Consider the following 57,671-nt stretch of genomic DNA (forward strand, 5'->3'; position numbering starts at 1 on the left):
ATGGATTGGTCTTTTTAAGCTTTACTCATTTGAGTTCGTCTAAACAGAATAGAAAAATTGAGGCATTCGATGTCCTTACTACTCCCCATTATTTTTTTACTGGCTGCGACTTTAATTTTTGTGCCCTTGGCCAAGCGCTACATGGGCACGACAGTTTTAGGTTATCTCATCGCAGGGCTTGTACTTGGTACACATGTTTCTGGACTGATTGCAGATCCTCAACTGATCCAGTCACTGCTCAATCTTGGCATGATGGCGGTCATGCTGTTTCTAGCTCTAAGCTTTCGACCTGTACAACTGTGGCTGGAACGTAAAACTATCCTTAAAAGTACGGGACTACAACTTGCAGTCATCATCCCGCTTTTAGCCGGTGCAGCTTTCCTGCTGTTTCACCAGTTGCAGAGCAGTCTCATTCTTGGCTTTGCACTGGCACTCTCCGCAGTGACTTTAGTGCAGCAACTGCTACAGAACAAACAGCAACTGCATAGCCCGTTGGGGCAAGCCTGTTTAGCCACACTGCAATTTCAGATTTTTATTACCGTGATTCTGATTGCGCTGTTTCCTTTGCTGGAAGATACGGCATCGACAAGACACGGGATTGCTTATTTTGCAGCGATCATTGCCACGATTTCAGGCCTGTTTCTCGCCAGTCGCTATCTGGTGCGTCCAGCCTTCCGCTTTTTAGCACAAAAAAACAGTATTCAACTCATCCCTGTACTGAGCGCCCTGATTATTGTTTCGGTCATTCTGATTATGGATGTTTTGAATATTCATGTCTTGATTGGTGCATTTTTGGCAGGCTTATTACTGGCAGAAACCGAATTTAAAGCTGAAGTTGAACGTATTCTTGCACCTTTTAAAGATGCGGCCATCGGGTTATTCTTTCTCGCGATTGGTCTAGGTCTTTCGCTTGAACCTCTCGCTCAGACGCCGTTACTGATCTTGGGTTCAATCTTTGGGCTGATCCTGATCAAGTCCGGTGTAATTGCAGCCATCCATTATTACCAGCAACGTCATGCCCGACTCAGTACCCTGTTTGCCATCACCTTGGCGCAAAGTGGTGAACTGACCTTTATCTTGCTCAAACTGGCAGAAAGTGAAAATTTACTCGACAAGGCCTTATTACAACCTGCCTTGCTCATCGTCTTCGGCTCGATGTTATTGACGCCGCTGCTGTACTGGCTATTTGATACAGAAATTTTGCCACGATTGCAGAAAAAAGTACCTGTTGCACCTGAAGATGTACCACAACATCCGATTCTGATTGTCGGTTTTGGACGCTTTGGACAAGTGGTTGCTCGCGCTTTACATGCACAGGGCAAACACTTTAGCGTGATTGACAGCAACCAGCCGGATGCTGATTTTATTGAACAATATGGACACCGGTTTTTTGATGCTGATGTGACTCAGGTTGAGAACTTACGTGCTGCCGGAATCGAATATTGCAAACTCCTGATCCTCGCCATTGATGATGTTGAAGACAGTATGAATCTGGCACGTTATCTGCGCTTGAATCATCCGGACCTGACCCTGTTTGTGCGGGCACGCGACCGTCATCATGCGCATTTACTCAATGCTTTAGGCATTCAATATATCTGGCGTGAAACCTATGCCGCTTCACTGGAGATGGCCCAGCAGGCGTTGCTTGAAACGGGGCTGTCAAATCTTGATGCACAAATGCAGATAGAGCGTTTTAAGCAACAGGATGAACTGCTGCTGATCCAGCAACATTGGGTACAGGAACAGCAAGAGGTTATTGAATATTATCCGAGTGCAATTGCAGAACTTGAGTATTTATTTGAAAACACAAAAACTTTGCAGCTAGATCGCACGCGCAGTGATCAAAACACACAAAGTGATGCAAATTCACTCAATGAAACATCTTGAGTTTTAGCAAACTGACACCATTATTGACTGCATACATGCACCTTTTTATAAAGCCCTCAGTGCTTTTCAAAGCAGCGCATTGCTTTGTTTTCCCTGTGCGGGATACTGGAGAAAAATATGTCTGATTTACGCCAACGCTTTTTTATTGAGGACTGCCCTGTTCGCGGTGAAGTGGTGCATCTGGAAGAAGCATTACAAACCATTTTGGCGCAACGCGAATATATGCCTGCAGTACAAAGCCTGTTGGGCGAAATGTTAAGTGCGACTGCATTACTTGCCAGCACACTGAAAATCCGTGGTCGTATTAGCTTACAGATTCAGGCAAGCGGTACCTTTAAATGGGCCATGGCTGAATGTAACCATTTGGGTGAAGTCCGTGCCTTGGCTGATTATGAAGAAGATCCAAGATTTGTCGAAGGTCATGATAGCCGTACGGTACTGGCAGCATTAACCAATCCGGTTCTGTTCATTAATATTGAACCTGAGCACGGCGAACGCTATCAAGGGATCGTACCACTTGATCAACCGACCTTGGCCGGCTGTTTGACACAATATTACGATTTATCGGCGCAGATTCCGACACATATTGTCTTGGCGACCAACAGCAAACGTTCAGGCGGCTTATTGATTCAGCTACTTCCGCGTAATGATGAAGAAGAACAAAAACTGGTCGACGAAGATCTATGGCCTCGTCTGACCATGCTCACTGAAACCTTGAAACCGGAAGAGCTGACCGACCTGTCAGCCAATGAAATCCTCTATCGTTTATATAACGAAGAAGAAGTGCGTTTGCCTGAAGTTGAGCAGTTAAAGTTTGGTTGTACCTGTTCAAAAGAGCGCTGTGCCAATGCCCTGATTCAGATTGGTGTAGATGCAGTGCATGAAACTTTAGAAGCACAAAATCCGATCCAGATGGATTGCCAGTTCTGTAATACACGCTATGAATTTACGGCAGAAGAAGCCTTGGCTTTATTTGGTGAACATTTAAGTTAATTCATTCAATGTTGAAAATAAAAAAAGACGGGCTTCCGTCTTTTTTTATTTTGTATTAAGGTCTACCCGATAAAACAATGTTCAAATCTCCTTATAATACCGACCTTATGATTACGCTATGAATTACTTCGAATATGTACTGTTTATTGTGAGTGTAGTGGTGCTGATCGCCACGCCGGGGCCTGTCATGATTCTGGTGGCCAGTGCCGGACTCAAAGGCGGTTATAAAAAAGCGTTACACACCATCTTTGGAACCAACTTTGCCTCTCTAATCCTGATTTTTATTTCAGTGCTGATTCTCAAAGGCTTTCTCAGCATTGATGAAAACTACCTGAAAGCTATTCGGGTATTCGGTTGCCTTTATATTGCCTATCTCGGTTATAGCATTATTAAAGAAGTCATTCAGGCGCCGCATCCTACTGCAATTCAAACCATATCGGCACAAAATGGCGGTTTTAACAAAGGCTTTCTGGTCGGCATCTCCAATCCCAAAGATATTATTTTTTTCTCGGCATTTTTCCCGCAGTTTATTTCAATTTCACCCAATATCAATTTTAGTCTCAGTCTATTGACGGTGACCTGGATTATTCTGGATTTCCTGACCTTATCTTTGGTGTATCTATTCTTCCGCCGCCTTTCACAGAGCAGTGTTTATCCAAAAATTCTCGGTTTATGCGGTGCCTTGCTGGTCTTGATTGCACTGTATGGTCTGATCGAAACCTTTATCTAGACGTTCAACCAAGCCAAATAAAATTATTTACACGCTCTTTTCTGATTCAAACAGAACAAGTCTTATACAATCGAATCCATTGAAATCTCTTGGATTCGTTTCATAATGAAAGAAACACAACATTATTATATTTAAAGATCATGGCAAAAAATTATTATGAAGAGCTAGGTGTTTCCAGAGATGCCTCAGCAGATGAAATCAAAAAAGCTTATCGGAAACTGGCGCGTAAATATCATCCTGACATTAGTAAAGAAGCCGATGCGGAAGCCAAAATGCAGGCGATCAATGTCGCCTATGACACCTTGAGCGATAGCAGCAAAAAAGCTGAATATGATCAGATGCTGGATCACCCTCAAGGCTTTTCCAACTTTGGCCAAGGCAACCAAAGTGGTTTCGATGGTGCGCAGTTCTATCGCCAGAGTTCAGGTGAAGGAGCAGATTTTAGTGGTTTTGAAGACCTGTTTGGCCGTTTCGGTTCAGGCTTTGGCGGCGGGCAACAACGCTCTCAACGCCAACAGCGTAGTTATCGTGGTGAAGATCAACATGCCAGCATTCAGGTCGATCTAGAGATTGCCTACCACGGTTCAACCCAGCAAATCACATTACAAATTCCGACTTATAATGTCTATGGTGAACCTGAGGTTCAACGCAAAATCTTAGAAGTTAAAATTCCAAAAGGCATGAAGGAAGGTCAGCAAATCCGTCTCAATGGTCAAGGCCAGAGTGGCATCAATGGCGGTGCAAATGGCGATCTTTATATCGAAATTCAGTATAAAGATACTGACCGGATTCGTGTTGAAGGCGCTGACGTCTATCAAACCATTGATGTCAGCCCTTGGGAAGCGGGTTTGGGACAAGGTATCGAGGTCAATACCCCTGCTGGACAGCTCAAGGTCAACTTGCCGAAAAACGCCAAGAACGGGCAGCAATTACGTTTAAAAGAGAAAGGCATTCCCAACAAGACTGCGGGAAATCTGTACCTGATTATCAATATTGTTTTACCGCCAGCGCACAGTGAGCAAGAGCAACAGGCTTATCAACAATTTGCCGAAGCCTTTGCTGCATTTAAACCTCGTGCCTCATAAGGAGTAAGATCATGACAACGATTCAATACAAAGAAATTCAATATGACGGTCACTGCCAAGTTGAAATCATTGATGAACAATTGGCACTTGATCTTGAACACTTTGCCGAAGCATGTGGTCAAAGTACCGACTGGGTCCTCAAGCTGATTGATTATGATATTTTGCAGATCTCTGTCGATCCGCAAAGCTATCAGTTTATTGGTGAAGATGTCAGCCGTGCCAGACGTGCCTATCGCTTGCAACGCGACTTTGATGCCAGCCTGTCAGCTGTAGCCGTGATGCTGGATTTAATCAATGAAGTGCAACAGCTACGTAAACAGCTCAAACATTTTCATTAAAGGATTTAGTATGACCAAGTTCAAACTATTTTAACTTGGTCATTTTCTCCACTTCTTTCAACGTTTGCTTAATCGGTTCGTAGTCTAGGAACCATAGCAGATTCAGATTACGCTGCTTATGTTGCTGTGCCAGCAAATCAATCACACTCCGCTCACCACGCCCAACCAGATGCTGACGATAGAAATAATATAGTAGCAATACCGTACTCATCAGCATCACCCCCAGCATTATCCAGAACCCGACCGGCGATTTCAGCCCGGGAATAAACTCAAAATTCATCCCATAGATACCCGTTAATAAGGTCAAAGGCGCAAAAATGGCGGTGATAATCGCCAAGATACGCATATTTTCATTGGTCTGGTTGGCAATCGCAGAAAAATGCAAATCGATAGCCGACTGAATCGCATTACGCAAGCGTAAGCTATGTTTCTGTACCCGCTCAACATGACTCATCAAATCATTCAAACGTACCAGCAAGATATCTTGTGCCTTATGCTTATGCTCACCCACGACATGATGATAATTATCCACCAGCTCATCTCTAAACTCCTGCAAGGTTTCAATCTGTTCCTCACATAAATTTTCGATTTGCTGGAATGCCATGTCTTCATGAAATAACTGATGCCATTGCTTAAAACGACGATTGCCCTGTAACAATTGCTGTTGCCAATATTCCACCCGACGGGTGAGCGGAGTCCGTAGATTCAGATAACCATCAATCATGCTATTCAGTAAACGCAAGCATAAATCTGCAGGTGTGGCAGGCAATTTACGCGGTTTATTCTGCTCGGCGATCGGACGTCCCATAATGGTTTGAATACGCTGAATATAACTCTCTACTGCCTGATTGCCCTGCTCCCTGACACTGACCAAAATCGTAGGGGTCAGGATAAAACTCATCGGTGTGGTGGCAAGTCCAAATACGCTCTCATGGGATTCCAGCACATTCTCGCTTTCAAGAATCTGGTCATCTGGGCTAATGAGTTTACGGAACACCAGCAGGTCATATTCTTCTACGGTATCAAAAGCACAAGGATGCTCGATATTGAGCAAGTCGCGCATATGAAATTCGTTCAAGACCAATCCGGTATGCTGACCAATATCGCTTTGCCAGGTCTCGGTATGATTGACCAGATCCTGCCTTAAACTATCGACCCACAAAAATTCCAGCGCATGTTCTGCTTGTTGTTCTGTACTAATAAAAATTGTATTTTCGCTGTTATGACGATAAAAATAATAAAGCTGCATAGGACAAGATGAATTTGGATAGCTATTGAAATGCTGCCATGAAGCGTCATAAAAAGCTATCGCTATTCAAACCACCGCGTTACGGTGCCATAAAAAAAGCCTCACAAGGAGGCTTTTTGAACAGATCAAAGATTATGCATCTTCTTTAACGATCCCGTGCTTTAACGCCAGATCAAGTTGTTCTTTATCTAATGCTTTATCCCATTTCGCAACCACGATCGTTGCACATGCATTTCCGACCAGGTTGGTTAATGCACGACATTCAGACATGAAACGGTCAATCCCTAGAATCAGTGCCATCCCTGCGACTGGAATCGCGGGTACCACTGAAAGTGTCGCCGCCAAGGTAATGAAACCTGCGCCAGTGATCCCTGCTGCACCTTTAGAGCTCAGCATCGCCACCAATAGAATGGTGATCTGCTGAGTCAGCGTCAATTCAATATTACAGGCCTGCGCGATAAATAAGGCTGCCAAGGTCATGTAAATATTGGTGCCATCCAGATTGAAGGAATAGCCTGTCGGAATCACCAGACCAACCACCGATTTCTCACAGCCCGCCTTTTCCATTTTCGCCATCAATGAAGGTAATGCGGCTTCAGATGAACTGGTCCCGAGTACCAACCAGAGTTCATCTTTAATATAACGGATCAGATCAATAATCGAGAAACCGTTATAGCGTGCAACAGCGCCCAGAATGACGATCACAAACAGTAATGCGGTAATATAGAAGGTCGCGATCAGCAACATCAGATTACCAATCGAACCGATACCGTACGCACCAATGGTAAAGGCCATGGCACCAAATGCACCAATCGGCGCGAACTTCATCAACATTCCCACCAAGGTAAACACAGGATTGGTCAGTTGTTGAAGAAAGTCTGTGACTGGACGACCTAAATCCCCTGATTTTGCCAAAGCCAAACCAAATAATACGGCAACGAATAGCACTTGAAGAATCTGTCCCGATACGAATGGGCTGACCAGCGTATCCGGAATAATATTCATCAAGAAGCCGGTGATTGAAGACTCATGTGCTTTGGCAGCATATTCATCGACTTTGGTGCTGTGCAAGGTGCTTGGATCAATATTTAAGCCATGACCCGGCTCAATAACATTACCGACAATCAAACCGACAATTAAGGCCAGGGTCGAAAAGGTCAGAAAGTAGATCATTGCCTTCCCGGTCACCCGTCCAACACTGCCGAGATTTTTCATGCCAGCAATACCAGTGACCACCGTTAAAAAAATCACAGGGGCAATGATCATTTTTACCAGTTTAATGAAGGCTTCGCCTAGCGGCTTCAAGCTTTCACCAAACTCAGGAAAAAAATGACCAAGTAGTATCCCCGCAACAATTGCGAAGATCACCTGTACATAGAGAATTTGATAGAACTTTGGTTTTTTGGGAGGCTGTTGGTCATCTTGACCTGCGGCTACATGATCGACAAGCATGTGCAATATTCCTTCATATTGAGATGAACAAATAGACTTCCGACTGTCTATCTAAGACCACATAAATACGGCAGGCACGGAAATTTGGGGAATTCTACGTTAATTGCAGGGCTCACATTTAAAACCTTAGACTAATGTCTAATATAAAGAAATTTTATGTTTACAGTTTCAACTTCTTATACTCATAACAATCATTAACTTAATAAAAAAAGCGCATTGTTTACACAATGCGCTTTTTGAGTCAAAAGACTAAGCTAGCTTATGCTTGCTCGATATCTTTCATTGTCAACTTGATACGACCACGGTTGTCGACATCAGCAACCTGTACTTTCAATTCCTGACCTTCTTTCAATACGTCAGTCACGTTGGCAATACGCTCATTTGAGATTTGCGAAATGTGAAGCAAGCCATCAGTACCTGGCATGATATTAACGAACGCACCAAATTCAACGATACGGATGACTTTACCGTCGTAGATCTTGCCTGGTTCAACTTCTGCAGTAAGTGCCTGGATTTTTGCAATCGCAGCACGCGCAGCAGCTTTAGTTTCACCAAATACGCGCACAGTACCATTGTCTTCGATATCAATCGCAGCTTTGGTTTCTTCTGTGATGGCACGAATCGTAGCACCACCTTTACCAATCACATCACGGATCTTGTCTGGATTGATGTTAATCACTTCAAATGTTGGCGCATTGGCACTGATTTCAGCACGCGCACGTGAAATGACTTTATTCATTTCATTGAGGATGTGCATACGGCCTGCAAATGCCTGGTTTAATGCAACTTCCATGATTTCTTCAGTGATACCTTCGATCTTGATATCCATTTGAAGTGCAGTAATACCGTTTGCAGAACCGGCAACTTTAAAGTCCATATCACCTAAGTGATCTTCATCACCCAAGATGTCAGAAAGAACTGCAAAACGCTCACCTTCTTTCACCAAGCCCATTGCAATACCTGCAACTGGTGCTTTAAGCGGAACACCTGCATCCATAAGTGATAATGAAGCACCACATACAGAAGCCATTGAAGATGAACCGTTAGATTCAGTGATGTCAGAAACGATACGAATCACGTACGGGAAGCGATCAGCTGCCGGAAGAACGGCTTGAACACCACGACGTGCTAAACGGCCATGACCGATTTCACGGCGCTTAGGACCAGATTCACGACCGGTTTCACCGACAGAGTATGCTGGGAAGTTATAGTGCAACATGAAGTTGTCAGTTTTGGTACCCGCAAGGGTATCTACCATCAACGCATCACGCGTGTTACCCAAAGTGGTTGTAACCAACGCCTGAGTTTCACCACGTGTAAATAATGCAGAACCGTGTGCACGGTCTAATACACCTACTTGTACGTCGATACCACGAACAGTTTTGGTATCACGACCATCAATACGTGGCTTACCTGACAAGATGTTGTCACGTACGGTACGGTATTTAAGGTCTTCAAATAATTCATTAACTTCGTCAGCAATACCCGTTTCATCATTTTCAGGAACGAACTGAGCAACTGCTTCTGCATAAAGTGCATCAAGTGCCGCATAACGGTCTTGTTTGACTGCAATGGTATATGCTTCAGAAATCTTCGCTTCGAAAGCTGCTTTTAATTGCTCAAGAAGCACTTCGTTTTTGCTTGGAGCAACCCAAGTTGATTCAACTGCGCCCGCAGCAGCAGCAAATTCTTTAATCGCTTGAATTGCGATTTGCATTTCGTCATGACCGAACAGAACAGCACCAAGCATCTGGTCTTCTGAAAGTTCTTTCGCTTCAGACTCAACCATCAATACTGCAGATTCAGTACCTGCAACCACAAGGTCAAGGTCAGATTGTGCAAGTTGTTCAAAGTTCGGGTTAAGAACATATTCACCGTTGATTAAACCAACACGCGCACCGCCGATTGGACCACGGAATGGGGTACCGGCAATTGACAATGCAGCAGAAGTACCGAGCATTGCAGCAATATCGGCATCCATGGTTTTGTCAGAAGAAACAACAGTTGCTGTAACTTGAATTTCGTTGAAGTAACCTTCCGGGAACAACGGACGGATTGGACGGTCGATCAGACGTGAAATCAACGTTTCAGCTTCTGAGGCACGGCCTTCACGCTTACCGTAACCACCCGGGATACGACCAGCAGCATATTGTTTTTCTTGGTAGTTAACAGTCAACGGGAAAAAGTCTTGACCCGCTTTTGCTTTAGGTTGGGCAACCACTGCAACCAGAACAGTTACGCCACCCATGGTCACTAACACTGTATTGGCTTGACGTGCAACACGACCCGTTTCTAAAACAACCTGATGTTGACCGAATTGGAATTCTTTACGAATGATATTAAACATTGACATGTATTATATTTTCCTAGTTTTATTCTAGTGAGACCCCTAAGGTTTGGCATTCAGACCACCACTAGCGTGTGGATAAATGACAAAGCTTAGAAGCCATCGCACTAGATCAAAATTTTTAAATAAATTTAAACACAAAGAAGGAGCGAACAAGCGCCCCTTCTAAACTCACCTAACGGAAATTAGGTGAAACTCTCTTTTCAGCGATAAGGCATTGCAACATGCGAAATAGCGAAAACAAAGTAAAATCGAATTAACGACGTAAACCTAATGCGCCGATCAAAGCAACATAACGACCGTGATCTTTACCGTTTAAGTAGTCAAGTAATTTACGACGTTGGTTTACCATACGGATCAAACCACGACGGCTGTGATGGTCGTGTTTGTGTTCTTTAAAGTGACCTTGCAAATCATTGATTTGCGCAGACAATAAAGCAACTTGTACTTCAGGTGAACCAGTGTCGTTTTCAGCACGAGCAAATTTAGCGATGATCTCTGCGCGATCTGCGTTAGTTAAAGCCATTCGATTTCTCCGAGATGCTTAAAAAAATAAATGATATTGATCAGTTGGAACCAACTGACTGCCGTGCATCACTACAGCAAGGCGCTATTTTAAGTGATCTATCGCTATATTGCAAAATTGTTTTATGTTCGCCGGCATTTCGGCAGCTGACAGCATTGTACAAAATAGGCACACTAGCCTTGCTCTGTTTAGATTGATGGCAGACAAAAAAGAAAATGAAAAATTGCGAGGGATGCGTGAAAATTTTATCGACCAATACCTGCTACGTGCCAGATGATCTTAATCAGGTAATTCGCAGCAAAGATGAAGTGTCAGCGGACTTGGGTGGCATGACCGAAAGACAGCTTCAAAAAATCTGGCACAGTGTTGAATCTTTATATAAAACGGGGAATTATCCACTCATCACCTTATGTTTACGCCGTCAGGGACAGATTCTACTTAATCGTAGCATTGGTTATGCGCAAGGCAACTCCGCTGAGGGCTTGGCAGCAGATGCCAAGATTGCCACACCCGATACGCCTGTCTGCCTGTTTTCTGCCTCAAAAATGGTGACGGCAATGTTAATTCATATGCTGGATGAGCGTGGTGAGCTGAATTTGCTTGATCCGATTAGCTATTACATTCCTGAATATGGCGTCAATGGCAAACGCCGCGCCACCATTTTCCATTTACTTTCCCATCGTGGCGGTATTCCACGTATTGATCAGGAAGTCACCCCAGAACTGCTGTTTAACCAGCAAGACATCTTAAAGCTGCTGTATGCTGCAAAACCGGTATCCCCTTCTGGTACCCACCTTGCCTATCATGCTGTCACTGCCGGTTATATCCTGGGTGAAATTGTTCAGCGGGTCACAGGGCAAAGTGTTCGTGAGTTTCTCGCCGAGTATATCGAAAAACCGATGGGACTGGACTATTTCAACTACGGTTTAAAACCTGAATATCGTGACGATGTTGCTCTCAACTATGCCACCGGGATTCATCCGAGTCTGGGCACCGACTACTACCTCAATCACGTATTAGGCGGTGGTCTGCAACTGGCGGTGGATGTCACCAATGATCGTCGCTTTATGGACACCATTTGTCCTGCAGGCAACATCTATACCAGTGCTGAACAGGCGGGCCGTTTCTTTGAAATGTTGCTGAGTGGTGGTGAGTATCAAGGCAAGCAGATCATGAGTGCCAAAACCGTATTCCGTTCCACCTTGCCAACATCGGGTGTCAGTCTGGATCGCACCCTGCTGGCACCGATGCGCTATGCGCTGGGCCCAATGCTGGGCAGCAACCCGGTTGGCTTATTTGGGCCAATGACAGGACAGGCCTTCGGTCATATCGGTTTCTCCAATATTTTATGTTGGGCAGATCCCGAGCGTGATATCAGTGTCTCGCTCCTCACCACCGGCAAATCGGTTGTGGGTACGCATCTACCTGCTCTGGCAAAAACGCTATACCAGATCTCTAGCAATTGCCCGAAAATTCCGAAAAACCAGCGCCGTTCGCTATTTGCAACAGATCGTACTGAGGCGGATCTGGTCTAACCTGTAAAGTAAATTTATCCAAACACAAAAGCCCAAGTTTCAACTTGGGCTTTTGCGCTGAGATTTTATTATTATCATTTTGCTTTGTTTTTATTATTAACTCTTCTTCTCCTTTCACATTCATACCCTCTGAATGTTTTATCCACATCATGTTCTTACTTATTCTCTGTTATCGCATGTGTGTTGTTTCTATACTGACTATTCTGTCAGAATCAATTATGGAGAAAAATAGCATTTTTCTTATCTCTGTGTAAGAAAAAACGTACAAGTCTGTATAACATTTAACTTAATAATAACAAAAAATTGTTCTACAACAGAATTCTCATTTCTTGTTTTTATCAGACTAAATTAAACCTGCATAAAGTGACAAAAACATGAATGTTCACGTTTTTAATCATAGGACGGCCAGATCTGAAGGTTGATAAATATGTCATGACTGAATAGCGAAAATAAAAAAGCCCTGTAGTCTCTCCCAAAACTACAAGGCTTAGCGGCTGTAAGTTTCCTCTCTTATCACTTACTTCACTGTAAGTTCGCTGTCATCACGACGTTATTATTATATTTTTGCGATTTACCTCGCTTTCCATGCCAGGCTCTTTATGGGTACATAATCTCAAAAAGCACTCATTTGCTCTAGCGACAATATCTCGAATCCTTGTAAGCTTTTACTTACAAACGCTTATATTTTGAAGTAAAAGTTCACAATATGAGCAAATTGATCTTTTGCACTAAACCACTACGGCGTACTGTGCGGGTGGTAAGCGCCTGTAACAGAGCCTTCGAATCAGCCAGAATACTGACTACTTTTTTGGCCCGGGTTACTGCGGTATAGATCAATTCCTGACTCAGCAATTTCTCCGCACTGGCATCCAGTACAATCGCGGTATGGGTAAATTCGGAACCTTGCGATTTATGAATGGTCAAGGCAAAAGCAGTCTGCATGTTACGCGGTAAGCGATGCGCCGCGATCCATTTATTCAGGCTAGGAAAAAAGACTTCAAATTGTTGTGGCTGGGATCTGTGTTTAAAGCAAATCCCGATATCGCCATTGGAAATACCAAGCTGGTAATCATTATAGGTCATCATTACTGGACGCCCGATATACCAGTCCCCTACAGCAATCTGTCTGAGTTGCTGGTTTAGCCATTGTTCGGCATGACGATTTAACTGTTCAATCCCCAATTGTCCGTGCCGGATCGCGGTTAAAATCCGATAATCATCAAAGCGCTGTATTACCTGTTGAATATATTGCTCGGGTTCGTCTGCCTTTATATACAGCTTTAGCGCATCTATATAGCCTTGAAAGCCATACATCAGTTTCTGCTGGGCGCTGCTAATATCCGTCTCATGCTGTGGCGGCAGATATTCAAGTTGAATCAGGTCGGCCATGTCTTTAGACAACGCAATGGGTTGCAAGGCAGTTGCGGCCACGATCTGGCGTTCCAGATTTTCCAATACAGCATCCACATCGGTCTGATGTTGCTGAGCCTGAATAAATCTTGCCAGTTGTCCAATCTTGGCCTCCCCGGAGAAACGACGACTGGTTTGCAGTTGCACCCGATTCTCGGCCAATGCAGCGACTTGCTGTAAATCAGCCAAGACAGAACCCACATCCACCGAAGCCAGCTGATTGGCATCTCCCAATAAAATGAGACGACAATGATCAGGCACGGCTTCAAACAAAGCAGTCGCCAGATTTAAATCCAGCATGGAGGCTTCATCGACCACAATCACATCATAGGGTAAAGGCTGTTTCTGGTTAAAACGTGGAATCTGCCGATTGCCCATGCCCAGTAATCGATGCAAGGTCTGGGTATTTTGATGACGTAATTCATCGCTAATCAGCCCCGATGCCAATAGTTTCGGATCATTAAACGAGTTCTGTAAGGCTTCCTGCATGCGTTGGGCAGCCTTCCCCGTAGGCGCCGCCATGGCAATACGAATATCAGGAATCATCTGGTTCAGGGCGGCAATAATACGTGCCAGAGTATAGGTTTTACCTGTCCCAGGACCGCCGGTAATAATACTCAAACCTTGTTGCAACACCATTTTCAAGGCATTCTGCTGATGCTCATCACTGAGCAGGTCGTGATAATCCGCCGCCTGAAGGGTTTGAATCGTTTGTCGCTTTAATCGACAAATCTGTTCAGCGAGGCGTTGCTCTAGTTGCCAATATCGGTATAATGCCAAGCCCTGCTGATCATAGACGCACGGCGCCACCTGACTGGTCGCAGCCTCACTCGAAACGGCAAGATCACCAAGCACTTCAAGCTGTAGTGGATTGACTTCAATACAACTGTCGCCTTGCAAACTGGCTTCAACCAGTTGCTGTAATATTTGCGCAGCGCCAACTGATTGGGCAGATTGAGAAAAAGTTGCCTGTGTCAGGTACTGACTCCACATATTTAACCAGGTGATTTGCTCAGACTGATCATCCACATGCTTTTCCACAGAGTTATCCTCAAACTTACCCACACGCTTGTCCACAAGGTTATAAACAGTCTTATCCACAAGTTAAGCTTTTGTTTAGTTTAAATTCACACAATTTATCTACACCATTTTTCCAGCTTTATCCTCAGAGAAATATCCAAGAATAGCGTCTAAACGCAAGATAAATTCGTCTTCAGGTTTCCAGTACAGACAACCCTGTTGTGCTTGCCCGTTCATGCCCCGTAAATATAAGTAAGATGCACCACCCAAATGCTGCCCAATGCTGTAATTCTGCAACTTCACTCCGAGATAGCGATGCAACGCCACCAGATATAAAGCCGCTTGTAGCCAGTAGCTGGAAAGCGACATACTTTCTGCGATTTGCTCATGTTGATAATCGGCTTGGGCCGTGCCTAAATAATTACTTTTATAATCGGCGATATGGTAGCGCTGACCGTCAAAGTAAACCAGATCGATGGAACCATTCAGATAACGGGCAGACCGGGCCTCAAGCAGTTCGGGCATGTGGATGCCGTACTCTTCAAACAGTTGCTGTACACGCTGCATGGCCAGTACCCGATCCGACAATGCCAGATAGAAAGGACATTCCGACAGATATTGTCCCGCAAGCAGTTGCTTTAATTGAAAGCCCTGATTGAGGGGCGTCACCAGCACATCCTGCAACCAGCCAGCGATCCATTCATACAGTTGCTGTTCTGGCTGCGTCTGCTCCGGAAACTGCTGCTGATACTGTTCAAGCAATTCGACCCATAAACTTTGATAAGTATTTTTAAAACGGCGGCGAATTTCCTCAATCCACGTTTCCGGACGCTGAAAATCAATCTGCTCGAAGATTTCATGCAGAAAGTTGCCGGCCAGCGTGCCTTTCGGAAAATACTGTTTAATCCAGGCGATCGGTTGAGAGCTCGCTAAGGCTTGGCTAGTGGCAAGATGCAGTTCATCTTCCGCCTGTTCAAAGTCAGCATCGATATTCGCCAAGCGATCAACACGATTGGCCTTATGCTTGAGATGCTGTGCCAGATAACTGAAACTGGTCTTGCCACGTGCGTAAAAGCGTTGCTCCGGTAAGGGCTGGGCAGCAAGCGGGAACTTCTGTTTACCTTGCTGCTGGTAGGCGGCATAAGGCCGTTCCAGTACCAAAGCCTCATCTGCGCAGCAAGGATGCTGGAAAGCATCGCCTTGGTTCTTCCAGAATGCCAGTCCGGAAAACTTGTTTTTATCGCCTTTCTCAGGTTCAAATACTGCATAGACCCGATGGCTGGCACGGGTCAGCGCCACATACCATAAGCGGTTTTGCTCAGCCAGCGCGCGTTGCTGATGCTGATCCAGTTCAGCCTGCTGCAGAAAGTTTTTATCGGCGACAGCAACCACCCGTTGTGTGCGGACCTGTCCAGTTTCCGGATGCTGAATCTCGGCAGTGGAAAAGTTTAAACTTTTCTGCATTTCCGAAAAGGCTTTATTGGCACCGAGCAGAAACACGATTTTATATTCCAGTCCCTTGGACTGGTGAATCGTCATCAATTGCACACCGGCTTCACTGGACAGCTTATGTTCCAGTTCCCATTCACGGTCACTGGGTGAGTGTAGTTGCTTGAGATACCAGTGATACAGGTTCTGTATGCCTTGCACATGTTCGCTGTGCTGACTCAGAATATCGGTGAGATGGCGTAAATTGACCACCGCACGCTCATTGTCCTTACTTTGTGTTGCCACCAGTTGCTGCCAGATACCAAACTGGTTGAGACAACGTTGCCATGCCGCCAGAAAACCCTGATTGAGCCACATTTCCCGTATTTCATCCAGCTGCTGGATATATGCGCTCAAGCCTGCTGCACTCTGTTCCAGTGCCAACAAGCGGCTTAAGTCAAATCCGAATAAACGACTGAGTAAGGCACGTTTTAATTTGGCTTCATCATAAGGATGAAGAATGGCAGTCAACAATGCCCCGACATCTTGTGCAATGGCTGAATCAAACACACTGCGTTTGGAAGGACGATTGACACGAATGCCCAAACGCTCCAGTACGTATTGCACTTCATCCAGCTGGCGATGGCTACGGGAAAGGACCGCAATATCATCTTCGCAAATGGCTTTAGGATTTTCATCCTCCAAATATAATTCCGCGGCATGGGCCTGATTGAGCAGGGTCTGGATTTTCCAGGCCACTTGGGTCGCCTGCTCATTGCCATCTTGTAGCTGTAACCAGCGTAATGGTGCAGGATTGATCTGGTTATTTTCAATCAGGGCAGGATGTGGACGTGACCCTGCCTGAATCGGGTCATAAAGTACCTGCTCACCAAAGTCAGTCTGCCGCTGGAACAGGCTGTCCACCACCTCGACCAGCTCTTTTACTGAACGATGGTTATGAATCAGTTTATAGACGCAGCCCTGCTTCGCCATAATATCCTGATGGGCATTCAGGAAAGTCAGCATATCCCCACCACGGAAACCATAAATCGCCTGTTTACGATCTCCCACCATGATCATACAGCCCTTCTGATAGCGCTGCGGATGTCGCCAGATACTGGCCAGCATGTCATCCTGATCCTGATTGGTATCCTGAAACTCATCCACCAGAATCAGCGGATAACGGGCCTGTACAAATACCGCGAAATGTTGTCCCTGCTCGCCTTTTAAAGCTTCGGACAAGGTTTTAATTTGCTGGGAAAATGTGGTTTCACCCTTTTGCTGTAAAACCTGAGGCAACCTTTTTCTGACTTCAATACACAGATAGGCCTTTAGATACACCTGCAACTGCTCAAATTGCTGCTGTGTCTGTTGTAGGGCCTGACAGAGTGTCTGTAGCTGTACGATCGCAGGATGCTGGTAAAAACCATCACTAATGTCTACAGGACATTTCTTAAAAATTTTCTGGCTGTCGAGCTTGTCTAAAAACTTGAACATGGCATCGCGATCAGCCTCAAAATAAGTATCAAACACCTGTAGCGGTGATGCTTGTTTCAAGGCATTTAATAGGGCTGGACAATGCACGGTAAACAGCTTATTGAAAGCATGATTACGGAAAGAGCTGCCATTGATATGCGCATAATGCACACCATCCAGATCAAAATAATCCGCCAGCGTCTCCAGCTGAATCTGTTCAGCTTGCTGTTGCCACTGCTGCAGTTGCGCCAGCTCAATCTCGGGCATGGCCGGCAACTTGAACTGAGCCGAACTAAAATTCAGGGAGCTTTCGACCATGGATACAAAATGATCCACACTCTTCAGACCACCTACGCTATAAAGTGTATCAATCACCTGTTGCGGTTGAGCTTGAATCCACTCACGCAACACATCATGAATCAATTGACGGGTATAGCTTTTTGCATCATCGGTAATCTGCGCCGCTTCGATCTTGCCACTTTCAAAAGCAAACTCTCTGAGCAGCTTCTGGCTAAAGCTGTCCAGCGTCCCGACAAACAGTTCATCCAACTGGTCAATCACCAGTTTCAAGCGTTCACAGGCATAGGCAATACGCGGTGCAAAAGTCTGTAATACCTGCTGTTTAAGCGGGTCTGACTCTTGTGCAGCCAAAACTTGGATATCCTGCTCCAGCACCGTCCGCAGTGGTTCCAGATACTGTTGCATCTCGACCAGACGTAAACGGATACGGCTTTTTAATTCGGCAGCAGCAGCACGGGTAAAGGTAGTGGCAATCACCTGATTCGGCAGATATTTTTCTAAGAAAATTCGTACCATTAAACTGGACAAGGTATAGGTTTTGCCAGTTCCCGCCGAAGCTTCAATCAGATGCAGGCCTTCGAACTGAATATCACGAATCGGTTGAAAAGACACAGGATAGCGCGCGTTCATGCCTTACTCCACTCGTAAAAATTCAAACACTGGCTGATACAGCCTATAGGAATAGTGATCACAAGCATATTGTAATAATGCTGCGGCATCCTGTTCCTGCAAAATAAACTGCCAGTCCCGATGTAACTTGCAGGCTTCATTCTGACTCATGTCAAAGCCGGAAAAGTCGCCAGTATCATTCCAGTCTTTCAGTAGCTGCTTTTGACTGTCCTCGACTAAAATCTGTTTCGCATCCAGCTCAAACCATTCATGCTGTTTGCCTTTTTCCAGTGGCTTTAACATCAAGGCTGCTGGTAGCACCACAGGCTGTTGCTGGGCATGCTGCCACAGTTCCAGCCAGTCTTGCAGATAAGTGCGTGCTTGCTGAGAACTTAAGCCTTCACAAATCACGGTCTGATCACTAAACACCACAATACGGCGTTTTTCAGTGGCAGTCTCGTGATCCAGTACCGTCAGCCACAACAGGTATTCCAGCCAGACCTTGGCAAGACGCTTGGCTCGGGCACTGGAGGCATCCAGACTAATCCAGTCCTGACCGATCTGTTTCGGGGTGGTACACCCGATCTGTAAATGTTTGGATACACGCCAAACGCGCTGGGTCGTTACAGTGGGCGCTGCGGCATGTTGCTGCAAGCGCTCCAGTAAACGCTGTTGTTCCAGACAGCTTTGCTGCCAGGCACTTTGCTGGACTTTGCCGACAGGTAACTGATGCTGTAATAGCTGAGGTGAAGGATTGTGCTCCTGCTGTTGCAGGAAATGGCGAATGGCATATTTCCCTAGACCATCCAGCAATAATGGCTCGCTTTGATCAACGAGTTCTGTTGCACTCAGGTTTTCTACGCCCAAAGTTTTTAAGTACAAACGCGCAGGAAAAGTGACATCCTGAATCCATTGCTGGCCATCCAGAATCAGCATCTCATTATTCTCAACCGGATAAGCCGTATTGACCCAAGCTGCCCGGTCGCCTTTGTCCTGTTGAATCTGTGCAGCAACCTTAAACCACTGATCCTGAAAACGCTTATGTCGCTGTTCTGCCATAAAACCTAATGGATCAAAGGGTTGTAAGCGATGAATATGGTACAAGGGATAAAGCTGTGTCGGAAGTTGCAAGGCTGCAAACTCCTTAGACAAATCTGCCACCATCCCAGAATCGCCCTTGTTTAAAGCTGGGCTGAGAGAAATTTCACCCAATGAAGACTCTCCCTCGGGGAGAGATTTAGAAAGGGGTGGCTTTATAATCAGTGCCAAATGCTCACGGAAATGCTGTAACACACTGGATGGCTCCCGCACTTCCCCATCACTCACATCAAAGCCATTATAGAACAACCATAATTGTTCCTGTGCCAGCAAGACAGCATCCAGAAAAGCGCCCTGATCATCTTCCAGACGGGAACGGTCCCCCAATTGCTGACGTAATGCATCCATCAGGTCAAAGGGAATATGACTATCCCGGTTTGGAAATTTTCCAGTATCCAGGTTCAACATCACAATGAGTCGATAAGGAATCGGGCGAATCTGACCGATCTGGCTAAAGGTAATTTGCCCAGTAGGTTCAACCTGTGCCGACTGGCTTTCCAGCGTGCGTTGAATTTCTTCAATGATATAAGGCAAGGGCAAAGAAATCTGGCGTAACTGGCTTTCCATCTCTTCATAATAACTGGCCAGCGTCAGCATACGCTCCTGCTTCTGGATAATTTCACGCACCGCCTTTAAGGCCACAATCTCAGCCTGCTCAAATTCCTGAACATCTGCTTTCAGGCATTTGAGCCAGGTCTCTACTGGTAAGCGTTTCCCTTGCTCATGTGCCACTAGCCAGTGACGTCGCACCGATAAATCCTGATATATCTGAATCAGGATGCCAATCAGTTCAAAATCACTCGGCTGGACCAGTGCATAGCTTAAAGTTTGTTGCACCATTACATGAGCAGGTACGGCAATACCTAAAGCCAGACGGTCTAAAGCAAATTTAAAGCTATAACGGTAGTCCTGATCATCGGCACTTAGACTATGCTTGAGATGTTCTTCATCCAGACCGCGTTTAAAACCGGCTTCATTGAGTAAGCTCAAGATGCGTTGGGCCTGGTGATAATCTAGTCCATAGCGTTGCTGGGTTGCCGACAGGTTCAGCCAGTCCGCAAAATCATCTTGGGTCATTCGGGTTTGCGTCAGTTGCAAACGTCCCAAGACTGCCCGCCAGGCATTGAGTGCATCCAGCTGTGCCACACCCGCAATCTTAACCGGTAAAAACACATCATGATCATTCGGCACGGAAGGAAACACACTACGAATCAGCGGCTCAAGCTCGGTCAGATTCGGGGTCAGAACCAGAATATCACTTGGACGGCGCGGTGTTGGATCTGCTTGCGATAACCAATGTAGCAGTTGCTCTTTTAACACTTCGAGTTGTCTTAAGCTGGAATGACAGACATGAAACTGGATAGAATGATCTTCCGCCGCCAGCTCATATTGCTCAGGGACAGGTTCAGCCAGATAGAAAATATCCGACTGGATTTTGCCCAGTAGCGTCTCTGGGAAATAATCCTCAAAGGCATCAATCCATTTGCCTTCCTCACCGGTTGCCAGTTGCGATAACAGAGAGAAGTGATCGCGTGCCTGCTTGCCTAAACGGGTCAGTAAGGGATGGCGAGATTCACGATTCAAGGCATTAAACCCTAAACTGAAGCGCTCAAAGAAAGCAGCAATTTCCGCATCGGTTGCCTTGGGATGCTTGGCAATAAACCGCTCTTTCACCCCGAGATCATAACGTTGTTTCCATAGCGGATCGACGCTATCCGCCCAATATTCCTGTGACGGGTTATAGTGCAAAATCACCACATCCAGATATTGACCTAAACGGCGTAAAAACTGCAGCTGGCTGGGGGGCAAATCCAGCACGGTAAAAACGATCACTTGATTCGGTAACTGTGCCAGCGCTTTGTCCCGGGTCTGCGCATGCGCTAAGGTCTGCCAGAAATCAGCATCAATCCCCTGCATTTCGATAAAGTCATCATGGAAATAGTTTTGCCATAACCAGCGCTGCCATGCTTCCAGTTGCTCGGTCTGGTTTAAGCTAAAGGCTGAGGTCTGCTGATCCGTCTTGGCAATCAGCTGTTCAATATCCAGTGCTTTATTCTGCCCCCAGGTGGAGAGCCAGTTACTTGAGCAACTGCATTCACTACGACAGCCTTTTTGACAATGACCACGATAAATCATGTAGTTATTAAACAGGTGCGACACCTGTTCCGCTACCCAATACAGCATGCTCTGCTTTTTTAACTGTTTTTCTGTGCCCTGCGGTAATTGGGCCGCACTGTCATAAATGCGCTGCACAATCGAATAGAGAGGATGATCTGTGGCGAGATCGAGTTGATCAGCACGGATAAAGGGCTGTAAGGCTTGATGAATACGCCATTTTAAAATTAATCGTGGAATATTGGCCTTGCGCACCTGCTCTTTATTTTCAAGTACCTGCTGATAGGCATACCATTGGAAACCACGGATACGTTGATGAAACTGGTAATTGGCAGTCATGCCTTGCTGTTCCGCAATTTTCTGCGTCAGCCATTGTTGTTGTGCAGGACTCGGAACAATAAAATGCTGGGTTTTAAACACCTGAAAGGGGGAATCGCCGGGTTGGGTAATTGATGCCATCACACCTTGCAATAACACTTCAAGGCGTTGACTTTGAATAACATGAATACCCATGTATTAATATAACCTCATCAAAAAATGATCATTTTGTTGCACGAAACCGTCCATAATGCTCACTATACAACATTCAACTTCATATCATGAAGTCACGTTAAATACACAATCCAACAAAAAAATTGTTTTGAAATTCACCATTCAATCGTATTGAATGTACTATCAAGGGATAGACTTTAGGTATAACTTTATGAAAATTGAAAAAATTCCTGATTCGATTGACCCAAGCTTAAACTTGGAACAGATCCGTGATGAATGTTTAGAAATGGCTAAAAAGCGTGCATATTGGTCAGCAGGTGCAGCAATTGTACCGATTCCATTCTTTGATGTGGTGGTCGACCTGGGCATGCTGACCCAGATCATTCCGGATATTAATGCCCGCTTTGGTTTGGCACCCGAACATATCAGTGTGTATGACCCTCAAACCAAAAAAGTTCACTGGGATGAATTACGTAAACGCGGATTCGAGTTTTCAGGTTTTGTGGTGGCACGTACCGCGATGAAAAAGTCGTTTAATGGCTTTTTCACTAAAATTGCCACCAAACAGGTAACTAAATTTATTCCTTTGGGCGGCCAACTGGTCGCGGCCAGTCTGGGCTATTTCATGATGCGCAAAATCACTGAAGCGCATGTGCAGGATTGCTATAACCTGGCAAAACGGATTCAGCAGAAAAGCCGGACCACCATCGTAGCGTAAGTTCTATCGCAGCAGGTAGCGGTTCGCATACCTGCTGTTTGATGAATGAAATTAAGTGCTTCAAAATAGAATTAAAAAATATTCCGAATCCGGCTTATTAGCTTTCGTGTCTATTGCTCATCTGGATGCGCTGGGTTACATCAGGCCAACAGATCCATAAAAAAACACCACAATTACGTTAATATTCACTTAATTTTTTAAGCTTTCATAAAGATTGTATTTTTAATCTCCACATCTCGAAGATAATTAGATGATGGAGCGTCGTTGTGCAAACCAGCCAATCCCCCTCTCGTGTCCGTACCATTTTTAATGTGACCAGCGGGAACTTCCTTGAACAATACGACTTCTTCCTGTTCGGTCTTTATGCCCAGGCCATCGGCGAGACATTCTTCCATTCCGACAGCAGTTATGCCGCACTGATGAAAACCTTTCTGGTATTTGCGGTCAGCTTTCTGATGCGTCCGATTGGCGCACTGGTACTGGGTCCTTATGTAGACCGGATCGGCCGCCGTAAAGGCCTGATGGTGACCTTGAGCATTATGGCATTTGGCTCGTTAATCATTGCCTTTACCCCCAGCTATGCCAGTATCGGCTTTGCAGCCACTGTCCTGATTTTTGCCGGACGCCTTGCGCAAGGTTTTTCGGCTGGTGTGGAACTCGGTGGGGTCTCGGTGTATCTGTCCGAAATTGCCGAACCGCATAACCGTGGTTTTATTACCAGCTGGCAATCTGCCAGTCAGCAAGTCGCGGTAATTTTTGCCGCCGTATTGGGGTATATCGTCAGCCTGGTCTTTACCAAGGCCCAGGTCGATGCTTGGGCATGGCGAATCCCCTTCTTTGTCGGCTGTGCCATCATTCCCTTTATTTTCTGGCTACGGAAGTCACTGGCTGAAACAGAAGCCTTTGCCTCGCGTAAAGAGCATCCAAGTACCCGACAAATTCTAACTACCTTGGCAGCCAACTGGAAAATCGTGCTGGCTGGTGTGTGTATGGTTGCAACCACGACCACCATGTTCTACTTCATTACCGTCTATACCCCGACCTACGGTAAAGAGGTGCTGCATTTGACCCGTACCGAAAGCTTGATCGCCACCATTATGGTTGGACTGAGTAACTTTATTTTATTACCGATTGGCGGACATCTTTCCGATAAATTTGGTCGAAAACCCCTTTTAATCACAACCACCTTGTTGATCTTTATCAGTGCTTATCCTTTACTCAGCTGGCTCACCCAGACCATTAGCCTGTCGCACATGCTGATGGTGTTATTGTGGTTCTCATTGCTGTATAGCTTCTACAATGGCGCACTGGTGGTTTCACTGGCTGAAATGATGCCAAGTTCAGTCCGCATTGCAGGTTTCTCGGTGGCTTATAGCTTTGCCACCTCGATTTTTGGCGGGCTTACGCCCATGATCGCCACCTATCTGGTGCAGAGCTCAGGCAATAAGAGTATGCCTGCTTTCTGGCTGATGTTTGCTGCGATCACCAGTTTAATCGCGACACTGATCGTATTCCGCCAACATCGCAGCTATAGCGCACAACTGGCAAATAACAATTAATTGAGATGAAGTTAGCCTGAAGGCGGATTAATCCGCCTTCAGTTGTTGCAAAATTGCTTTTAAAACCTGAATCCGTGCTGAATATTTATCATCCGTTGCAATCACATACCACGGTGCATAATCGGTATCGGTCCGTTCCAACATATCCGCCGCTGCCTTGAGATAATCATCCCATTTCTCACGGTTACGCCAGTCTTCTTCGGTGATCTTAAAGCGTTTATGCGCTGTCTGTTCACGTGCCTTGAAGCGGAGCGCCTGCTCCTCTTTACTAATCGCTAGCCAGATTTTGACGATCACGGTCTGGCTATCCACCAGATTTTCTTCAAAACGGTTAATTTCGTTATAGGCACGCTGCCATTCTACTGTAGAGGCAAAACCTTCAATGCGTTCAACCAGTACCCGCCCATACCAGGTCCGGTCAAAAATGGTGATCTTGCCGCTATCATTTAATCTATTCCAGAAACGCCACAAATAAGGTCGGCGCAATTCATAACGTTCCGGCGCTGCAATGGTATGGATTTCATATTCTCTCGGATCGAGTTTTTTGACGATGCGTTTGATTGCTCCACCCTTACCTGCCGCATCCATACCTTCAAAGCAGATCACGACTTTACGTTCATCAAATCGTAGCTTTTCGGCCACTTTCTTGCTCAGTTTACGCAGTTGTTCTTTATAGTCCTGTTTTTCCAGGCTGGCTTGCGCTGGTTCCTGCAAGTGTTGGGGAATCTCGGCCTGTTGCCACTTCTGACTCACTTTGGTCTGGTGTTCTGGCAACTCCTGTAAGGTTTGCAAAAGATACTGGGCAAAACTTTGATCGCGCAACTTTTCATCTTCGCCATCAATCACAAACCAGTCATCGGTAAAGCGCTGGCTCAAGCCCTGCAAGGTATCGTATTGTTTTTTATTGCGCCAATCCAGACCGTGTAATTTATGCCAGCGCTGTTCCGAAGCATCGATCTGGTCTAAGCGTTTTTGCAGTGATTTCCAGGATAAATCAAACCAGACTTTGACAATATGGACATGATTATTCTGCAAATCATGCTCAAAAGCCCGCATTTGTTCAATATAGCCATCAAACAGTTGTTCATTCAGGGGCTTGGATACATGCATCGCCGTGGTGAGCAAATCGCTATACCAGTTACCAAACATCACCACGATCTGCCCTTCAGCCGGGATAAAGCGGCTATAGGACTGCCAAAATGGCTGGTTATTGGTTAAAAACTGCGGTGCATCTGCCTTGACCCGTAAATAGCGTGGATCCAGCCATTCACGTAACTGTTTAACCGCCTCTCCTTTACCTGCCAGTTCAATGCCACTGACCAGAACCAGTACACTTTTAGCATTCTTTTTGTCGCGGCTTTCTTTTAAGGCATATTGCGCCTCGATCAGGTCCAAAGAGAGTTCATCTTCATCACGCAATTCAAATGTCGGTTGTTGTTTACTCATGTGCTGCTCTAACTGGCTCATTATTAAAATTAAAATAGGTATCGTTCAAACTATAAATGTTCATGCAAAAACCCATGTACAGTTTATGTTGACTGCCACGACACGGCCATACTGACCAATTATTAAGCATTTAAAGTTTATGCTGTCATGGTTCTCCGCTATGATGATGCCTATGATTTTATCGTTTTATTTTCTTTGAGTTCGAACATGTCAAAACTCGCTGCATTTGATCAACTTTTATTAGAATATCAATCTTTGAATTACCACCAGAATCCAGCGATTGCGCAGCGATTGCATGAAGTACAGGCATGGATGAAAGCACGGATTGCCGAGACGCATGCCGAATTCTTTGCCGAACCAAAAAACCAGCTTATGGCAGCGTACTTTTTAAATCGCTTATATGGTGGGCCAGACTTTGATGCCATGGCGCAACAAATCGAACGTCTACTCAAATATGCCCATAAAGCCGAAAGCCTGCTGCCTGAAAATGCGATTAAAACAGGCACTAAATCAGTGAGCTTAGCGGTACTTGCAACACGACTGGACGAACAGGTGGCTCAGCAATTGCTGGAAGATTATCCGCTCGAAACCCCTTTGACCGATGAAATCATGCGCCAGACCCTGATTAAACTGGATCAGGGCGAGGCACGCTATGAGCAACTGCAGCTTCTGGATGAATTAGGCGTGACACTGGATAAATATATGCGTTCAACCATGATGTATGCGGCCTTTAAAATGTGTAAAGGCATCGCACATAAATACCAGTTTGATGGCATGTATGAGTTTATTCAGGAAGGTTTCGCTGCGATGAAACCGATGAAATCTGCGGCAAGCTTTATCAAAACCTTCAGTGAAAAAGAGCGGGAAATCATTGATAAAGTTCATGCAGGACATCCAAATCCATTTCGTGACTAGGATAAGTCTGCTTCTATTTCAGCCATCCTGCCTATGGCTGAAATAGAAAAATGAGTCTTTTCAAATCTTAAGAAAAATTAAAACCCTTTTGAGAAAGTGACTTTCTGTATATTATTCATATCAATTACATGCGAAACCCTGTAAAAAGATACAAAATCTGTCATCATGCTTGCTGATTCGTGCCGCTAGAGCGAAAGTTTAGGAGAAAACAATGTCTAACGAAAACCAACAGCCTACCCCAGAAGTTGAGCAAAACCCAAGTTCAGACAAAGTCAGCCCTTTCTTAAACACGCCACTGCCACAAGGCACCCCACAAGGTCAGCAACAGTCTTTACAACCAGATGCTGCACCGACCTCAACAGCTTCAATCCCAAAATATAATTTGCCGCGTGGTGCCAATACCGGCAACGTTGGTGCAACCACACACTTCGGTTATCAAACCGTGAGTAGTGATGACAAGGCACAAAAAGTTGCCGAAGTGTTCCATTCCGTTGCCAGCAAATACGACATCATGAATGACTTGATGTCATTTGGTATTCACCGTCTCTGGAAACGCTTTGCGATTAACATGTCAGGCGTTCGTCGTGGTCAGCACGTACTGGATATTGCCGGTGGTACAGGTGACTTGGCCAAAGTCTTCAGCCGAGAAGTTGGGCCACAAGGTCATGTGGTTTTATCAGACATCAACGAATCGATGCTCAATGTCGGCCGTGACCGTCTGATTGATGCCGGCTGTACCAATGTTGATTTCGTACTGGCCAATGCTGAAACTTTAGAGCCATTTGCAGACAACAGTTTTGATTTGGTCACCATCAGCTTTGGTCTGCGTAATGTGACTGATAAAGATGCTGCATTACAAGCGATGTATCGCGTGCTTAAGCCAGGCGGCCGCTTATTGATTCTTGAGTTTTCCAAGCCCGTGTTTGAGCCATTCTCAAAACTGTATGACCTGTATTCATTCACCGCCTTGCCGATCATGGGCAAACTGGTGGCCAATGATTCTGAAAGCTATAAATATCTGGCTGAATCGATCCGTATGCACCCGGACCAGCGCACCCTGAAAGGGATGATGGAAAATGCCGGATTCCAAAGCTGTGACTATCACAACTTAACTGGTGGTATTGTTGCGGTTCATCGTGGATTCAAACTTTAAGGTTTAAGATATGTGGTCGATTTTAGCACTCGGTGCAGTCGAACGTATCATTCATCATGTGATTGATCTGGATGCGATTACCCGCATGCAGCTCAATCAGCTACAAGGTCAATTATTACGTGTTGTGATTGATAGCCCACAACTCTCGGTTGATGTGTTTTTTGATGAGAATAGAGTTCGTCTCGAACCGACCGTGACGGGACAAAGTCAAAACCCTTCTATTTTTGAGCAACGTCCTTTTGATCCTCAAAAGACCCTCAAGGATGCCACTGCAACCTTGCATGTTGAAAATACCGTTGAGCTGGTTAAATTACTGCTTAGCGACATGGATCAGATTGGCAATATTCCATTGCAAGGTGATTATCACTTATTGCAGGATATTCAAAGAATCATGCAGCAGGCCGAGCCTGATCTGGCAGCGCATTTATCACCGTGGATCGGCCCACAACTGGCACATGAGTTGGGTAAAGTGCAACTTGCACCGAAACAGTTAAAACGCTCCCTGCAAAGCCATTTATTTTTTGTTGAAGATGCCTTAAAAGAAGACAGCGGTTTATTTGCCCCACGTTGGCAAATGGATGATCTCAATCGAGAGACCCGCCAACTCAATCAGGAAATTGATCGTCTAGAAGCCAAGCTTCAACAGCTCAATACTCAAGTTAATCCACCAAAGCAACCCACATAAGACTAGGTAAGACTTTATATGATTCCGCATGTTAAACGGTTACATGAACTCTGGCGTATCGCAGCACACTATCGCCTTGATACCCTGTTCCCTGCGGAAGAATTACCGGTTAAAGCACGTCATGCCTTAAATATCATTAAGATGCATCCTGCGGCCTGGTCGAGTCGTGAGAAAAAGAATCCGCTTAAACTGAAAGAAGCACTTGAAGACATGGGGCCGCTGGCGATTAAGCTGGGACAGCTATTGTCCACACGCCGCGACCTGATTCCGCCAGAGGTATTATCGCAACTGGTATTATTACAAGATCAGGTTAAGCCCTATGACACGCAACTGGCAAAACAACGGATTCAGGAATCACTAAAAGCGGATGTCACCACCCTGTTCTCACGCTTTGATGAACAGCCGCTTGCTGCCGCTTCGATTGCACAGGTGCATACAGCGGCGTTACATGATGGCCGCGAAGTGGTGGTGAAAGTTACGCGCCCGGATATTCGCAGTCAGATTCTGCAAGATTTTGAAATTCTGGCCTGGTTAGGTGACTGGCTGGAAAACCGTCTGGAAGCGGCCCGTGCCTTACATTTGTCTGAAATCATTCAAGATTATCGCCAGATCATTTTAAATGAACTGGACCTGAGCCTGGAAGCCGACAATACCCGTCGTATGCGTCACTACTTTACCGGTTCAAGCATGATGTACGTGCCTGAAGTCTATATGGACAGTAAAGATGTGATGGTGGCGGAACGGATTACCGGCGTGCCGATCTCGGACATCGCGACCTTTGACCGTTTAGGCATGGATCGCGCCGATCTGGCAGAAAAAGGCCTGACCATTTTCTTCACCCAGGTGTTCCGCGACAACTTCTTCCATGCGGACATGCATCCGGGCAATGTCTTTGTCGAGACCATTAACCCAAGCAATCCACGCTTTATTGCGCTGGACTGTGCCATCATGGGTGAGCTGTCCAAGCATGACCAGATGACTGTTGCACGTATGTTGCTGGCCGTGATGAACAGCAACTTTATGCAACTGATCCAGATCGTGCATCAGGCCGGCTGGATTCCGCCAGGCACCGATCAGGATGCCTTATCGCGTGAAATGCGCCGTACGGTCGGGCCAATGGTTTCAAAGCCGATGGATCAACTGGATTTCGCCGGTATCCTGATTCAGGTCATGGATATTGCACGTCGTTTCCATCTGGAAATTCCACCGCAACTCATGCTCTTGCTCAAGACACTGGTGCATGTTGAAGGTCTGGGAACAGATCTTTACCCGCAACTGGATATCTGGAAACTGGCCAAACCGATTCTAACCGAATGGGTCAAGGCCAATATGAACCCGGTCAAGAACATGAAAGAACTGGGCCAGCAAATTCCAGATCTGCTATTGAGTGCACAAGATATTCCAAGCCTGCTGATCGACAGTCTGAATGGTTTAAAAAATCAGTCGGCGTGGCATGACAAACAACTGCGTGAAATCCAGCAAATGCGTTTGCAAATGCAGCATCAGCAAAGACGTAGCTGGATGTTTGGCAGCAGCATGCTGATTTTACTGACGATTGCGATTATTACACCGTGGTTTATTTCCATTGTTCTGATTGTACTGAGTAGTCTGATTGCCCTGTGGCGCATCATGAAATAAGGTTCAGATCCCTTGCTTAGACAAGGGATTTTTTATGCCTCAGGATTCATTTTTCAAACTGACCGGGATCAGTTAAGATCATGATGAAATGATCTGATAACAGTCTGAAAAGAATAAATAATGAAATTACCTCATTTTGCTATTATCGGTGCGGGCACAGCTGGCTTGGCAAGCGCCATTCTACTGGCACGCGCAGGCCATCACGTCACCCTATTCGAGCAAGTTGAGACGCTTTCGCCAGTTGGTGCAGGCTTACTTTTACAACCTGCAGGTTTAGCCGTCTTTGAGCATTTAGGGGTACTGGAGCATGCACTTCAATTCGGTGCCAGAGTGACTGGCTTAGAAGGCCAGCTTGCAGATAAACGACTGTTGGTAAATAGTCATTATCGTGAGGCAGGCAGCAATCTGTATGGACTCGGCATTCATCGCGCAACTTTATGTCACGTCCTCACCCAAAAGCTGGCTGAATATTCTAGTCATGTCACCTGGCGGATGAGTCACTCAATCGACTCGATTCAGGAAAGTACCCATGCAGTTCGGCTATTCGGTACGCATCAGCAACAGAAATTTGATCAACATTTTGATGCCGTCCTGATTGCCAATGGTGCCCGTAGCCAGTTACGCCCCAAAGCATGGGTTCAAGTGGATCAGGCATATCCGTGGGGTGCGGCGTGGAGCATCGTGCCAGAATGCCCAAACTTAAATCCTGAAATTTTGCATCAATTCTATGACCGTTCCCAAATCATGATGGGTGTGCTGCCCACAGGTGCCATCCCGTCTGCTCCACAACAACGATTGTCCAGTGTGTTCTGGAGTTTGCCGACCGCGCAACTGGACGCTTTTCTCAAAGATGAATCGGCAAAACAGCAATGGTTACAGCAAGTCGGCGATCGTTGGCCTGAGGTTGGAGACTGGCTCAAACAGCTTTTGGCAAATCAGCAGAATCAACCGCAATGGCTTTCCGCTCAATACCAGGATGTGGTGATGTCACAATTTGGACAAGGGCGAATCGGCGTGATCGGTGATGCTGCCCATGCCATGAGTCCACAACTGGGACAAGGGGCCAATATGGCTTTAATGGATGCCTGGGCTTTTTCTCAATCCTTACAGGCTGCAACCCCTCATCAGCAAACCGACTGGCCCATGCTCTGGCAACACTACCATCAACATCGTCGTTCTTCGACCCGGTTCTACCAGTTTCTCAGCCGATTATTAACGCCATTGTATCAATCTGATCATTGGTGGGCAGGTGGCATACGCGATCTGACCTTCCCTTGGCTGTATCAAATCCCCTATTTTCGTAAAGAAATGGCCATCACCATTTCAGGCTTAAAGACAGGACTGTTTCAACAACTGGATTATCAGCAGGTGGCACATTATGCTGGTTCAAACCATGCATTGAAAAATACCAATGCATCTGTCCTTGAATATGAATGAGCACAGTGAAATATGAAAATTAGTCATTTAGACCATCTGGTTCTGACCGTTGCCGATATTGAGACAACGTGTAAATTCTATCAATCAGCCCTGAATTTTGAAGTCATTGTTTTTGGTGAAAACCGCAAGGCGCTACAATTTGGTCATCAAAAAATTAACCTGCATCAAGCAGGCAAAGCGTTTGAACCTAAAGCACTTCACCCAACGCCAGGTTCAGCCGATTTATGTTTTATTGCGGAAACGCCACTCAATGAAGTGATTGCACATCTTCAGGCCCAGCACATTGAAATCATTGAAGGTCCTGTGCAAAGAACAGGGGCAATGGGAAAAATCCTTTCAATTTATTTCCGTGATCCGGATCAGAATCTGATTGAAATATCGAACGATCTTTAATGCCCTATCCGCGATTTTTTAGCCCGCAAGCATAGCCAACCCCAGCCACAAACGCTACACTAGCTGCTTTCCACCCAATGGATTTTCACTCATGTCAAACTGGTTAGATGAAGTTAAATTTGATTCCAATGGTCTTGTTCCTGCCATTGCACAACATCATCAAACAGGTCGAGTGTTAATGGTTGCGTGGATGAATCGTGAGGCATTACAACTGACTGCGGAAAAAAATCAGGCGGTGTATTACTCGCGTTCACGTCAAAAACTCTGGCACAAAGGCGAAGAGTCAGGGCACTTTCAAACCGTGCATGAAATTCGTCTCGATTGCGATGCCGATGTCATCATTCTACAAATTGAACAGCATGGTGGCATTGCCTGTCACACAGGTCGTGAATCTTGCTTCTATCGCAAACTTACCCCACAAGGCTGGGAAATCGTAGATGCCCAACTGAAAGACCCGACGGCGATTTATGGCGCATCGGCAAAAGTTGAAGCACATGATCAGGTTCAAAATGAACAGGTGGATGTGCTTGCTTATCTCGGGCGTTTGATGCAAGAACGTAAAAATGCCGAAGCCGACAACTCTTATGTGGCTAGCCTGTACAAAAAAGGCATCAATAAAATTTTAGAAAAAGTCGGTGAGGAAAGTGTCGAAAGCATTATCGCTGCCAAAGATTATGCCGTGCATGCCTCACTGGAAAATAAACACGATCTGGTTTATGAAGTCGCCGATCTCTGGTTCCACAGTATTGTCATGCTGGGTTATTTCGACCTTGATCCGCAAGTGGTACTGGATGAACTGGCACGTCGCCAAGGTTTGTCTGGTTTAGTTGAAAAAGCGAACCGTAGTCAAGAAGCGTAAATAGAGCCTGTGTCAAATATAGAAAAACCAAAAGCCACCTATGAGCAAGCAATTGCCATAGACAATGCCCGTTTAGGCCAGTCTTTTAAAGTGATTGCGTATGCTGGCACAGGTAAAACCACGACTTTGCAAATGATCAGTGATGCCATGCCAGAACGGCGTGGTATGTATCTGGCCTTTAACAAGGCAATTGCTTCAGAAGCACAGAATAAATTTCATGGCAATGTAAACTGTCGCACCTTCCACTCACTGGCATTTCGTAGTGTTCCACGTGGAGTCACCGACAAGTTACGGCTGCCCCGTCTCAGCCCGAGTTTTATTGCCAAAGAATATCGTCTGGAGCCCATTACATTACGTCGCCTGATGGGCGGACGCTATGAAAAATATGTCCTGATGCCCAGCCGTCTGGCCAGTCTGGTGGCCAATGCGGTCAGCTATTTTTGTTCGACCAGTTCCCAATACCCAGCCCCACGTCATATTCAGGCACCAAGCTGGTTACATCTGGATGACATTGAAGCCTTACAGCAACACCTCTACCCTGCGGTAGAACGTCGTTGGCTGGAGTCGATTGATCCCAATCATCAGGCGGGCATTGGGCATGATATTTACCTGAAACTATGGGCCTTATCGGAACCGAATATTCCAGCAGACTATGTGCTGTTTGATGAAGCACAGGATGCCGATCCATTGATGCTGGGCATTTTGCTCCGTCAAAAAAGTACCCAGGTGATTTATGTCGGCGATGCCCATCAGCAAATCTATGCATGGCGTGGAGCAATCAATGCCATGCAGCAAATGCCCTTACCGGAAAGCCGTCTCACCACTTCTTTCCGTTTTGGTGACGCGATTGCCGATGTAGCCAATAGCTTACTCGGCGCATTGAATGAAACCGTGCCCTTACTCGGCAATCCCAATGTTAAATCGAGTGTCGTCAACAAGCCACATACCAAAATGCGGGATGCGATCCTGTGCCGGACCAATGCCCGTGCCATGGAGTTACTGCTTTCTGGTCTGGTGCATGGAGATAAAGTCAGCCTGCAAGCCGATCATCAAAAACTCAGCCGCTTTGTCGATGCTGCCAGTTTGCTGAAACAAGGTAAACGCATCACCGATGTGCCTGAACTGGCCTGGTTTAACTCATGGCATGATGTGCATGAGTATTGTGAAACCAATGATGGCAGTGATATCAAGCCTTTAGTCAAACTGGTTGACGATCATGGTACCGATCCACTAAAACGGGCACTGGCAAAAATCACGCCGATTGAGCAGGCGGATTATGTCATCTCGACGGCCCATAAAGCCAAAGGACTGGAGTGGAACCGTGTTCATATCGAAGATGACTACCAGTTTAAAATAAATGGAATGGAACATAAAATTACAGATGAAGAGTTAAGATTACTTTACGTGGCCTGCACGCGTGCTAAAGTAAGTTTAAATATTCATCATTTATACGACTTAATACAACAATTAAAACAGCGAGCGCCCGCAAGTCTTCGTCAGTCCGCAGGTTAAAGCGCTCATGATTGAGGTCAGCTTATGCAACTTGAATCGGTTCTTTTTAAACATATCGGCATGTTTCGGGATCTGAAACTCGATTTCTATCCTGAACAGCAGCCCATCACCCTGATTTTGGGTGATCAGGCCACCGGTAAAAGCACCATTTTAAAAAATATCTACCAAAGCCTGACCTGGTTTTCTGCACGTTATAAAGATATACGTACTGCAGGGGTGGTAATTGCCGATCAGGATATCCTGTTAAATAGACTTCAAGCCAAAATCCAGATGCATGTGCGCATGAGCAGTGAGCTGAATGTGGCCTTACCGGAAAGTAGCACCGCCCAGACCGCCGATACCCAGACCTGCATGTGGAAGTTGTATAAAACCTTTAATGCCCAAGGTGTTGGCATCAGTCAGGTGGAAACCCAGCAACTCGACCAGCTGGTTACGCTGTATCAGAAAACCAATCAGCAGGACCCGCTCCTCGGCTTACCACTGATTGCCTACTATCCGGCTGAGCGTTTTGTACAAGATATTAATTTACAAAGTAAAAATACACCGGGGACTTTGCAGGAAATTGCTGCCTATGATCTGACTGCAATTCCTTACACCACTTTTGCGCGTTTTTTTGAATGGTTGCGTGAAATCAGCGATGTAGAGAATGCGCATTCGGCTCACATAGTCCGGCGTTTAATGGGCAATGATTTTAATCAGCAAAACCAGTCAGAAATTTTGCAAGAATTGCAGCAGGAACTGGTCAATCATCCTAAACAGCTGTCTGCACCGAATTTGTATGCCTTGAAAAGCAGTCTACAAACCGTTTTTCCCGAACTGAATGATATTTACATTCAATACGTACCCAAACTGCAGTTAATGGTGCGCTATCAGGAACAGACCCTGCCCTTCCAACTGCTGTCTGCTTCGATGAAAGCCTGGATTGCACTGGTGGGCGATATCAGCCGACGACTGTGTTTATTAAACCAGCACTGTTTTAATCCCTGTCTGGAAGGTGAAGGGATTTTGCTGATTGACCAGATTGATCACCAGCTCGACCAGCATATGTGTGCTGAAATTCTGGCGCGCTTACATCAGGCATTTCCTCGCCTGCAAATTATTAGCACAGGCAACCGTGATGCCTTACTTGAGCATGCAGCGCAATATCAATGCCTGAAACTGGATCAAAAAGGCATTTATGAAATTGATCTGGAAGCCTCCCAACAGCAGCTTTCGGCCTTGTATCAAGAGCTGGCACAAACACAAGAGATGAGTTCAATCGAACAGCAAAATGTCCTGCAGGCTGATCCTTTATCGAACAAAGTTGATGAGTTATTTCATCAGATTCAGGCTCTGAATGAACAGGAAAAGAGCGATTTAATTCACTTGCTCAAGATCGATGACACCCCGCAGGAGAGCCCACTTTAATTGATTGCCCAAACTGGATAATTCCGTGGTTTAAAACAAAAAGTGTTGTTATTTTCATGTAATAACATCAGATTTTTATTGATGTTTTATAGTAAAATAAATCTCATTTTTTATTTTCAAGTTGTGCAATACAACTTGCTGCCTCCGTTAACTTGATTGGGCTTCAAGATTTAAAGTTTTTGGTATTCTCTTTGAGTGCCTGTAAGTCTTGAAAAAAATTCACCCTTAGGTCTCGACCTAAATCATCGACATGGATACCAGTGTGCTACCGATTATTATCCTATTACCGCTCATACTCGGCACCACCCTTGTCTCACAATTGCAACGTATTTCACGGGGCGTGACGGCACTTGGGGCGATTGGCATCAGCCTTAGCTGTTTTATTTTACTTCTTACTCAGGCAGAAACGGTTCTACAGGGCAATACCCTGCAACAAAGCTGGGACTGGCTTCCGCAGCTTGGGATCAATCTTAGTTTTCGACTGGATGCATTAGGTTTATTGTTTGGTCTGCTGATTAGCGGTATCGGCACACTCATTTATATTTATGCCTATTATTATCTCAGCCCGAAAAACTCGCTCAGTAAACTCTATCAATTATTAATGCTGTTTATGGCAGCCATGCTGGGGATTTCGCTCTCCAACAACCTGATCCTGTTATTGGTGTTTTGGGAGTTAACCAGTATTTCCTCTTTCCTGCTGGTCGGTTACTGGAGTCAGTATGATGCGGCCCAGCGTGGTGCCCGTATGGCACTTACGATCACAGGTATGGGTGGTTTGGCAATGCTGGGGGGCTTTGTCTTACTGGGTCAGATCACCGGAACTTATCAGATCGACCAACTGGTGCTGATGAAAAATACCATTCAGCAACATGCGCTATTTGTTCCGACCTTATTGCTGATCTTACTTGGGGCTTTTACCAAAAGTGCGCAGTTCCCGTTTCACTTCTGGTTACCCAATGCCATGGCAGCACCTACGCCTGTCTCGGCTTATCTGCATTCGGCAACAATGGTCAAGGCAGGGATTTTCCTGCTGGCCCGTTTAGCACCTATTTTTATCGGTGCTGCGCTGTACCACAACATCGTGACCTTTGTCGGTCTATTCACCTTGTGTATGGCCGCAGGTTTTGCAATTTTCAAAGAAGACCTGAAAGGACTTCTGGCCTATTCAACTATCAGCCATTTAGGTTTGATTGTCTGCCTGCTCGGTATCGGTTCACCGCTTGCCGTTGCAGCGGCAGTATTCCATATCATCAACCATGCCACCTTTAAAGCGGCATTGTTCATGATTGCAGGGATTATCGACCATGAAACCGGTACCCGTGACTTGCGTAAGCTTAGTGGTGTCTGGCAACTACTTCCCTTCACTGCAACCTTGACCATGATCACGGCGGCATCTATGGCAGGCGTTCCCCTCACCAATGGTTTCATCTCCAAAGAGATGTTCTTTACCGAGTTACTGGCGAATCTATCTGGTCCGGTCATGGTGATCTCGGCCATTATTGCGACCTTGGCCGGTATTTTTGCAGTGAGTTATTCGATTCGACTGGTTCACGGTGTGTTCTTTGATGGTCCGCTGGGTAAACAGGTTCCAAATAAAGATGCGCATGAACCACCATTAGGCATGCGCTTACCCGCAATCATCCTTGCGACTTTGTGTATCTTGGTCGGCATCCTCCCTGCCCTGCTCGCAGGCACCCTAGTGAATAGCGTGACGCGTGCCAGTCTGGCTCAACCTGAATTTGAAGGTGTGCATCTGGCGATCTGGCATGGGGTGAATGCACCGTTGCTAATGAGTGTGATTGCCTTAATTGGCGGAGCATTGTTCTATTTCGCACTAGCCAAAGACGGACGCATTCGCAAGATTGATCTTGATCCACATCTGGGTAAATTTCAGGGCCGAGTCCTGTTCGATCTGTTCCTGAAACATTTACTGCTCAGCAGTCGCCGCATGAAGCAAACCACTGAAAATGGTTCTCTGCAAAGCTATCTGCTCTGGATCGTCCTGTTTAGTATTGTCATGGTGGCACTGCCGCTGTTGAATCAGGGACTGACCACAGGGACACGAGAACTGACCCATGCGCCGTGGGTGGCGATCGTGTTATGGCTCACGTTGTTCTCTGGTTGCTGGATGATGCTATGGTTCCACCATGAACGAATCAAGGCAGTGCTGATCAGTGGTGCGGTTGGTTTAGTGGTGACCATGGTGTTCGTGACCCTGTCTGCACCTGACCTGGCATTAACGCAAATTACAGTAGACGTCGTGACCACGGTTTTACTGCTCATGAGCTTGTCATTACTGCCGCAACTGACACCATACGAATCGAGTCGTTCACGCCGCTGGAGAGATGCAACCCTGGCCATTGTAGGTGGATTGGGTATTGGCTGGATTACGTGGCTGTTACTGACCCGTGACCACAATTCAATTTCGTGGTTCTTCATGCAACAGGCGATTCCACTTGGCGGTGGATCAAATGTGGTGAACGTAATTCTGGTGGATTTCCGTGGCTTCGATACCTTCGGTGAAATCACGGTATTGGGTATCGCAGCCATTGGTGCGCTGTGCTTGATGGATGGCATGCGTGCGCATGGTACCACCATGACCCAAGGCCTGACTTATCGCTTCAACCCTTCTCCACTGATGCTACGTATTACTGCGTCATGGATCTTGCCACTCGCGCTTGTGGTCAGTGTGTATATTTTCATGCGCGGTCATAATCTGCCGGGTGGCGGCTTCATCGCGGGCTTGATTACCTCAATGGCCTTGGTGATCCAGTACATCGTGCTGGGACAAGACCAGACCGAACAGATGATCAAAGCCAAATCAGGCCGTCTGTATGAGTTATGGATCGGTTCTGGCTTAACCATTGCCGGTTTAACCGGTATTGCAGCCTGGTTCTGGGCACGTCCATTCCTGACCAGTGCACATATTTATGTAGAAGCACCGTTACTCGGAAAAATGCATCTTGCATCTGCAGTTGCCTTTGATACAGGGGTTTATATCACTGTTGTAGGGGCCACCATGTTATTGATCTCGGTCTTGGGGGACTCACGTCACTCCAGTATGTCAGGCCCGATCCCAAGTGGAGATAAAGAAAATGGTTAGTATTGAATTTTTACTCGCTTCAGGGATTGGTTTACTGACCGCAACAGGTATTTATTTGATTCTCCGTGCCAGAACCTTTCCTGTTGTGCTTGGCCTTGCCATGATCGGTTATGCAGTCAACCTGTTCCTGTTCGCAATGGGACGCTTGCAAATCAATGCCCCTGCTGTCTTGACCCAAGCCACTAAAGTCACCGATCCATTGCCGCAGGCACTGGTCTTGACTGCTATTGTGATTGGCTTTGCAACCACAGCATTTATTGTGCAACTTGCCTTACGTAGCCGTTATGAATCAGGTACTGATCATGTCGACTCCAAAGAAGAACCCACCTTGACTTATGACCCACGTGAGGATGAGCCATAATGTTTGATTTTTATAATTTCTGGCACGCTCATGCTCCGATTATCAGTATCTTAATTCCGGCTTTTACCAGTTTTATATTGATCTTACTCGGCAACCCGGGTTCAGGCTCGTTAAAACAAGATTGGCGCCAGCCTTGGCGTCGCGGCATCAGTCTGGGCTCAGCAATTCTGGGGCTCATCACCGCGGTGAGCTATCTGGGAATTGCCAGTACCGGACAGATCACGGTATATCAACTCAGCGAATGGTCTGCACCTTTTGGCATTGTACTGGTACTGGACCAACTTTCTGCCTTTATGCTGGTGCTGACTTATGTGCTTGCGGTACCGGTAATCTGGTTTTCAAGTGATAACTGGGACACCCGTGGACGCTATTTCCACACCATGGTGCATTTCCTGCTGATGGGAATCGCGGGCGCCTTCCTCACCGGCGACTTGTTTAACTTATTCGTATTCTTTGAAATCCTGTTGATGGCGTCTTATGTGCTGCTGTTACATGATCAGGGCCGTCCACGGTTTCAACTGGGGATTCACTACGTCACCATTAACCTGCTCGCCTCTGCCCTGTTCCTGATCGGCTTAGGCATGATCTATGGCAGTGTGGGTAGCCTGAATATGGCCGATGTCGGGCGTCTGGTTCCGACTCTGGATGGTGATCAGCATAAACTTGCAATTGCAGGCGGTTTTTTACTATTTGTGGTGTTTGGTATTAAAGCTGCCATGCTGCCTGTCGGCTTCTGGTTGCCAAAAACCTATGCCGTTGCCAGCACCCCTGTTGCCGCACTGTTTACCATCATGACCAAAGTCGGCATCTATGCGATTTTAAGGGTCAACGGGACCGTATTTGATGATGTCATGGCCCAGAGTATTCTCAAGAACTGCCTGCTGATTATTGGCTTGATTACTTCATTGTATGGGGTAGTCGGTGCAATTGGCGCAGAACGCTTACGTCGTTTTGTCGGCTTTATGGTGTTATCGTCAATCGGTACCCTGCTGATCGCGATTGCCATGTTCAATACCGAAGCATGGGCCGCGGCACTGTATTATCTGGTACACAGCACCTTGATCGGGGCAGCATTCTATTTATTCTGTGGCTGGATCACCTCACAACGGGGTGCTTTCAAAGACCATCTAAAAGTTGCACCTAAAATCAAGCAGGAAAAAGCAGCAGCATTTACCTATTTCATCATTGCGTTAATGTTGGCTGGTTTACCACCTTTCAGTGGTTTCTTGGGCAAAGTCTTTATTTTACAAGCCACTGCGGAAACGCCTTATCAGGGCTGGATTATTGCAGTGATCCTGATCGTCAGCTTGCTCAGCATTATCGCGCTGACGCGGGTAGGTTTTATTCTGTTCTGGCGTGCAACACCACCGGAACAAGACCAGAAAGAAGCTGCTTATGCTGAATATCAGGCTTTGCCTGAAGTTGCACCCAAACGCAATGACAAGGCCATCTATATTCTACTGGCCAGCTTGATGGCCTATGTAGTCTTTGCTGCGCCTATCCAAAGCTATACCACAGCCACGGCACAGCAAATCCAGAACCATGCCCTGTATAACCAGACCATTCTGAAAAATGATGCGCAGGGTCGACCGATCAGTGTCCAGCCTTATGATCCGAGTTATTTACCTGAAACCAAATATGGCGGTGAAGTCGAAGATCATAATGCCCTGTTGATTCCGGATATTATTTCCAAGCCAACACTGCAAGGTGAGCATATTTCTGAATACAAGCAGCGTCAAATCGCTGGGCAGGTTTTGGAAGCACCGACCATTCCGAATAGCACACAGTTAAAACCAATGGAGGAACACTGATGCAAAAATTATCTTTGCTTGACCGTTGGTTTCCGCATCCCTTTGTGTCTGTGCTGATTTTTGTGAGCTGGCTGATGCTGGCTCACAGTCTGGATGTAACCGATCTTTTAATTGCGGTGATTCTGGCCATCGGGATTGCGCGCCTGGTCAGCCCCTTTATTGACAGAACCCCGCATATTCAGTGGATGCCTGCCATTAAACTGTTTTTCGTGGTGCTTTGGGATATCGTGATCTCTAATTTCCGCGTTGCTAAAATGGTACTTGGCCCTATGGATCAATTACATCCGAAATGGTATCGCGTTCCTCTGGAAACCGAACACGAGCAGGTCAACACCTTGCTGGCCATGATCATTACGACTACGCCCGGTACGGTTTCAGCGGGGATTGATCAGGAGCGTGGCGATATTCTGGTACATGCGCTCAGTACCGATAATGCCGAGCTTGATATTCAGGACATTAAAAAGCGTTATGAAATGCCTTTAATCGAAATCTTTGACGTGAAGATTGCAGCAGAAGGAGCAACCAAATGACTATTCTCCCTTATGCATTGGGTATTGGCTTAATTGCAATTACCATCTCGATGTTTATGTGCCTGATCCGTCTGATTGCAGGTCCTTCGGTCATTGATCGACTGCTGGCCCTGGATACCCTGTTCCTGAATGCCACCTGTTTAATCATCGTGTTGGGCATTTATTGGGTCAGCACCAATCTATTTGAAGGTGCGCTTCTGGTGGCCATGCTGGGCTTTGTTTCGACCGCTGCCCTCGCCCGCTATTTCACTACTGGTCACGTGATTGATTAAGGAGCGTCATCATGCAACTGATTATTGAGATTATTATTTCATTCTTCGTGGTGTTTGGCGCCTTCTTTATGCTGGTCGGTTCGATCGGCATGATCCGCCTGCCAGACTTGTTTATGCGTCTCCATGCACCGACTAAATCTAGTACCTTAGGGCTTGGTAGCTTCCTGATTGCGGCAATGATTTTCTGGGCGACACAAGGCCGTTTCGGTTTTGCCGAGCTTTTGATTACCCTGTTTGCCTTTATCACTGCACCCGTATCCGCCAATTTGATGGCTCAGGCAGCCATCCACTTACGCTTACGCTCAACCAGTGGTGAGGTACCTGAAGCCTTAAATCGTCCGCTTCCTTGGCAACGCTACCGTCGCCATCCATTGAAGAAAGATTAACTCTTTTATTCCGAGCATAAAAAAAGCCACCCGAAGGTGGCTTTTTTTATATCTATTTACTTCTGTTCATCTTGCTCTTGTTCAGGCAGATCTTTAACCGCTTCAGCAATCAGACCAAACATATAGTTACCATAGGCATTGGTCTTGTCGTAATGGAAACGCAATCTTGGCGTAATCCGTGTCTTGATACGACGACTCAACTCATGACGCAGGAAACCCGATGCTTTATTCAAGACATCCAAGGTTTCTTTATTTGCAGCTTCACTTTGGTCATCGCCCAGTTCACGACCCATTACAGTGACATATACTTCAGCATATCCCATATCTGCACTGACTTTCACGGCTGAGATGGTCACCAGACCACCCAGACGTGGATCTTTAAGCTCCTGACGGATCAGCTCGGACAACTCACGCTGTACCGAATCCGCCATGCGCTTTAAGCGTTGGCTACCCGCCATTAAAGACTCCGTTTAATCAATTGAACATCATACACTTCGATCTTATCTTGTGCCTTGATGTCTTTATAGCCTTTGACTGCAAGACCACATTCCATACCAGCACGAACTTCTTCAACCACTTCTTTATAGCGACGAAGAGATTCAAGCTCGCCTTGGAACACAACCACGTCATCACGTAATACGCGAATTGGCTTGTTACGGTGTAACACACCCTCAAGAACCATACAGCCTGCTGCTGCACCAAACTTGCTTGAGTGGAACACTTCACGCACTTCAGCAACACCCAGGATTGTCTCACGGTGTTCAGGTGCAAGCTTACCGCTCATTGCAGCTTTTACATCATCAATCAATTGATAGATGATGCTGTAGTAACGAATATCGATACCATCTTGGTCAGCTTTTTGACGTGCTGTATTGTCGGCACGTACGTTGAAGCCTAACAATACTGCTTCTGAAGATTCAGCCAAAGTAACATCTGATTCGGTGATTGCACCAACACCAGAACCGATTACACGGACTTTCACTTCATCAGTTGCAAGTTCATCAAGTGCAACATGCAATGCTTCCAAAGTACCGCGTACGTCAGTTTTGAGTACCACGTTAACGGTTGGAACATCTTTCTTGCCCATTGACGCCATGATGTTTTCAAGACGCATCGAGCTTGCGCGCTCAAGACGTTTTTGACGTTCACGGTCTGCACGAGCATCAGCAACTTCACGTGCTTTCTTCTCGTCATTGACCACAAGAACTTCATCACCCGCCATTGGCGCTTCTGGTAAACCTAAGATTTCTACAGGAATTGATGGACCTGCAGACGTGATACGTTGACCATTTTCGTCTGACATGGCACGTACACGACCATACGATGAACCGGCCAATACCAGGTCACCAATGTTCAATGTACCGTTTTGTACCAGGATCGAGGTGACTGCACCACGGCCTTTATCAACACGTGCTTCAATTACAACACCTTGTGCCGCACCTTCAGCAGAAGCTTTAAGCTCCATCAATTCAGACTGGATCAGGATCAGGTCAAGTAAACCATCGATACCTTCACCAGAATGTGCAGACACTTTCGCAATTGGAACATCACCGCCCCACTCTTCAGGCACGATACCTTTGGTGGTCAATTCGTTTAATACGCGATCTGGATCAGCTGATTCTTTATCCATTTTGTTGATTGCAACGATGATCGGCGTACCCGCAGCACGCGCATGGTCAATCGCTTCAGCTGTTTGTGGCATGACACCATCATCAGCAGCAACAACAAGGACCACGATATCAGTTGCTTTCGCACCACGTGCACGCATAGAGGTAAACGCTGCGTGTCCTGGTGTATCTAGGAAAGTAATAATGCCTTTCTCAGTTTCAACATGGTAAGCACCAATATGCTGAGTAATACCACCCGCTTCGCCCGCTGCCACTTTAGAGCGACGGATACGATCCAGTAATGAGGTTTTACCATGGTCAACGTGACCCATGATCGTCACCACTGGCGGACGAGTGGTTTGCTCACCACGTGCTTCTTCAGCTGCAACCAGTAAGTTATCTTCTGCTTGTGTATCAGAAACTAATACTGGGTTGTGCCCCAATTCTTCAACCACAAGTACCGCAGTATCTTGATCAATGGCTTGGTTCTGAGTCACAAGCTCACCCATTTTCATAAGGGTCTTGATGACTTCACGAACTTTAACAGCCATTTTCTGTGCAAGATCAGCAACAATAATTTTCTCACCGATCTCGACATCATAAACCTGTTTCTTCACAGGCTTTTCAAAACCATGCTTGTTGGCTTGGCTGGTTTTCAAGCCGCGCTTGTGATGGCTCTTGCTGAAGCTTTGCTCAGACTGAGCATCGCCACCACGTCCGCCTTTCTTACCACCACGTGTATTTGCAGTCGCCCCACCGCGTTTGATTTCACGGTCTTCCTTGTTGAAGGAATCTTCATAGGCCTGACCAACAAGACCGGCAGCTAAAGGTGAATCATCAATTACACGAATGGTTGCAGTGGCATCATCATTTGAATATTTTGATGCCATCTGACGCATTTGCTCAAGCGTACGTTGCTGCGCTTCTTCAGCAGCTTTACGACGTACTGCTTCTTCAGTCGCTTTCAACTGAGCAGTTTGCTCTTCACGTGCTTTTTTCTGTTCTGGTGTTTCAGTCGGGCGAACCACTGGCGCTTTAATCACCTTGTCGCTATTACGCTTTTTCACCACAACCGCTGCTTTCGCAGTGTTTTGACCTGAGCTATCAGAAGTATGCGCTGCACGCATGGCTTCTAATGTTGCATTGGCTTTTTGTTCAGCGCTATGACGAGCTTTTTGATCTGCTTCATCACGTACTTTTTGTTCAGCACGGACTTTCGCATCTGCTTCTACACGCGCTTTTGCTTCAGCTGCAAGTAATTCTGGATTTGGCTTGGCAAAAACCTGTTTCTTGCGAACTTCAACATTAATGCTTTTTGCTTTACCAGAAGTACTGGTAACTTTAGCAGTACTCGTTGTTTTACGTTTCAACGCAATCTTTCCTGTGTTACCACTTTCCTGACCATGTACTTTTTTCAAGTGATTGACCAAAGTATCTTGCTGTTCAGTGGTAATAATGTCATCTGCTTTACGCTGTGGTAAGCCTGCTTCGCGAACCTGTTCCAGGAGTTTCTCTACAGGACGTTCTACGCTGAGTGCTAACTCTTGAATCGACTTGTCCGTCATCTATTATCTCCTAGTTAAACCATGATTCACGTGCTTTCATGATTAATTGACCCGCTTTGTCATGACCTAAACCTTCGATATCAGAAATATCGTCAGTTGCCTGGTCTGCCAAATCATCAACAGTAACCACACCACGCGCCGCCAATGCATATGCAATCTCGGTTGTCATACCTTCCATACCGAGAAGTTCTGCACTTGGCTCTTGAATATTTTCTTGCTGTTTCAATGCATCCGTCAAAGCAGCTTCTTTCGCACGACTCTGTAGCAATTCAACCAAATCAGCTTCAAGCTCGATTTCATCAAATGTTTCAGCCGGAACGTAAGCAATTTCTTCTAACGAAGTGAAGCCCATTTCGACCAATGCCATTGCCAGGTCTTCTTCAATATCAAGACGTGTAATAAACATGTCTAAATATTGCTGTGCTTCATTTTGCTGACGAGCACGATACTCTTCTTCTAACATCATGTCGAGTTTATAACCCGTCAATTCCGATGCTAAACGAACATTTTGCCCTTGCGAACCAATGGCACGCGCTAACTGATCATTGGTTGCGAAAATAATGTCCGCACTACGTGCATCTTCATCAAGGACAATACCGGATACGTCAGCTGGCTCTAACGCACTGGCGATATATTGTGCCGGATCATCAGACCACACCACCACATCAATACGCTCACCGTTCAACTCTTGCTGTACCGCCTGGATACGTGTACCACGCATACCAATACATGCACCTACTGGGTCAATACGATGGTCATTGGTTTTCACTGCAATTTTAGCACGAACACCCGGTTGACGCGCTGCTGCTTTAATTTCAATGATTTCTTCAGAAATTTCTGGAATTTCTTTCTTCATCAAGGCAATCAGCATTTCAGGGCGTGCGCGAGACAATAATAATTGTGCACCACGGCCTTCACGGTTGACGTTGTACAAAATCGCATTGATACGCTGTTTAGGGCGTAAAATTTCTTTGTGAATGGTTTCTTCACGCGCCAAGTAAGCTTCAGCGTTGTCACCCAGATCAATGATAAAGCCATCTTTGGTTTGCTTTTTCACTTCACCGTAAATCAACTCACCGACTTTAGATTCATATGCATCCGCAACCAATGCGCGCTCTGCTTCACGAATCTTCTGTACGATTACTTGCTTAGCGATTTGCGCAGCAATACGGCCAAACTCGATTGATTCAACTTCAAGTTCACGCACATCGCCGATTGACCACTTCGCAGGGTCTACATCAGAAATTGCGTCCTGGCATGCTGGCATTTCATGATCTTCATCCGCAACCACCGTCCATTGACGGAAAGTACGGTAATCACCAGTTTTACGATCAATCTCAACACGGAGTTGAGCTTCTTCAGAATGTGTGCCTTCGTAAAACTTTTTCTTCGTTGCCGCAACAAGTGCTTGCTCTAACGCTTGGAAGATCGCTTCACGACTCACACCTTTTTCATTACTAACCGTTTCTGCAACGGTAAGAATTTCGCGGCCCATAAGTCACCTACCGATTTCTTATAAAATTAAGTTAATATTAGTCTTGATAGATTAAATTTGCTTTATCAATATTATTACTATCAATTTCAAGCACATGATTACCTTCAACTTCAACCTGAATCAGTTCATTTTCCAAGTCTACAGCCAGTAATTTCGCCTGAAATTTGCGACGGTTCTCGACAGCAGCAATTAATCGTAAAGCCACTTGTTGCCCGATATAGGCAGGTAATTGATTAAGTTGGAAAAATGGACGATCCCAACCTGGTGATGACACTTCTAAAGCATACTCACCGGAAATTGGATCATGGACATCAAGCATTGCACCCACTTGTTGTGTTACCAGAACACAATCCTGAACGCCAATACCACGCCCGAGTTCAACTTCACCATCTTCATTGAGGACAGGTTCAGCACTCTCATCTACCGCTTTATCGATATAAATACGTAGTAAAGAACGCTTACCTTGTGGCAGGAATTCAATCCCCCACAGATCTACACCACACGCAGCTACAGCTGGCGCAATAAGATCATGCAATGCTTGTGATTTATTTGATAATTTCATGTACTCTCGTCGCTCTTATACGAGCCAATCAATCTTAACCGTATAGTGAAGCACGACTATTTGACCAATTGATGTCGAACAACTACACGATAGCTAAACAACCAATAAAAAAGGGCGTAAATCGCCCCTATGTTACACAGAAAAGCTTAGCCCACTGTGCAAAAAGGCCCACCTTATTGTGAGCCTCTTTTTAGAAACTTGGTAGCGGGAGCTGGATTTGAACCAACGACCTTCGGGTTATGAGCCCGACGAGCTACCAGACTGCTCCATCCCGCATCAACGTGCAAAAATTATATACAAATATGAAAAAAAGTCAATCTAAGTTTTCTTCATATCCGTCTGATTAAGTTGCACCTTAATCAAATGGTAGCGGGAGCTGGATTTGAACCAACGACCTTCGGGTTATGAGCCCGACGAGCTACCAGACTGCTCCATCCCGCATCAACACAAACACTGCATACACCGAACTTAACTGGTTATTAAGTTTGGTGCGGAAGGGGGGACTTGAACCCCCACGCCCGAAAGCACTACCACCTCAAGGTAGCGTGTCTACCAATTCCACCACCACCGCAGTTTGTGGGACGCATTCTATTCCTTTCAATACAAAAAGGAAAGTCCTAAATCGACTTATTCAGCCGTTTTAGGTGCATTTGATGAAGTTTCAGGCGATGTTGCCGGCGCAGAAGTTGTCGTTTGAACAGATTTCAAACTATAGGCATCTGTAGTTTGTTTCTTGGCAAACACAGCGAGTGTCAAACTGGTGACAAAAAACAGTGCAGTAAAAATCGCGGTCAGACGAGTTAAAAAGTTGCCTGCGCCTGACGCACCAAATACGGTTGCAGCACCGCCACCACCAAAGGATGCGCCTGCTTCTGCACCTTTACCTTGTTGTACCAGCACCAAAGCAATAATCAAAATTGCCAGAATGATGTGGACAACGAGTATAAAACTATACATCTCTCTTCCTCGTTATTTGCTTTGCGCAAATGCTTTTGCGATTTGGTAAAAAGATTGTGCATTTAAAGACGCACCGCCTACCAAAGCACCATTAATATCTGGACATGCCGCCAATTCAACCGCATTTTCAGCTTTTACACTACCACCGTACAAGATCGCAGTCGTGGCGCCAAATGCCGTAATCTGCTTTAAGCCTTCACGGATTTTTGCATGCATCGCCTGGGCATCTGCGGGTGACGCGGTTTTACCCGTCCCGATAGCCCAGATCGGTTCATACGCTACCACAATATTTTGCCATTGTTCAGCTTTTACCACCGCTGCAATGTCACAAATCTGTTGTAATACCACCTGCTCTGCTGCACCCTGCTCACGCTGTTCCAGAGTTTCACCGACGCAATAAATCACAGTTAAACCAGCGCTTAAGGCATTTTGCAGCTTGGCTTTTAATATTTCGACATTGTCACCGAATAACTCACGGCGCTCAGAATGTCCAATCAATACATATTCAATCTGACTGTCTTTTAACAGTTCCGCACTGACTTCACCTGTGTAGGCACCCGTGCCAGCTACACGCGAAAGATCCTGAGCCACGGTATATACGGCTCTGGCTGCATCTTTTAACTGAGCCTGAACCCCAGTCAGGGCAATGCTGGTTGGTGCGACACCAATATGGCATTGCTCAGCAGCAATATTGTCCTGCTGTAATAACTGCTTAAATTCTTCTATTAGTTGGAAAGCATTCGCATGCATTGGATTCATCTTCCAATTGCCAACAACCCAAGGGGTAATGGTCGAATTCGACATCCTTCGCCCGCCTACTGTTAATTTTCAAAAATGCTGCATATTTTACACGGATTTTTATAAAATTCAGTTTTTTTCTATTGTTTAGATCTAAATCAATTTAAAATTTATCTTCATCTCAGCCTGGTTATAGTTTACGCGCTAGTCGCTTGTTATATTTATTTAAAAACAACAGGCTGGTGGCGGGCAAAACTATCGGATCAGTTTAGAAATGAACGTATTAGATAAAATTAATTTGTAAAAAAACTCGATCAGTTCAAAGTTTAACGATGAACCAAGGCAAAAACGACACTTTAGCTAGTGGCATTTTTGCCTAACAAAAGTATAATTTTTAGGATACATATTATAAACATTTATTGTCATAAGGCGGACAGATGTCAGGATTACATACGTCTCCAAAGTTTTCGGGGTTTATTCGACGGTTAGTTGAAGACAGTCATCTGTCTGCAACAACCATGCAAACAGCGATTGATACAGCTAAAAAAGCACGTCAAGATATCGTTGCACATTTAATTGAACATCATCGTTTATCACCACTCACCATTGCTGAAACCATTGCAGCCGAGTTTGGTGAGCCGTTATTTGATCTGGCCGTGTACGATACCGCCCTGTTACCGCGTGATCTGGCCGACAACAAACTGATTCAGAAACATCGAGTCGCGCCCCTGCTGCAGCGAGGTCAGATTTTATACGTTGCGACCAGCAATCCAACCAATATCGAAGCACTGGACGCCATTCGCTTTAACACCAAGCTCAATATCGAACCGATCATTGTTGAGCACACCAAACTCGAAAAACTGATTGAACAGCAATTTGGTGATTCAGGCAGTTTCGATTTTGGCGATAGTGAAGATTTTGATCTGGATATTGATGTAACTCAGGATCCAGCCAAAGAAGAAGACGATACGCCACAAGGTGATGAGTCCCCGATTGTTAAATATATCAATAAATTATTAATCGATGCGATTCGTATGGGCGCATCCGATTTACATTTTGAACCCTATGAAAAGATGTATCGGGTGCGTTACCGCGTCGATGGGGTGCTGCGTCAAATTGCCACACCACCCTTACAAATGGCAACCCGTCTCGCCTCCCGTTTAAAAGTCATGTCGCAAATGGACATTTCTGAAAAACGAATGCCGCAAGATGGCCGTATTAAATTAAAACTGTCTAAAACCAAAGCCATCGACTTTCGTGTCAACTCACTGCCGACACTGTTTGGCGAGAAGCTGGTGCTGCGTATTCTTGATCCATCCAGTGCCATGCTCGGGATTGAAGCGCTGGGTTACGAGGACGAGCAAAAAGCCTTATTTATGGAAGCGCTGGATAAGCCTCAAGGCATGCTGCTGATTACCGGCCCAACTGGTTCCGGTAAAACCGTGTCTTTGTATACCGGTTTGAATATCCTCAATACTGAAGATACCAATATTTCTACTGCCGAAGATCCGGTCGAGATCAATCTGGAAGGCATTAATCAGGTCAACGTCAATCCTAAAACTGGTCTGACCTTCTCTGCTGCATTGAAAGCATTCTTACGTCAGGATCCGGACATCATCATGGTCGGTGAGATCCGGGATCTGGAAACCGCAGAAATTGCCATTAAAGCCGCCCAAACCGGTCATATGGTGATGTCGACACTGCATACCAACAGCGCCCCTGAAACCTTGACGCGTTTGCGCAATATGGGCGTGCCGTCCTTCAACATTGCCACTTCGGTCAATCTGGTGATTGCACAACGTCTGGCACGCCGCTTATGCTCGCAATGTAAGGCACCGATTGATATTCCAAAACAAAGCCTGTTAGAGCTTGGCTTTACTGAACAGGATATGGCCGATCCCGATTTCAAGATTTTTCAACCGGTGGGCTGTGCCGAATGTCGTGAAGGTTATAAAGGCCGTGTCGGCGTCTATGAAGTCATGAAAGTTACGCCAGAAATTTCCAGAATTATTATGGAAGACGGCAATGCCTTACAGATTGCAGCGGCATCCGAACAAGCAGGTTTTAATAATTTACGCCGTTCAGGTTTAAAAAAGGTGATGCAGGGAATTACCTCTTTGCAAGAAATTAACCGCGTGACAAGTGAATAAAATCAATAAAAAGGATTAATAATCATGGCAGCTAAAAAAGCGCAAATGATGCCAACTTTTGCTTATGAAGGGGTTGACCGGAAAGGGGCAAAAATTAAAGGGGAATTACCGGCACGTAATATGGCTTTGGCGAAAGTCACCTTACGTAAACAAGGGGTCACCATTAAGAATATTCGGGAAAAACGTAAGAATATTCTTGAAGGTTTAATGAAGAAAAAAGTGACCACACTGGATATCACGATTTTTACCCGCCAATTGGCCACCATGATGAAAGCAGGTGTACCCTTGGTACAGGGCTTTGAAATCGTGGCCGAAGGCTTGGAAAATCCCTCTATGCGCGAAGTGGTGTTGGGGATCAAGGGCGAAGTTGAAGGCGGTAATACCTTTGCCGGTGCCTTAAAAAAGTATCCGCAATATTTTGATAATCTGTTCTGCTCGCTGGTGGAGTCGGGTGAACAGTCGGGTGCACTGGAAACCATGTTAGACCGCGTTGCGATCTATAAAGAAAAAAGCGAGCTGCTCAAGCAGAAAATTAAAAAGGCCATGAAATACCCGGCTACGGTGATTGTGGTGGCTGTGATTGTGACCATTATTCTGATGGTGAAAGTGGTACCGGTATTCCAGGACCTGTTCAGTTCTTTTGGCGCAGACCTTCCGGCATTCACCAAAATGGTGGTGAACATGTCCAAGTGGATGCAAGAGTACTGGTTTATCCTGATTATCGTGATTGGTGCCATTATTGCTGCCTTTCTGGAAGCGAAAAAGCGCAGCAAGAAATTCCGCGATCTGCTCGATAAAATGGCTTTGAAAGCGCCTATTTTTGGCGATCTGGTATATAAAGCCATTATTGCGCGCTATAGCCGTACCTTGGCCACGACATTTGCCGCAGGTGTCCCACTGATTGATGCATTAGAATCAACGGCGGGTGCAACCAATAATGTGATTTACGAAGAAGCGGTTATGAAAATTCGCGAAGATGTTGCCACAGGTCAGCAACTACAATTCGCCATGCGTGTTTCGAACCGCTTCCCTTCAATGGCGATTCAAATGGTCGCGATTGGTGAAGAATCAGGTGCCTTAGACAGCATGCTGGATAAGGTTGCCACCCATTATGAAAATGAAGTCGACAATGCCGTAGATGGTTTAACCTCTATGATGGAACCGCTGATCATGGCTATACTGGGTATTTTAGTCGGTGGTCTGGTTGTTGCCATGTATCTACCAATCTTCCAAATGGGTTCTGTGGTCTAATTCGCATGCAACAAATGATTAATTATTTTATTGAAAACCCGACTGCACTGTATCTTGCGGTTGGGCTTTTAAGCTTATGTATCGGCAGCTTTTTAAATGTGGTTATCTTCCGCACACCCAAGATGATGGAACAAGAGTGGCAGCAGGAATGCCAGATGCTTCTGCATCCTGAACAGCCGATAATTGACCACAGTAAACTGACACTGAGTCAACCCGCTTCGACTTGTCCCAAGTGTGACACTCCTATTCGCTGGTACCAGAATATTCCTGTGATTAGCTGGTTAGCCCTGCGGGGTAAATGTGGCAGTTGCCACAATCCGATCAGTATCCGTTATCCGCTGATTGAACTATTGACCATGCTGTGTTCTCTGGTGGTCGTTGCGGTCTATGGCCCAACCCTACAAATGCTGTTCGGTTTAGTGCTGACCTGGGTTTTGATCACACTGACTTTTATTGATTTTGATACCCAATTGCTACCCGATCGCTTTACCCTCCCCCTAGCCGCCTTAGGTTTAGGAATTAACAGTTATGCCATTTATACCTCGGCCAGTCTGGCAATCTGGGGTTATATCATTGGTTTTTTATGTCTCTGGATCGTGTATTACATTTTCAAATTAATCACAGGTAAAGAAGGCATGGGCTATGGTGACTTTAAACTGTTAGCCGCCTTAGGTGCATGGATGGGGCCAATGCTGCTGCCTTTAATTGTGCTACTCTCTTCAATGGTCGGTGCGATTATTGGTATTATTTTGATGAAAATGCGTGGTGAAAATCAGCCATTTGCATTTGGTCCTTATATTGCAATTGCAGGCTGGATCGCCTTTTTATGGGGTGATCAAATCATGAAAGTTTATTTAGGTGGTTAATATGGGTTTTATCTTGGGGATTACGGGCGGTATTGGTAGTGGGAAATCAGCTGCGACCCAATGGTTTGAATCTCAAGGTATTAGCGTAGTCGATGCCGACATTGTGGCCAGAGAAGTGGTTGAGCCAGGCCAGCCTGCATTACAGGCAATACAGCAAGCCTTTGGCGACTGGGTCTTATTGGAAGACGGCAATTTAGATCGCAGAGCACTACGTGAGCATATTTTCCAGTTTCCGGCAGCCCGTCAAACGCTGGAAAAAATTACCCACCCCGCCATTCGCCAGTCCATTATCCAGCAATTACAACAGGCCGAAAGTCCTTATGTAATTTTGGTTTCACCCTTACTTTTTGAAACTAACCAGCATCAACTTACACACCATACCTTACTGGTGGATGCTGATGAACAAACCCAGCTACAACGGGCCAGTCAGCGTGATGGACAAAGCGAAGAACAGATCCGTAAAATCATTGCGGCACAAATGCCCCGTGCGCAAAAACAACAGCTAGCCAATGATATTGTCGTCAATGATGGTTTATTGGAACATCTGCATCAACAACTGAAACCATTGCACTTGAGTTATTTACAACGCGCAGAACACGCTTTCTAACCTTGTTTCTGCCGGGCCAATTGCTCAGCCAGACTATCTTTACTCAACCAGCGCCATGGCTGCAATGCACCGATTCCCATCCCGATCAGGCCACATACAATCGCGGCATTCAACGGCTCATTCAGTAAAGGCACAGCAATAAGCGCAGCAATGAAGGGGGCCAAGGTGACAATACTGCCTGTTTTAAATGCCCCTAATCGCTCAATGGCTGCCACATAAGTCAGGGTTGCCACAATAACCACCAGCACACCATAAAAAAGCCCCTGAATCAATAAATGTGCAGGCGTTGCTTCATGAAAATGCTTGGGAATAAATAGAAGATAAATAGGGAGATAGATAATTGCAGACCAGATCACCACACCTGCGGTTGCGTGCCAGGCTGAGAGCTTCCACTGTTTCAGCAAAACCGTGAAAATCCCCCACCAGATTGCACTGACAAATAGAAGTAGATCCCCAATGCCTAATCCTGAGGCTTGATCATGCAGCATCAAATAGCTCATCAACAGCAATGCACTCATCATGATGATCAGACTGGTCCAAGTATGCTTATCAAAAGGCTGTCTAAACAAGACATAGGCAGCGACGGCGGTACACAGCGGAATACAGCCATTCAGGAAAATGGCTGCATGGGCAGCAGGTGCATGTAAAAAGGCGCTATACACCGTAAGGCAATACACCAGTCCGCCAATCAGCGCCAAAATCACGGGTCGCGGATTCCATAAAAAAGCGAGATCTTTTTTATAGATTAAAACTGGCAATAAAATCAGGGAAGCTATGGCAAAACGCATAGCCACCAGATCCCAGACACTGACATGCCAGTGTGCGTTGAGGCGGGAAAAAATGGTAAATCCGCCCCAGATACACATGGTGATCAGGACAAAGAAATAGCCTTGCGTACGAGCAGTCATCTGGGCTTACATAGAACAATATGAGCTTAAATTATACACCACGTTGACGGCAGGCTTCATACAGTGCCATACCTGTTGCCACGCTGACGTTTAAACTTTGCAGGTCACCCGACATCGGGATATACACGGTATGATCACATTGTGACTGGGTAATCGGTCTTAAACCGGTATCTTCAGCACCCATCACGATCACGACAGGACCGTTAAAATCACATTGATGAATCGGTAATGCTTTTTCATCCAGCATGGTCCCAATTACACGGGTATGCGTGCTGTCTTTCAGATGTGCCAAGGTTCTTGCCAGATTGGTCACTTGAATAAACTTAACTTTCTCGGCCCCACCCGCGGCAACCTTACGTGCTGTCGGTGTCAGGCTAGCTGAACGGTCACGCGGTACAATCACCGCCTGCACCCCCATCGCTGCCGCGGTACGGATACACGCGCCAAGATTGTGCGGGTCAGTCACCTGATCAAGCGCCAGTAACAACGCATCTGGTGACTGCTGCATGAGTTCATCCAGATCTTTTTCATTCAAGGTCGGATGTGGGCGTACCGCAGCAACCACCCCTTGATGGAAAGGTAAACCTGCCAGTTTTTCCAGACTGTCACGACTGGCTTTCTGGATGCTGATCCCGAAAGGTTCGGCCAGTTGCAAGATCTTTTGCAAACGCTGGTCATCTCGACCTTTTAATGTAAATAAAGTCAAAACGCGTTCAGGCTCTAACTCCAACAATGACTCCACCGAATGAACGCCATAATAATATTCAGGTTTTGCCATGAACGACCTCGTTTAGCACGTCCTCTTTTATATAAAAAAGAGTGTTAGGAATATTGAAAAATAAGAATCCTGCAAAGTGACTTTACAGGTGAGGAGCGATTATAGCTCCGCAAGAGTACCTAATAAAAAAATCCTGCAAAATGACTTTACAGGATTTCTATTGGCTCTAGTGTACTCGATTTAGAAAGGAATAGGTTAGCCTTCTAAATGACAGACATAATCGAGTACATCGTCTGCTTCAATCAGGAAGGTACTATTGCCAGGGACATAGAATGATTGCCCTGCACGGAATAATTCACTTTCTGTACTATCTGCGATTTTTACACGACATTCGCCAGAAATAATTTCCATACGCTCTGGCACGTGTGTTTCAAAAGTTAAAGGCTGTTCAGTGGGTAAAATTACACCTAAAGTCTTTTTTGTACCATCTTCAAATTGTACGGTGTGGCTAATACATGCCCCGCCAAAATACACATTCGATTTCTTAATGACCGTTACATGATCAAACTGCACTGAACTCATGCGTACTCTCCAAATAATGCCGCATTTATATTAGGTTATGCTGGACGTAGTTTAATTGTGCCGTGACAACTAATCAATCCATTTTCTGGGCTAAACATAGCAATTTTCATACCTGAGCGAGGAAAAGCAAAGTGAAACTTTGCCCGAGCGCAAGACGAGTAGCTCTGCTACGAATGGCTAGGATTAACAAAGCATGAGAAGCATCGCTTCGTAAGGTCCGAGCGCAAGTCGAGCAGCTATGCTGTGAGTGGCGAGGAAAGCAAAGTAAAACTTTGCCTGAGCGCAAGACCTTGCGCCATATATGGCTCATATGCTGTGAGTGAAGGGGAAATAAAGCAACGCTTTGTCTGGAAATAAGACGAGCAGCTAAGCTACAAGTGGCGAGGAACAGCAAACATTAATAATATTTACCTAAGCACAAGTCCTTGCACCATATATGACTCATATACGGTACATAGCGTCGGACAAACAAATTGGATCTACTCAACGCAAAACCTGAGCTCCCCCACTATAAATGTTGAAGAAAAAGCCAAGAGGTCAAACACATCACAAAATAACCCTTTATCCGCACAGTAAATCAGGAAATTCCACCATTCAACTCTTGTAGCAACTTTAAAACTTCTCTATCTTTAAGCAAAAGATTCTGTGCATTGGATGCGTTTATGCTCACCCATTTAACTTTAATTAATTTTGCACTCGCCGACCACTTGGCTTTAGATATTGAACAAGGCTTCAATGTATTGACCGGTGAAACTGGCGCGGGCAAATCATTATTGTTAGATGCGCTATCTGCATGTCTGGGTGAACGTACCGATACCAACTATGTCCGCTATGGCGCTGACAAAGCCGATGTGACTGCCGTATTTAGTTATCAGGCGGATAGTGCCGAAGCACAATGGCTCGCCGAACATGAACTGGATGATGATTCAGGTGAAATCCATTTAAGACGTGTGATTTTTGCCACAGGCCGTAGCAAGGCCTGGATCAATGGTCGTCCCAGCAGTTTAGCTGAGCTCAAGGAAATCGGCCGTTTACTGGTACAACTCTATAGCCAGCACAGTCAACAACAGTTATTAGAGCCACCTTATCCGAAACGCTGGCTAGACCGTTATCACAATTTTGCTGAACCCTCGAATGCCGTTCGTGAAGCCTATAGTACCTGGCAAAAGAATATCCGCCAGCATCAAGCAGCGTTGGATGCACAGGCAACACGCATTCAGAAAATACAAAATCTCGAGTCCCAGATTGAAGAACTCGAAGACGTGGTTCAAACCGATTATCGGGACATTGAACAGGAGTTTGATCGTCTCAGTCACCATGAACATATCATGCAGGACTGTAGCTATAGCCTGAATGTCTTAGATGAAGCGGAACAGAATATTACCCAGGA

At 45.8% G+C, this 57,671-nt stretch carries 45 protein-coding genes and 3 tRNA genes (1 of these 48 cut by a window edge); 28 read left to right on the plus strand and 20 right to left on the minus strand.

Annotation, left to right across the window (positions count from 1 at the left end; translation table 11 throughout):
* Positions 1-69: 69 nt before the first annotated feature.
* The 5 genes from ACINWC323_RS05150 to ACINWC323_RS05130 all read left to right on the plus strand — a co-directional run bounded on the left by ACINWC323_RS05150 (position 70) and on the right by ACINWC323_RS05130 (position 5,033).
* Positions 70-1,887, plus strand: coding sequence for a cation:proton antiporter domain-containing protein (locus ACINWC323_RS05150; RefSeq protein ID WP_009514334.1), 1,818 nt, complete (start codon positions 70-72; stop codon positions 1,885-1,887).
* A 117-nt stretch (positions 1,888-2,004) separates the two neighbouring features.
* A complete protein-coding gene (gene hslO, locus ACINWC323_RS05145; RefSeq protein ID WP_005280808.1) occupies positions 2,005-2,880 on the plus strand; it encodes an Hsp33 family molecular chaperone HslO in 876 nt (291 codons plus the stop codon).
* A 118-nt stretch (positions 2,881-2,998) separates the two neighbouring features.
* Complete coding sequence (locus tag ACINWC323_RS05140; protein WP_009514139.1) at positions 2,999-3,610, plus strand: LysE family translocator; 612 nt, start codon at positions 2,999-3,001, stop codon at positions 3,608-3,610.
* A gap of 140 nt (positions 3,611-3,750) precedes the next feature.
* Positions 3,751-4,695, plus strand: coding sequence for a DnaJ C-terminal domain-containing protein (locus ACINWC323_RS05135; RefSeq protein WP_009514276.1), 945 nt, complete (start codon positions 3,751-3,753; stop codon positions 4,693-4,695).
* 11 nt (positions 4,696-4,706) lie between these two features.
* Positions 4,707-5,033, plus strand: coding sequence for a chaperone modulator CbpM (locus tag ACINWC323_RS05130; RefSeq protein ID WP_009514272.1), 327 nt, complete (start codon positions 4,707-4,709; stop codon positions 5,031-5,033).
* Between the two features lie 25 nt (positions 5,034-5,058).
* Here ACINWC323_RS05130 and ACINWC323_RS05125 read toward each other — a convergent pair whose 3' ends face one another.
* The 4 genes from ACINWC323_RS05125 to rpsO form a co-directional block, all read right to left on the minus strand.
* On the minus strand, positions 5,059-6,282 hold the full coding sequence (locus tag ACINWC323_RS05125; RefSeq protein ID WP_009514215.1) for a magnesium transporter CorA family protein: 1,224 nt from the start codon (positions 6,280-6,282) through the stop codon (positions 5,059-5,061).
* A 132-nt stretch (positions 6,283-6,414) separates the two neighbouring features.
* A complete protein-coding gene (locus ACINWC323_RS05120; RefSeq protein ID WP_009514305.1) occupies positions 6,415-7,734 on the minus strand; it encodes a dicarboxylate/amino acid:cation symporter in 1,320 nt (439 codons plus the stop codon).
* 259 nt (positions 7,735-7,993) lie between these two features.
* Positions 7,994-10,081 (minus strand): polyribonucleotide nucleotidyltransferase, encoded by a 2,088-nt coding sequence (pnp, locus tag ACINWC323_RS05115; RefSeq protein WP_171062215.1) that lies wholly within the window; start codon positions 10,079-10,081, stop codon positions 7,994-7,996.
* 256 nt (positions 10,082-10,337) lie between these two features.
* Positions 10,338-10,607: a 30S ribosomal protein S15 gene (gene rpsO, locus ACINWC323_RS05110; RefSeq protein WP_004774141.1), complete on the minus strand. Its 270-nt coding sequence runs from the start codon at positions 10,605-10,607 to the stop codon at positions 10,338-10,340.
* Between the two features lie 236 nt (positions 10,608-10,843).
* Between rpsO and ACINWC323_RS05105 the strand changes: the two genes are divergently transcribed.
* Positions 10,844-12,142, plus strand: a complete 1,299-nt coding sequence (locus tag ACINWC323_RS05105) for an EstA family serine hydrolase (protein ID WP_009514342.1) — start codon at positions 10,844-10,846, stop codon at positions 12,140-12,142.
* Positions 12,143-12,841: 699 nt separating this feature from the next.
* On the opposite strand, the gene recD is transcribed toward ACINWC323_RS05105, so the two are convergent.
* The 3 genes from recD to ACINWC323_RS05090 all read right to left on the minus strand — a co-directional run bounded on the left by recD (position 12,842) and on the right by ACINWC323_RS05090 (position 22,111).
* The gene (recD, locus tag ACINWC323_RS05100) at positions 12,842-14,545 is read right to left on the minus strand and encodes an exodeoxyribonuclease V subunit alpha (protein ID WP_502322128.1); all 1,704 of its coding nucleotides are present in this window, start codon (positions 14,543-14,545) and stop codon (positions 12,842-12,844) included.
* Positions 14,546-14,692: 147 nt separating this feature from the next.
* On the minus strand, positions 14,693-18,406 hold the full coding sequence (locus ACINWC323_RS05095) for a UvrD-helicase domain-containing protein (RefSeq protein ID WP_009514311.1): 3,714 nt from the start codon (positions 18,404-18,406) through the stop codon (positions 14,693-14,695).
* 3 nt (positions 18,407-18,409) lie between these two features.
* A complete protein-coding gene (locus tag ACINWC323_RS05090) occupies positions 18,410-22,111 on the minus strand; it encodes an exodeoxyribonuclease V subunit gamma (RefSeq protein WP_009514219.1) in 3,702 nt (1,233 codons plus the stop codon).
* Positions 22,112-22,301: 190 nt separating this feature from the next.
* Between ACINWC323_RS05090 and ACINWC323_RS05085 the strand changes: the two genes are divergently transcribed.
* Positions 22,302-22,808: a hypothetical protein gene (locus ACINWC323_RS05085; protein WP_005226490.1), complete on the plus strand. Its 507-nt coding sequence runs from the start codon at positions 22,302-22,304 to the stop codon at positions 22,806-22,808.
* 266 nt (positions 22,809-23,074) lie between these two features.
* Positions 23,075-24,367 carry an MFS transporter gene (locus ACINWC323_RS05080; protein ID WP_009514170.1) on the plus strand — a complete coding sequence of 431 codons (1,293 nt, stop codon included), beginning with the start codon at positions 23,075-23,077 and terminating at the stop codon, positions 24,365-24,367.
* A gap of 27 nt (positions 24,368-24,394) precedes the next feature.
* Here the strand turns inward: ACINWC323_RS05080 and pap are convergent, their stop codons facing one another.
* Complete coding sequence (pap, locus tag ACINWC323_RS05075) at positions 24,395-25,813, minus strand: polyphosphate:AMP phosphotransferase (RefSeq protein ID WP_032881636.1); 1,419 nt, start codon at positions 25,811-25,813, stop codon at positions 24,395-24,397.
* Between the two features lie 207 nt (positions 25,814-26,020).
* Here pap and ACINWC323_RS05070 point away from each other — a divergent pair, with 207 nt between their 5' ends.
* The 15 genes from ACINWC323_RS05070 to ACINWC323_RS05000 all read left to right on the plus strand — a co-directional run bounded on the left by ACINWC323_RS05070 (position 26,021) and on the right by ACINWC323_RS05000 (position 42,275).
* Positions 26,021-26,728 (plus strand): DUF8198 family protein, encoded by a 708-nt coding sequence (locus ACINWC323_RS05070; protein ID WP_009514118.1) that lies wholly within the window; start codon positions 26,021-26,023, stop codon positions 26,726-26,728.
* A 211-nt stretch (positions 26,729-26,939) separates the two neighbouring features.
* Positions 26,940-27,881 (plus strand): bifunctional demethylmenaquinone methyltransferase/2-methoxy-6-polyprenyl-1,4-benzoquinol methylase UbiE, encoded by a 942-nt coding sequence (gene ubiE, locus ACINWC323_RS05065; RefSeq protein WP_005226482.1) that lies wholly within the window; start codon positions 26,940-26,942, stop codon positions 27,879-27,881.
* Between the two features lie 10 nt (positions 27,882-27,891).
* Positions 27,892-28,566, plus strand: a complete 675-nt coding sequence (locus ACINWC323_RS05060) for a ubiquinone biosynthesis accessory factor UbiJ (RefSeq protein WP_009514256.1) — start codon at positions 27,892-27,894, stop codon at positions 28,564-28,566.
* 18 nt (positions 28,567-28,584) lie between these two features.
* The gene (locus tag ACINWC323_RS05055; RefSeq protein WP_009514153.1) at positions 28,585-30,204 is read left to right on the plus strand and encodes an ABC1 kinase family protein; all 1,620 of its coding nucleotides are present in this window, start codon (positions 28,585-28,587) and stop codon (positions 30,202-30,204) included.
* Positions 30,205-30,324: 120 nt separating this feature from the next.
* Complete coding sequence (locus tag ACINWC323_RS05050; RefSeq protein WP_009514291.1) at positions 30,325-31,641, plus strand: FAD-dependent oxidoreductase; 1,317 nt, start codon at positions 30,325-30,327, stop codon at positions 31,639-31,641.
* A gap of 12 nt (positions 31,642-31,653) precedes the next feature.
* The gene (locus tag ACINWC323_RS05045; RefSeq protein WP_009514134.1) at positions 31,654-32,034 is read left to right on the plus strand and encodes a VOC family protein; all 381 of its coding nucleotides are present in this window, start codon (positions 31,654-31,656) and stop codon (positions 32,032-32,034) included.
* 91 nt (positions 32,035-32,125) lie between these two features.
* Positions 32,126-32,893, plus strand: coding sequence for a bifunctional phosphoribosyl-AMP cyclohydrolase/phosphoribosyl-ATP diphosphatase HisIE (gene hisIE, locus ACINWC323_RS05040; RefSeq protein ID WP_009514250.1), 768 nt, complete (start codon positions 32,126-32,128; stop codon positions 32,891-32,893).
* A 9-nt stretch (positions 32,894-32,902) separates the two neighbouring features.
* Positions 32,903-34,405: a UvrD-helicase domain-containing protein gene (locus ACINWC323_RS05035; RefSeq protein ID WP_005226465.1), complete on the plus strand. Its 1,503-nt coding sequence runs from the start codon at positions 32,903-32,905 to the stop codon at positions 34,403-34,405.
* A 24-nt stretch (positions 34,406-34,429) separates the two neighbouring features.
* Positions 34,430-35,812: an ATP-binding protein gene (locus tag ACINWC323_RS05030; protein WP_009514233.1), complete on the plus strand. Its 1,383-nt coding sequence runs from the start codon at positions 34,430-34,432 to the stop codon at positions 35,810-35,812.
* A gap of 250 nt (positions 35,813-36,062) precedes the next feature.
* The gene (locus ACINWC323_RS05025; protein WP_009514317.1) at positions 36,063-38,915 is read left to right on the plus strand and encodes a monovalent cation/H+ antiporter subunit A; all 2,853 of its coding nucleotides are present in this window, start codon (positions 36,063-36,065) and stop codon (positions 38,913-38,915) included.
* The gene (locus ACINWC323_RS05020) at positions 38,908-39,276 is read left to right on the plus strand and encodes a Na+/H+ antiporter subunit C (protein WP_004774108.1); all 369 of its coding nucleotides are present in this window, start codon (positions 38,908-38,910) and stop codon (positions 39,274-39,276) included. The genes ACINWC323_RS05025 and ACINWC323_RS05020 overlap by 8 nt, the downstream gene beginning before the upstream one ends.
* A complete protein-coding gene (locus ACINWC323_RS05015; RefSeq protein WP_009514107.1) occupies positions 39,276-41,087 on the plus strand; it encodes a monovalent cation/H+ antiporter subunit D in 1,812 nt (603 codons plus the stop codon). Before ACINWC323_RS05020 ends, ACINWC323_RS05015 begins: the two co-directional genes overlap by 1 nt.
* Positions 41,087-41,617: a Na+/H+ antiporter subunit E gene (locus ACINWC323_RS05010; protein WP_005280861.1), complete on the plus strand. Its 531-nt coding sequence runs from the start codon at positions 41,087-41,089 to the stop codon at positions 41,615-41,617. Before ACINWC323_RS05015 ends, ACINWC323_RS05010 begins: the two co-directional genes overlap by 1 nt.
* Complete coding sequence (locus ACINWC323_RS05005; RefSeq protein WP_009514295.1) at positions 41,614-41,889, plus strand: monovalent cation/H+ antiporter subunit F; 276 nt, start codon at positions 41,614-41,616, stop codon at positions 41,887-41,889. The genes ACINWC323_RS05010 and ACINWC323_RS05005 overlap by 4 nt, the downstream gene beginning before the upstream one ends.
* An 11-nt stretch (positions 41,890-41,900) precedes the next feature.
* Positions 41,901-42,275 carry a Na+/H+ antiporter subunit G gene (locus ACINWC323_RS05000; protein WP_005226454.1) on the plus strand — a complete coding sequence of 125 codons (375 nt, stop codon included), beginning with the start codon at positions 41,901-41,903 and terminating at the stop codon, positions 42,273-42,275.
* Positions 42,276-42,331: 56 nt separating this feature from the next.
* Here ACINWC323_RS05000 and ACINWC323_RS04995 read toward each other — a convergent pair whose 3' ends face one another.
* The 9 genes from ACINWC323_RS04995 to tpiA all read right to left on the minus strand — a co-directional run bounded on the left by ACINWC323_RS04995 (position 42,332) and on the right by tpiA (position 49,265).
* A complete protein-coding gene (locus ACINWC323_RS04995) occupies positions 42,332-42,733 on the minus strand; it encodes a ribosome-binding factor A (RefSeq protein ID WP_004774100.1) in 402 nt (133 codons plus the stop codon).
* The gene (gene infB, locus ACINWC323_RS04990) at positions 42,733-45,447 is read right to left on the minus strand and encodes a translation initiation factor IF-2 (protein WP_005226452.1); all 2,715 of its coding nucleotides are present in this window, start codon (positions 45,445-45,447) and stop codon (positions 42,733-42,735) included. Before infB ends, ACINWC323_RS04995 begins: the two co-directional genes overlap by 1 nt.
* 10 nt (positions 45,448-45,457) lie before the next feature.
* Positions 45,458-46,942 (minus strand): transcription termination factor NusA, encoded by a 1,485-nt coding sequence (nusA, locus tag ACINWC323_RS04985; protein WP_004774096.1) that lies wholly within the window; start codon positions 46,940-46,942, stop codon positions 45,458-45,460.
* Positions 46,943-46,979: 37 nt separating this feature from the next.
* Entirely contained in the window at positions 46,980-47,504 is a 525-nt protein-coding gene (gene rimP / locus ACINWC323_RS04980) for a ribosome maturation factor RimP (RefSeq protein ID WP_005280873.1), read from the minus strand.
* A gap of 199 nt (positions 47,505-47,703) precedes the next feature.
* A tRNA-Met gene (locus ACINWC323_RS04975) sits at positions 47,704-47,780 on the minus strand.
* 88 nt (positions 47,781-47,868) lie between these two features.
* Positions 47,869-47,945 (minus strand) — tRNA-Met (locus ACINWC323_RS04970).
* A gap of 45 nt (positions 47,946-47,990) precedes the next feature.
* A tRNA-Leu gene (locus ACINWC323_RS04965) sits at positions 47,991-48,075 on the minus strand.
* A 56-nt stretch (positions 48,076-48,131) separates the two neighbouring features.
* Positions 48,132-48,461, minus strand: a complete 330-nt coding sequence (gene secG, locus ACINWC323_RS04960) for a preprotein translocase subunit SecG (protein ID WP_005226447.1) — start codon at positions 48,459-48,461, stop codon at positions 48,132-48,134.
* Between the two features lie 12 nt (positions 48,462-48,473).
* Positions 48,474-49,265, minus strand: a complete 792-nt coding sequence (gene tpiA, locus ACINWC323_RS04955; RefSeq protein WP_032881639.1) for a triose-phosphate isomerase — start codon at positions 49,263-49,265, stop codon at positions 48,474-48,476.
* Positions 49,266-49,636: 371 nt separating this feature from the next.
* Between tpiA and pilB the strand changes: the two genes are divergently transcribed.
* The 4 genes from pilB to coaE are packed head-to-tail and all read left to right on the plus strand — an operon-like array spanning position 49,637 to position 54,073.
* Positions 49,637-51,349, plus strand: a complete 1,713-nt coding sequence (gene pilB / locus ACINWC323_RS04950) for a type IV-A pilus assembly ATPase PilB (protein WP_032875426.1) — start codon at positions 49,637-49,639, stop codon at positions 51,347-51,349.
* 24 nt (positions 51,350-51,373) lie between these two features.
* A complete protein-coding gene (locus ACINWC323_RS04945) occupies positions 51,374-52,600 on the plus strand; it encodes a type II secretion system F family protein (protein ID WP_004774089.1) in 1,227 nt (408 codons plus the stop codon).
* 5 nt (positions 52,601-52,605) lie between these two features.
* A complete protein-coding gene (locus tag ACINWC323_RS20485; RefSeq protein WP_009514346.1) occupies positions 52,606-53,466 on the plus strand; it encodes a prepilin peptidase in 861 nt (286 codons plus the stop codon).
* 1 nt (position 53,467) lies between these two features.
* Positions 53,468-54,073 carry a dephospho-CoA kinase gene (gene coaE, locus ACINWC323_RS04935; RefSeq protein ID WP_009514338.1) on the plus strand — a complete coding sequence of 202 codons (606 nt, stop codon included), beginning with the start codon at positions 53,468-53,470 and terminating at the stop codon, positions 54,071-54,073.
* Here coaE and ACINWC323_RS04930 read toward each other — a convergent pair.
* The 3 genes from ACINWC323_RS04930 to ppnP all read right to left on the minus strand — a co-directional run bounded on the left by ACINWC323_RS04930 (position 54,070) and on the right by ppnP (position 56,281).
* Complete coding sequence (locus ACINWC323_RS04930) at positions 54,070-54,981, minus strand: DMT family transporter (protein ID WP_009514172.1); 912 nt, start codon at positions 54,979-54,981, stop codon at positions 54,070-54,072. The two genes, coaE and ACINWC323_RS04930, sit on opposite strands and share 4 nt — an antisense overlap.
* Before the next feature lie 31 nt (positions 54,982-55,012).
* Positions 55,013-55,759 carry a 23S rRNA (guanosine(2251)-2'-O)-methyltransferase RlmB gene (gene rlmB, locus ACINWC323_RS04925; protein ID WP_032881640.1) on the minus strand — a complete coding sequence of 249 codons (747 nt, stop codon included), beginning with the start codon at positions 55,757-55,759 and terminating at the stop codon, positions 55,013-55,015.
* A 195-nt stretch (positions 55,760-55,954) separates the two neighbouring features.
* A complete protein-coding gene (gene ppnP, locus ACINWC323_RS04920) occupies positions 55,955-56,281 on the minus strand; it encodes a pyrimidine/purine nucleoside phosphorylase (protein ID WP_004774082.1) in 327 nt (108 codons plus the stop codon).
* A 662-nt stretch (positions 56,282-56,943) separates the two neighbouring features.
* Here ppnP and recN point away from each other — a divergent pair.
* Positions 56,944-57,671 carry the beginning of a DNA repair protein RecN gene (gene recN / locus ACINWC323_RS04915; protein WP_009514194.1) on the plus strand. It continues 934 nt past the right edge of the window, so the window shows 728 of its 1,662 coding nt (coding positions 1-728); the start codon lies at positions 56,944-56,946; its stop codon lies beyond the right edge, outside the window.

The organism is Acinetobacter sp. WC-323 (assembly GCF_000314615.1).
Lineage (GTDB): Bacteria > Pseudomonadota > Gammaproteobacteria > Pseudomonadales > Moraxellaceae > Acinetobacter > Acinetobacter courvalinii.

Bases quoted from the DNA above. Each gene is read 5' to 3' on its own strand.
- rimP (WP_005280873.1), bottom strand. From the start codon at position 47,504: ATGAAATTATCAAATAAATCACAAGCATTGCATGATCTTATTGCGCCA.
- ACINWC323_RS05120 (WP_009514305.1), bottom strand. From the start codon at position 7,734: ATGCTTGTCGATCATGTAGCCGCAGGTCAAGATGACCAACAGCCTCCC.
- ACINWC323_RS05055 (WP_009514153.1), top strand. From the start codon at position 28,585: ATGATTCCGCATGTTAAACGGTTACATGAACTCTGGCGTATCGCAGCA.
- ACINWC323_RS05150 (WP_009514334.1), top strand. From the start codon at position 70: ATGTCCTTACTACTCCCCATTATTTTTTTACTGGCTGCGACTTTAATT.
- ACINWC323_RS05090 (WP_009514219.1), bottom strand. From the start codon at position 22,111: ATGGGTATTCATGTTATTCAAAGTCAACGCCTTGAAGTGTTATTGCAA.
- ACINWC323_RS05085 (WP_005226490.1), top strand. From the start codon at position 22,302: ATGAAAATTGAAAAAATTCCTGATTCGATTGACCCAAGCTTAAACTTG.
- rpsO (WP_004774141.1), bottom strand. From the start codon at position 10,607: ATGGCTTTAACTAACGCAGATCGCGCAGAGATCATCGCTAAATTTGCT.
- coaE (WP_009514338.1), top strand. From the start codon at position 53,468: ATGGGTTTTATCTTGGGGATTACGGGCGGTATTGGTAGTGGGAAATCA.
- ACINWC323_RS05060 (WP_009514256.1), top strand. From the start codon at position 27,892: ATGTGGTCGATTTTAGCACTCGGTGCAGTCGAACGTATCATTCATCAT.
- infB (WP_005226452.1), bottom strand. From the start codon at position 45,447: ATGACGGACAAGTCGATTCAAGAGTTAGCACTCAGCGTAGAACGTCCT.
- ACINWC323_RS05050 (WP_009514291.1), top strand. From the start codon at position 30,325: ATGAAATTACCTCATTTTGCTATTATCGGTGCGGGCACAGCTGGCTTG.
- ACINWC323_RS04995 (WP_004774100.1), bottom strand. From the start codon at position 42,733: ATGGCGGGTAGCCAACGCTTAAAGCGCATGGCGGATTCGGTACAGCGT.
- ACINWC323_RS05135 (WP_009514276.1), top strand. From the start codon at position 3,751: ATGGCAAAAAATTATTATGAAGAGCTAGGTGTTTCCAGAGATGCCTCA.
- ACINWC323_RS05045 (WP_009514134.1), top strand. From the start codon at position 31,654: ATGAAAATTAGTCATTTAGACCATCTGGTTCTGACCGTTGCCGATATT.
- ACINWC323_RS05010 (WP_005280861.1), top strand. From the start codon at position 41,087: ATGCAAAAATTATCTTTGCTTGACCGTTGGTTTCCGCATCCCTTTGTG.
- recD (WP_502322128.1), bottom strand. From the start codon at position 14,545: ATGTGGAGTCAGTACCTGACACAGGCAACTTTTTCTCAATCTGCCCAA.
- ACINWC323_RS05025 (WP_009514317.1), top strand. From the start codon at position 36,063: ATGGATACCAGTGTGCTACCGATTATTATCCTATTACCGCTCATACTC.
- ACINWC323_RS05020 (WP_004774108.1), top strand. From the start codon at position 38,908: ATGGTTAGTATTGAATTTTTACTCGCTTCAGGGATTGGTTTACTGACC.
- hslO (WP_005280808.1), top strand. From the start codon at position 2,005: ATGTCTGATTTACGCCAACGCTTTTTTATTGAGGACTGCCCTGTTCGC.
- ACINWC323_RS05000 (WP_005226454.1), top strand. From the start codon at position 41,901: ATGCAACTGATTATTGAGATTATTATTTCATTCTTCGTGGTGTTTGGC.
- rlmB (WP_032881640.1), bottom strand. From the start codon at position 55,759: ATGGCAAAACCTGAATATTATTATGGCGTTCATTCGGTGGAGTCATTG.
- ACINWC323_RS20485 (WP_009514346.1), top strand. From the start codon at position 52,606: ATGCAACAAATGATTAATTATTTTATTGAAAACCCGACTGCACTGTAT.
- secG (WP_005226447.1), bottom strand. From the start codon at position 48,461: ATGTATAGTTTTATACTCGTTGTCCACATCATTCTGGCAATTTTGATT.
- ACINWC323_RS05140 (WP_009514139.1), top strand. From the start codon at position 2,999: ATGAATTACTTCGAATATGTACTGTTTATTGTGAGTGTAGTGGTGCTG.
- tpiA (WP_032881639.1), bottom strand. From the start codon at position 49,265: ATGTCGAATTCGACCATTACCCCTTGGGTTGTTGGCAATTGGAAGATG.
- ACINWC323_RS05015 (WP_009514107.1), top strand. From the start codon at position 39,276: ATGTTTGATTTTTATAATTTCTGGCACGCTCATGCTCCGATTATCAGT.
- nusA (WP_004774096.1), bottom strand. From the start codon at position 46,942: ATGGGCCGCGAAATTCTTACCGTTGCAGAAACGGTTAGTAATGAAAAA.
- pnp (WP_171062215.1), bottom strand. From the start codon at position 10,081: ATGTTTAATATCATTCGTAAAGAATTCCAATTCGGTCAACATCAGGTT.
- ACINWC323_RS05125 (WP_009514215.1), bottom strand. From the start codon at position 6,282: ATGCAGCTTTATTATTTTTATCGTCATAACAGCGAAAATACAATTTTT.
- pap (WP_032881636.1), bottom strand. From the start codon at position 25,813: ATGAGTAAACAACAACCGACATTTGAATTGCGTGATGAAGATGAACTC.
- pilB (WP_032875426.1), top strand. From the start codon at position 49,637: ATGTCAGGATTACATACGTCTCCAAAGTTTTCGGGGTTTATTCGACGG.
- hisIE (WP_009514250.1), top strand. From the start codon at position 32,126: ATGTCAAACTGGTTAGATGAAGTTAAATTTGATTCCAATGGTCTTGTT.
- ubiE (WP_005226482.1), top strand. From the start codon at position 26,940: ATGTCTAACGAAAACCAACAGCCTACCCCAGAAGTTGAGCAAAACCCA.
- ACINWC323_RS05070 (WP_009514118.1), top strand. From the start codon at position 26,021: ATGTCAAAACTCGCTGCATTTGATCAACTTTTATTAGAATATCAATCT.
- ACINWC323_RS05095 (WP_009514311.1), bottom strand. From the start codon at position 18,406: ATGAACGCGCGCTATCCTGTGTCTTTTCAACCGATTCGTGATATTCAG.
- ACINWC323_RS05130 (WP_009514272.1), top strand. From the start codon at position 4,707: ATGACAACGATTCAATACAAAGAAATTCAATATGACGGTCACTGCCAA.
- ppnP (WP_004774082.1), bottom strand. From the start codon at position 56,281: ATGAGTTCAGTGCAGTTTGATCATGTAACGGTCATTAAGAAATCGAAT.
- ACINWC323_RS05030 (WP_009514233.1), top strand. From the start codon at position 34,430: ATGCAACTTGAATCGGTTCTTTTTAAACATATCGGCATGTTTCGGGAT.
- ACINWC323_RS04930 (WP_009514172.1), bottom strand. From the start codon at position 54,981: ATGACTGCTCGTACGCAAGGCTATTTCTTTGTCCTGATCACCATGTGT.
- ACINWC323_RS05005 (WP_009514295.1), top strand. From the start codon at position 41,614: ATGACTATTCTCCCTTATGCATTGGGTATTGGCTTAATTGCAATTACC.
- ACINWC323_RS04945 (WP_004774089.1), top strand. From the start codon at position 51,374: ATGGCAGCTAAAAAAGCGCAAATGATGCCAACTTTTGCTTATGAAGGG.